The 57,671-nt window shown below is 47.3% G+C and carries 58 protein-coding genes (1 of these 58 running past the window's edge); 37 read left to right on the top strand and 21 right to left on the bottom strand.

What is annotated here, in order from left to right:
* Positions 1-298 precede the first annotated feature (298 nt).
* The 12 genes from CWB99_RS11155 (at position 299) to CWB99_RS11205 (ending at position 8,503) form a co-directional block, all read left to right on the top strand.
* Positions 299-754, top strand: a complete 456-nt coding sequence (locus CWB99_RS11155) for a hypothetical protein (RefSeq protein ID WP_138552334.1) — start codon at positions 299-301, stop codon at positions 752-754.
* 93 nt (positions 755-847) lie between these two features.
* Complete coding sequence (locus tag CWB99_RS11160) at positions 848-1,312, top strand: hypothetical protein (protein WP_138552335.1); 465 nt, start codon at positions 848-850, stop codon at positions 1,310-1,312.
* A gap of 123 nt (positions 1,313-1,435) precedes the next feature.
* Positions 1,436-1,783, top strand: a complete 348-nt coding sequence (locus tag CWB99_RS11165; protein WP_138552336.1) for a hypothetical protein — start codon at positions 1,436-1,438, stop codon at positions 1,781-1,783.
* Positions 1,784-2,648: 865 nt separating this feature from the next.
* The gene (locus CWB99_RS11170) at positions 2,649-3,053 is read left to right on the top strand and encodes an MAPEG family protein (RefSeq protein WP_138552337.1); all 405 of its coding nucleotides are present in this window, start codon (positions 2,649-2,651) and stop codon (positions 3,051-3,053) included.
* Between the two features lie 91 nt (positions 3,054-3,144).
* Positions 3,145-3,564 (top strand): helix-turn-helix domain-containing protein, encoded by a 420-nt coding sequence (locus CWB99_RS11175; RefSeq protein ID WP_138552338.1) that lies wholly within the window; start codon positions 3,145-3,147, stop codon positions 3,562-3,564.
* A 71-nt stretch (positions 3,565-3,635) separates the two neighbouring features.
* The gene (locus CWB99_RS11180) at positions 3,636-4,043 is read left to right on the top strand and encodes a VOC family protein (protein WP_138552339.1); all 408 of its coding nucleotides are present in this window, start codon (positions 3,636-3,638) and stop codon (positions 4,041-4,043) included.
* Between the two features lie 376 nt (positions 4,044-4,419).
* The gene (locus tag CWB99_RS24040; RefSeq protein WP_171045319.1) at positions 4,420-4,596 is read left to right on the top strand and encodes a hypothetical protein; all 177 of its coding nucleotides are present in this window, start codon (positions 4,420-4,422) and stop codon (positions 4,594-4,596) included.
* A gap of 177 nt (positions 4,597-4,773) precedes the next feature.
* A complete protein-coding gene (locus CWB99_RS11185) occupies positions 4,774-5,124 on the top strand; it encodes a hypothetical protein (protein WP_138552340.1) in 351 nt (116 codons plus the stop codon).
* Positions 5,125-5,240: 116 nt separating this feature from the next.
* Positions 5,241-6,509 carry an endonuclease gene (locus tag CWB99_RS11190; RefSeq protein WP_138552341.1) on the top strand — a complete coding sequence of 423 codons (1,269 nt, stop codon included), beginning with the start codon at positions 5,241-5,243 and terminating at the stop codon, positions 6,507-6,509.
* Between the two features lie 146 nt (positions 6,510-6,655).
* A complete protein-coding gene (locus CWB99_RS11195) occupies positions 6,656-7,426 on the top strand; it encodes a type 1 glutamine amidotransferase domain-containing protein (RefSeq protein WP_138552342.1) in 771 nt (256 codons plus the stop codon).
* A 15-nt stretch (positions 7,427-7,441) separates the two neighbouring features.
* Positions 7,442-7,945 (top strand): hypothetical protein, encoded by a 504-nt coding sequence (locus tag CWB99_RS11200; RefSeq protein WP_138552343.1) that lies wholly within the window; start codon positions 7,442-7,444, stop codon positions 7,943-7,945.
* A gap of 45 nt (positions 7,946-7,990) precedes the next feature.
* Positions 7,991-8,503, top strand: coding sequence for a hypothetical protein (locus CWB99_RS11205; protein WP_138552344.1), 513 nt, complete (start codon positions 7,991-7,993; stop codon positions 8,501-8,503).
* 375 nt (positions 8,504-8,878) lie between these two features.
* Here CWB99_RS11205 and CWB99_RS11210 read toward each other — a convergent pair whose 3' ends face one another.
* Both CWB99_RS11210 and CWB99_RS11215 read right to left on the bottom strand, forming a co-directional pair.
* Complete coding sequence (locus CWB99_RS11210) at positions 8,879-9,535, bottom strand: VC0807 family protein (RefSeq protein WP_138552444.1); 657 nt, start codon at positions 9,533-9,535, stop codon at positions 8,879-8,881.
* 197 nt (positions 9,536-9,732) lie between these two features.
* A complete protein-coding gene (locus CWB99_RS11215) occupies positions 9,733-11,271 on the bottom strand; it encodes a choice-of-anchor A family protein (protein WP_138552345.1) in 1,539 nt (512 codons plus the stop codon).
* A gap of 362 nt (positions 11,272-11,633) precedes the next feature.
* Between CWB99_RS11215 and CWB99_RS11220 the strand changes: the two genes are divergently transcribed.
* Together CWB99_RS11220 and CWB99_RS11225 are read left to right on the top strand one after the other, a co-directional pair.
* The gene (locus tag CWB99_RS11220; RefSeq protein ID WP_138552346.1) at positions 11,634-12,644 is read left to right on the top strand and encodes an acyltransferase family protein; all 1,011 of its coding nucleotides are present in this window, start codon (positions 11,634-11,636) and stop codon (positions 12,642-12,644) included.
* Positions 12,645-12,841: 197 nt separating this feature from the next.
* Positions 12,842-14,269: an MATE family efflux transporter gene (locus tag CWB99_RS11225; RefSeq protein ID WP_138552347.1), complete on the top strand. Its 1,428-nt coding sequence runs from the start codon at positions 12,842-12,844 to the stop codon at positions 14,267-14,269.
* 44 nt (positions 14,270-14,313) lie between these two features.
* Here the strand turns inward: CWB99_RS11225 and CWB99_RS11230 are convergent, their stop codons facing one another.
* A complete protein-coding gene (locus CWB99_RS11230) occupies positions 14,314-15,258 on the bottom strand; it encodes an endonuclease/exonuclease/phosphatase family protein (protein WP_138552348.1) in 945 nt (314 codons plus the stop codon).
* A gap of 222 nt (positions 15,259-15,480) precedes the next feature.
* Between CWB99_RS11230 and CWB99_RS11235 the strand changes: the two genes are divergently transcribed.
* From CWB99_RS11235 to CWB99_RS11250, 4 genes are all read left to right on the top strand, one after another.
* Positions 15,481-16,089 carry a TetR/AcrR family transcriptional regulator gene (locus tag CWB99_RS11235; RefSeq protein ID WP_138552349.1) on the top strand — a complete coding sequence of 203 codons (609 nt, stop codon included), beginning with the start codon at positions 15,481-15,483 and terminating at the stop codon, positions 16,087-16,089.
* Positions 16,090-16,223: 134 nt separating this feature from the next.
* Positions 16,224-16,664, top strand: a complete 441-nt coding sequence (locus CWB99_RS11240; protein ID WP_138552350.1) for a hypothetical protein — start codon at positions 16,224-16,226, stop codon at positions 16,662-16,664.
* 147 nt (positions 16,665-16,811) lie between these two features.
* Positions 16,812-17,258, top strand: coding sequence for a hypothetical protein (locus CWB99_RS11245; protein ID WP_138552351.1), 447 nt, complete (start codon positions 16,812-16,814; stop codon positions 17,256-17,258).
* Positions 17,259-17,320: 62 nt separating this feature from the next.
* On the top strand, positions 17,321-17,794 hold the full coding sequence (locus tag CWB99_RS11250; protein WP_138552352.1) for a DM13 domain-containing protein: 474 nt from the start codon (positions 17,321-17,323) through the stop codon (positions 17,792-17,794).
* A 56-nt stretch (positions 17,795-17,850) separates the two neighbouring features.
* Here the strand turns inward: CWB99_RS11250 and CWB99_RS11255 are convergent, their stop codons facing one another.
* The gene (locus tag CWB99_RS11255; protein ID WP_138552353.1) at positions 17,851-19,620 is read right to left on the bottom strand and encodes a hypothetical protein; all 1,770 of its coding nucleotides are present in this window, start codon (positions 19,618-19,620) and stop codon (positions 17,851-17,853) included.
* Positions 19,621-19,860: 240 nt separating this feature from the next.
* Here CWB99_RS11255 and CWB99_RS11260 point away from each other — a divergent pair, with 240 nt between their 5' ends.
* Positions 19,861-21,291 (top strand): glycerophosphodiester phosphodiesterase family protein, encoded by a 1,431-nt coding sequence (locus tag CWB99_RS11260; RefSeq protein ID WP_138552354.1) that lies wholly within the window; start codon positions 19,861-19,863, stop codon positions 21,289-21,291.
* 63 nt (positions 21,292-21,354) lie between these two features.
* Here the strand turns inward: CWB99_RS11260 and CWB99_RS11265 are convergent, their stop codons facing one another.
* The 5 genes from CWB99_RS11265 to CWB99_RS11285 form a co-directional block, all read right to left on the bottom strand.
* On the bottom strand, positions 21,355-22,125 hold the full coding sequence (locus tag CWB99_RS11265) for a MipA/OmpV family protein (protein WP_138552355.1): 771 nt from the start codon (positions 22,123-22,125) through the stop codon (positions 21,355-21,357).
* A gap of 120 nt (positions 22,126-22,245) precedes the next feature.
* Positions 22,246-23,598 (bottom strand): DUF1501 domain-containing protein, encoded by a 1,353-nt coding sequence (locus CWB99_RS11270; RefSeq protein WP_138552356.1) that lies wholly within the window; start codon positions 23,596-23,598, stop codon positions 22,246-22,248.
* A 10-nt stretch (positions 23,599-23,608) separates the two neighbouring features.
* Positions 23,609-25,474 (bottom strand): DUF1800 domain-containing protein, encoded by a 1,866-nt coding sequence (locus tag CWB99_RS11275; RefSeq protein ID WP_138552357.1) that lies wholly within the window; start codon positions 25,472-25,474, stop codon positions 23,609-23,611.
* Positions 25,475-25,987: 513 nt separating this feature from the next.
* Positions 25,988-27,370 (bottom strand): HAMP domain-containing sensor histidine kinase, encoded by a 1,383-nt coding sequence (locus tag CWB99_RS11280; protein ID WP_138552358.1) that lies wholly within the window; start codon positions 27,368-27,370, stop codon positions 25,988-25,990.
* On the bottom strand, positions 27,363-28,046 hold the full coding sequence (locus CWB99_RS11285; RefSeq protein ID WP_138552359.1) for a response regulator transcription factor: 684 nt from the start codon (positions 28,044-28,046) through the stop codon (positions 27,363-27,365). Before CWB99_RS11285 ends, CWB99_RS11280 begins: the two co-directional genes overlap by 8 nt.
* 136 nt (positions 28,047-28,182) lie before the next feature.
* On the opposite strand from CWB99_RS11285, the gene CWB99_RS11290 reads away from it, so the two are divergent.
* Complete coding sequence (locus CWB99_RS11290; protein ID WP_138552360.1) at positions 28,183-28,377, top strand: hypothetical protein; 195 nt, start codon at positions 28,183-28,185, stop codon at positions 28,375-28,377.
* A 43-nt stretch (positions 28,378-28,420) separates the two neighbouring features.
* On the opposite strand, the gene CWB99_RS11295 is transcribed toward CWB99_RS11290, so the two are convergent.
* Entirely contained in the window at positions 28,421-28,927 is a 507-nt protein-coding gene (locus tag CWB99_RS11295; RefSeq protein ID WP_138552361.1) for a lactoylglutathione lyase family protein, read from the bottom strand.
* 94 nt (positions 28,928-29,021) lie between these two features.
* Here CWB99_RS11295 and CWB99_RS11300 point away from each other — a divergent pair, with 94 nt between their 5' ends.
* The 4 genes from CWB99_RS11300 (at position 29,022) to CWB99_RS11315 (ending at position 31,352) form a co-directional block, all read left to right on the top strand.
* On the top strand, positions 29,022-29,900 hold the full coding sequence (locus tag CWB99_RS11300; protein WP_138552445.1) for a LysR family transcriptional regulator: 879 nt from the start codon (positions 29,022-29,024) through the stop codon (positions 29,898-29,900).
* Between the two features lie 105 nt (positions 29,901-30,005).
* A complete protein-coding gene (locus CWB99_RS11305) occupies positions 30,006-30,341 on the top strand; it encodes a zinc ribbon domain-containing protein YjdM (RefSeq protein ID WP_138552362.1) in 336 nt (111 codons plus the stop codon).
* Between the two features lie 194 nt (positions 30,342-30,535).
* Entirely contained in the window at positions 30,536-30,784 is a 249-nt protein-coding gene (locus CWB99_RS11310) for a hypothetical protein (protein ID WP_138552363.1), read from the top strand.
* Between the two features lie 55 nt (positions 30,785-30,839).
* Positions 30,840-31,352, top strand: a complete 513-nt coding sequence (locus CWB99_RS11315; RefSeq protein ID WP_138552364.1) for a lipocalin family protein — start codon at positions 30,840-30,842, stop codon at positions 31,350-31,352.
* Between the two features lie 8 nt (positions 31,353-31,360).
* Here CWB99_RS11315 and CWB99_RS11320 read toward each other — a convergent pair whose 3' ends face one another.
* From CWB99_RS11320 to CWB99_RS11340, 5 genes are all read right to left on the bottom strand, one after another.
* Entirely contained in the window at positions 31,361-32,650 is a 1,290-nt protein-coding gene (locus CWB99_RS11320) for a sensor histidine kinase (protein ID WP_138552365.1), read from the bottom strand.
* 2 nt (positions 32,651-32,652) lie between these two features.
* Complete coding sequence (locus CWB99_RS11325; protein ID WP_171045320.1) at positions 32,653-34,020, bottom strand: sigma-54-dependent transcriptional regulator; 1,368 nt, start codon at positions 34,018-34,020, stop codon at positions 32,653-32,655.
* Positions 34,021-34,081: 61 nt separating this feature from the next.
* Positions 34,082-36,469: an ABC transporter permease gene (locus tag CWB99_RS11330; protein ID WP_138552367.1), complete on the bottom strand. Its 2,388-nt coding sequence runs from the start codon at positions 36,467-36,469 to the stop codon at positions 34,082-34,084.
* Positions 36,466-37,173 (bottom strand): ABC transporter ATP-binding protein, encoded by a 708-nt coding sequence (locus CWB99_RS11335; protein ID WP_138552368.1) that lies wholly within the window; start codon positions 37,171-37,173, stop codon positions 36,466-36,468. Before CWB99_RS11335 ends, CWB99_RS11330 begins: the two co-directional genes overlap by 4 nt.
* A gap of 10 nt (positions 37,174-37,183) precedes the next feature.
* Positions 37,184-38,431 carry an HlyD family secretion protein gene (locus CWB99_RS11340; protein WP_138552369.1) on the bottom strand — a complete coding sequence of 416 codons (1,248 nt, stop codon included), beginning with the start codon at positions 38,429-38,431 and terminating at the stop codon, positions 37,184-37,186.
* A 731-nt stretch (positions 38,432-39,162) separates the two neighbouring features.
* Here CWB99_RS11340 and CWB99_RS11345 point away from each other — a divergent pair.
* The 8 genes from CWB99_RS11345 (at position 39,163) to CWB99_RS11380 (ending at position 45,467) form a co-directional block, all read left to right on the top strand.
* Positions 39,163-39,480, top strand: a complete 318-nt coding sequence (locus CWB99_RS11345; protein ID WP_138552370.1) for a hypothetical protein — start codon at positions 39,163-39,165, stop codon at positions 39,478-39,480.
* A gap of 130 nt (positions 39,481-39,610) precedes the next feature.
* Positions 39,611-41,053 (top strand): hypothetical protein, encoded by a 1,443-nt coding sequence (locus tag CWB99_RS11350; protein WP_138552371.1) that lies wholly within the window; start codon positions 39,611-39,613, stop codon positions 41,051-41,053.
* A 541-nt stretch (positions 41,054-41,594) separates the two neighbouring features.
* A complete protein-coding gene (locus tag CWB99_RS11355; RefSeq protein WP_138552372.1) occupies positions 41,595-41,951 on the top strand; it encodes a hypothetical protein in 357 nt (118 codons plus the stop codon).
* Between the two features lie 112 nt (positions 41,952-42,063).
* A complete protein-coding gene (locus CWB99_RS11360) occupies positions 42,064-42,402 on the top strand; it encodes a hypothetical protein (RefSeq protein ID WP_138552373.1) in 339 nt (112 codons plus the stop codon).
* 150 nt (positions 42,403-42,552) lie between these two features.
* Positions 42,553-43,668 carry a serine hydrolase domain-containing protein gene (locus CWB99_RS11365; protein WP_138552374.1) on the top strand — a complete coding sequence of 372 codons (1,116 nt, stop codon included), beginning with the start codon at positions 42,553-42,555 and terminating at the stop codon, positions 43,666-43,668.
* Positions 43,669-43,979: 311 nt separating this feature from the next.
* Entirely contained in the window at positions 43,980-44,324 is a 345-nt protein-coding gene (locus tag CWB99_RS11370; protein ID WP_138552375.1) for a hypothetical protein, read from the top strand.
* A 233-nt stretch (positions 44,325-44,557) separates the two neighbouring features.
* Positions 44,558-44,911, top strand: coding sequence for a DUF1428 domain-containing protein (locus tag CWB99_RS11375; RefSeq protein WP_138552376.1), 354 nt, complete (start codon positions 44,558-44,560; stop codon positions 44,909-44,911).
* 151 nt (positions 44,912-45,062) lie between these two features.
* The gene (locus CWB99_RS11380) at positions 45,063-45,467 is read left to right on the top strand and encodes a GFA family protein (RefSeq protein ID WP_171045321.1); all 405 of its coding nucleotides are present in this window, start codon (positions 45,063-45,065) and stop codon (positions 45,465-45,467) included.
* Between the two features lie 28 nt (positions 45,468-45,495).
* On the opposite strand, the gene CWB99_RS11385 is transcribed toward CWB99_RS11380, so the two are convergent.
* The 4 genes from CWB99_RS11385 to CWB99_RS11400 are packed head-to-tail and all read right to left on the bottom strand — an operon-like array spanning position 45,496 to position 48,122.
* A complete protein-coding gene (locus tag CWB99_RS11385; RefSeq protein ID WP_138552377.1) occupies positions 45,496-46,371 on the bottom strand; it encodes a phosphotransferase family protein in 876 nt (291 codons plus the stop codon).
* A 29-nt stretch (positions 46,372-46,400) separates the two neighbouring features.
* Positions 46,401-46,958 (bottom strand): carboxymuconolactone decarboxylase family protein, encoded by a 558-nt coding sequence (locus CWB99_RS11390; protein WP_138552378.1) that lies wholly within the window; start codon positions 46,956-46,958, stop codon positions 46,401-46,403.
* A gap of 24 nt (positions 46,959-46,982) precedes the next feature.
* Positions 46,983-47,531: a redoxin domain-containing protein gene (locus CWB99_RS11395; RefSeq protein WP_138552379.1), complete on the bottom strand. Its 549-nt coding sequence runs from the start codon at positions 47,529-47,531 to the stop codon at positions 46,983-46,985.
* Between the two features lie 9 nt (positions 47,532-47,540).
* On the bottom strand, positions 47,541-48,122 hold the full coding sequence (locus tag CWB99_RS11400; RefSeq protein ID WP_138552380.1) for an NAD(P)H-dependent oxidoreductase: 582 nt from the start codon (positions 48,120-48,122) through the stop codon (positions 47,541-47,543).
* A 108-nt stretch (positions 48,123-48,230) separates the two neighbouring features.
* On the opposite strand from CWB99_RS11400, the gene CWB99_RS11405 reads away from it, so the two are divergent.
* From CWB99_RS11405 to CWB99_RS11425, 5 genes are all read left to right on the top strand, one after another.
* Positions 48,231-48,590: a winged helix-turn-helix transcriptional regulator gene (locus tag CWB99_RS11405; protein ID WP_138544303.1), complete on the top strand. Its 360-nt coding sequence runs from the start codon at positions 48,231-48,233 to the stop codon at positions 48,588-48,590.
* A 331-nt stretch (positions 48,591-48,921) separates the two neighbouring features.
* Complete coding sequence (locus CWB99_RS11410; protein ID WP_054015748.1) at positions 48,922-49,242, top strand: 2Fe-2S iron-sulfur cluster-binding protein; 321 nt, start codon at positions 48,922-48,924, stop codon at positions 49,240-49,242.
* Positions 49,235-50,623 carry an NAD(P)/FAD-dependent oxidoreductase gene (locus tag CWB99_RS11415; RefSeq protein WP_138552381.1) on the top strand — a complete coding sequence of 463 codons (1,389 nt, stop codon included), beginning with the start codon at positions 49,235-49,237 and terminating at the stop codon, positions 50,621-50,623. Before CWB99_RS11410 ends, CWB99_RS11415 begins: the two co-directional genes overlap by 8 nt.
* Before the next feature lie 5 nt (positions 50,624-50,628).
* Positions 50,629-51,855 (top strand): NAD(P)/FAD-dependent oxidoreductase, encoded by a 1,227-nt coding sequence (locus CWB99_RS11420; RefSeq protein WP_283235370.1) that lies wholly within the window; start codon positions 50,629-50,631, stop codon positions 51,853-51,855.
* Between the two features lie 192 nt (positions 51,856-52,047).
* A complete protein-coding gene (locus tag CWB99_RS11425; RefSeq protein WP_138552383.1) occupies positions 52,048-54,171 on the top strand; it encodes a TonB-dependent siderophore receptor in 2,124 nt (707 codons plus the stop codon).
* Positions 54,172-54,321: 150 nt separating this feature from the next.
* On the opposite strand, the gene CWB99_RS11430 is transcribed toward CWB99_RS11425, so the two are convergent.
* Both CWB99_RS11430 and CWB99_RS11435 read right to left on the bottom strand, forming a co-directional pair.
* On the bottom strand, positions 54,322-57,426 hold the full coding sequence (locus tag CWB99_RS11430) for an efflux RND transporter permease subunit (protein WP_138552384.1): 3,105 nt from the start codon (positions 57,424-57,426) through the stop codon (positions 54,322-54,324).
* Positions 57,423-57,671, bottom strand: the 3' end of a protein-coding gene (locus tag CWB99_RS11435; RefSeq protein ID WP_138552385.1) for an efflux RND transporter periplasmic adaptor subunit. 924 nt of this gene lie beyond the right edge of the window; the window shows 249 of its 1,173 coding nt (coding positions 925-1,173); the start codon falls outside the window, past its right edge — the gene reads right to left on this strand; the stop codon is at positions 57,423-57,425. Before CWB99_RS11435 ends, CWB99_RS11430 begins: the two co-directional genes overlap by 4 nt.

Genomic DNA, 57,671 nt, shown 5'->3' on the forward strand with positions numbered 1-57,671 from the left:
ATGATTTAGGAAACAACGCCGACTAAAGTCGTCAACCGATCACCATAAATGTTTAATCTGCTCTTATTTAGTTGCTATCGAGCAAAGTTTTTCGGTTACCCGCATTGATGCACTAAGGCGCTTGCAATGAGTTGAGGGAAGTTTTTTCTGGGTGGTTGGTGTAACATAGGCACATCGCGCTCGGTGTTGTTATGTGGCTGGTTTGTCATGGTCAAACAATGCTGTGTGATTCTGTGATAGTGATTGGCAAACGTCTAGCACTTCTCAGCTTTAAGCGTTACGTTACTGTGAGGTATGAGTGAAAATTTTAAAATACATTGGCTTTGGTTTGTTAAGTATATTCTTGTTCTTTATAGCTGTTGCCGTGATTACGACTATCAATAAAGCTGAGCCTAGTGATACTTTTATACCGTTTATAGAACAAAATATGTCGGAAATAGCCAAGTGGGATAAAGCTATTTTTAAACGCTTAATGACGGACGAAGCTTATAACTCAATAACACCTGAGCAGTGGGAACTTTACTTAAGCAAAATGTCTTCACTAGGTAGCTTAGAAAGTATAGGTGAGCTAAGCCTAGAGAATATGAGCTCTGTTACCTCATTCAGTGGTAATACTAAGTCTACGGTAGTTTATATGGTTCCATTGAGCTTTACGACAGGATTAGCACATGCGAAAATCATATTGGTCCATACAGATGAGCTTGGTGTGAAGATTAACCATATTAGGTTTTTATCGGATCATCTGATGCAGTAGCGTTTATAAAAGGCTAGTTGATAATTAAAAAAGCTGGCAGTGATCTTTCTTCGCTGAATGTAACCTGCTTATTAACGGAAAAGAGTGGAGTTTATGGATAGAAAATACCAACCTCAGGTAAGTAATTCAGAGACTGGGAATGGCCGAACGGAATCGTATGACCGTAGTTTGTGGTTGTTAATACCTGTCAACTTTTATCTTTGGTGGAAAATAGTAGATTACATAGACTTGTATTACTGGTCTGTGTTCAATTCAACCACTTATGAACTGATAGTACTTAGCATAAATATTCCAGTTTACTTCTCCGCCGTATTTTATGTTTTTAAAATACGAGTATTGCCCAATATATTTTGGAAAATATGGATAGTCATTGCTGTCTTAGATGAGCTGCGTTTGGCTATTGATTACATAGAAAAGGTAGATTTCTATAGTGGTCTTATTTATGTCGTCTTTTTTGTTGGACCAGTAGTACCGTTGTATGTGATTGGTGTTATCTATGCCTACCTATCGCCAACTATATGGAAGGATGTAGATGTCAATAATACTAAAAATGAGTAAGTTACTGGGCACCGACACATACTGGCCATGCTAGCTTTTCAGTATCACAACCCTTTATTAAAAAATCTAAGCCCGTAATCGACACGGGCTAGCAAATATTTATATCAGCCCTGGATTTAGCAGATGAAAATGATTTTAATGTCAATTGGCACAACGTTGTTGTCAGTAACAATATATTTTATTTCTTTTTCAATGCTGTGGGATAAAATTATACCATATTATTACGAAGATCATTTAACTAGCTTCTTTGTGTCTGGCTTGATATTTATAGTGTTAGCGCCTTTCTTATTGTCTGCCTGTCTATATTTCAAATCGGCGCAAAATTTTAGAAGTCACTATTACAGTGCCCTTAAAAAAACAAACATTGCCTTTGCTGTCTTTTTTATTCTTTTTGTTTTGTTTCAATTTATTGAATTCTCAGGCATTGTTACCAATGAAGGGTACTACAAAATAGAGTCAAGTGGTGAGTAACTATATCAAGAAGGCATGACGCCAATAGCTAAACCTCCATGCCTGCCACTTTGTACATTGCACCGCTTCTTAGAGTTGGGTTTAAGGTAACGGCTACTCTTTATACACAACCTGTTGAGACAATTTGAGGTTGTCCCGGGTAGTAAAATTTTTCATGTTTGGCAGCCATCGAGCAAAGTTTTGGTTGTCAGTATTGATGAATTGAAGAGCAGTATTTGCTGAGCACATCGTGTAGGCTGGGTGTATCACATTCGGAGTTGTTATCTGTTGGCAAAATAAATTGGAGCAGGCAACACCATGTGTGGCTATCATATTGACTTTAATTATAAACTCTGGGAATTGCTCTGGTGAGGGGGTTATTTGGGTGGGCTGGTGACTAAGTTAATTATTTCAGTATTACTTTTTGTTTCTCTAAATACCCACTCCAGAGAGTCAGCGTTAGACGTCGATTTCTTTTATCTTCAGTACATTATGGAGAATGTTCGAAACTACTCTCCCGGCAAAAGTGAATGCAGATACACATCTGGCGATGAAACACTACTGAATGAGTTTTTGAACGCAAACAATAAAGGTGTTATCAGGGCTAAGTACTCTGGCATTGATAAAAGTGAGATAAGGGTATTTATACCTTCTCTTAAGTGGAAAAGGCCGGGGCTATATTTGACTATCAAGCTAAGCGGTAATCTTTGCGAAAGTTTTACACTGAGTGAGGTGATGAATTAAGCTAAGCCCGTAAAAATGATAAGAGGCTATGGCGGAAATTACCAAATTTCCATAGGTGACGTTTTCCCGATGCTTTTCAAATTTGCTTGTAGATATACAAAGAATGCTCATATTGAATGTGAGCTGACCGAGGGAACTAAAAATGGATGTGCTTTTAACACCAATGCTAATGCACATTTTGTTGTGTGCAGTACTTTATGTACTCTTAACGGTTGCCAGAGCGCCTGCTGTTTGGGGTCTGGGTTCCAGGCAAGATGGCTCAAACCCTTTCGAAGATATTCAGCCCAGGATCAGTGCCAATCTCAGCAACCAGTTTGAATGGCCAATATTTTTCTATGTTGTTTGTTTAGTTTTGATTTTTACAGGTGAAGCCATTAATCCAATTCAGGTATACCTGGCATGGGGCTTCATTCTTGGTCGCTGTGTCCATAGCTGCGTTCAAGTCTTTACATCCAATGTCAGGATGCGCGGCATTGTGTTTACTATTAACTTTGTTGCGGTATTGGCGATGTGGGGCGTGCTTTGCATTGACAGGGGCATTATATAAATTAGGTTTATAGATGTTTTTACACGAAAATCAGAGATGACCCGATAGGGCAGTCTGGCTTCATGTCTACATGGACTGACAGGTATATTTTATGGCAACACACAACAAAATTAAAAAATTGAATGCTGGCAGGGACTATATTGCAGATCGTTTTCAGGGGCCGCTCTGTCTATCTGATATCGCCAGGAGCTCATATATGTCTCCTTATCACTTTTTGCGTGTGTTCAAGGATATGTATGGAGAAACCCCCAATGAGTTTCTGGTCCGGTTGAGAATCGAACAAGCTAAGAAAATGCTCATTACCGAAAACTTCAGTGTTTCCGAGGTTTGCGAACAGGTAGGATACGCAAGTCTTGGTAGCTTCTCTTCGTTGTTTGCAAAGCAAGTGGGTATGGCACCGACTTCCTATCGCCGTAAGCTTTGGGCTTTGTCTTCAGAGGCTTATCGCTTCCCCGCGCAAGTTATACCGGCATGTTATGCCTATCATTTTTTGGGTAAGCTGACAAAGTGAGCAATATTGGAGAAATATCTTTTTGATTGTTTCTATACAATAAAGATAAATCAACTACAGGAAATAGGAAAATGATCACATCTATAGCGCATGCCACAGTATATGTACTAAATCAGGACGAAGCGCTTGATTTTTATAAAAATAAGCTCGGATTTGAGGTAGGTGACGATATGAAAGTGGAAGGGGACTTTCGATGGCTCACTGTTTACCCGAAATCCAAGCCACAGCTTCAGCTGGTATTGGCTGAGCCCAAAGAAGGCCCAATGTTCAGCAAAGACGCTGCCGAAAAAATACGCAGTTTAATTGCAGAGGGCGCATTTGGGGCGGGTGTGTTCGAAACCGAAAACTGCCAAACAACCTACGAAGAACTGGTGGCCAAAGGCGTGGAGTTTATCCAGCCACCAACAGCGCAGCTGTACGGTATCGAGGCGATGGCGCTGGACAACTCCGGGAACTGGTTTAGTTTGGTGCAGCGATAGCAAATAGCATGTAATCCGTTAATCCGGCAGGGTCACTGGTGACCTTGCCTTACAGACGCTAATGCAACATCCCACATTTAAAGTCTTTCATTCACTCCTCGACTCACAACTTGTCAAACGCAATTAATTTTTATGATGGTGTGATGAGTAGCCCGGTCACTCTCCCATAAATTGCCACAGCTTCTTTGAATGAAAAAATAGTATTAGCTGTTTCAGCAATTCTTGGATCTTATGTACATGTATAGGCTAACGGCTTTAATGCGTCGCTGATATCACAGAGCATTACCTACAGATAGTTTCGCCCAAGCTCTTCCAGTGCCATCATATCATGTTAGGATCGCAAGCGTTTTTTTGGTTAATTTCAAAAGGAAGAAATATGGCTAATAACGCTTACCTTGTTAATTCAGATGTGTTGAGCAATAGTATTGCAATGCTTGAAGAGAAAGGGGAGAAGTTCGAAATACTTGCAACTGGGAGCAATAGAATACCGGTGCCATGGTTCTTTGGTTTTGATCAAGATGACCTAAAACCGGCTGAGTATAATTATATTTGACGGTAAGGAAGTGGTTTTCAGATTTCAAGCGTCTTGTGCATCAAAAGAAAAGGTGCTGTCTAATTTAATTGCAAGGAAAAATCTATTTGTTGATTTTTGCGGTGGTGAAGCTTTGGGGGAAGAATACTGGGAAAAAGCAGTTTCTGATCTAAAAGTGCCAAACTACCATTTATATCTTTGCACCCTCTTGAAGTCTTATTTCTAAACGACCCAGATGAAGAAGCTAATGAATTTAATAAGAGCTTTTCTGGTACAGCTCAGTCTTTTCCGAGCATTGAATCGTTATCTTTCTACCAGCAAGGCCATTTACCTTATGGTGTGGTTGAGTTCTATGCTAACCCAAGCCTTAGCGACAGGAGCAAATGCAATAACTCTGCAGCATTGGATATGGGAATAGATGGGGTGGATACTTCCTCCTGGGTTCAGCCGGTAGCGGTTGAAGCGCCCCGTGAATCCGAAGCTACTACAACACAAACCACGGAAAAGGTGGTAAAACTAAAGAAAAAGCCATGGTGGAAAATTTGGTAACCCCAGCACTTGGTCCCGTCGGAGAAGTTTTACTGTGGTTATATTTGTGTTACACGGCATAACGTCACCAGTAAAACTTGTCTTTCAGATCGGGTATCAAATAAAAAGGAAAACTAATGAGCCGCATTTTTTTATCGTACAGACGTAAAGACTCACAAGATATCACTGACCGTTTATATGATGTAGTGATAAAGAAATTTGGAAAAAGGCATGTCTTTAAGGATGTTGACTCTATACCCCATGCCCAAGACTTTAGGAAAGTTATCGCAGATTCAATATCTGAGTCCAAAGCCGTAGTTCTTATTATTGGTCCGGATTGGTGCGGTTTTGAAGATGGTGGCGATGAACCAAGAATTAAAAGTGAAGATGACTTTATACGCATTGAGGTCGAAGCTGCATTAAGGTGTCGAAAGCCTATACTGCCCGTTTTTGTGCGAGGTGGTGATATGCCTGATCCGAATATTCTGCCAGAGTCCATTCGCGAAATCACACTTATAAGTGGCATCGTTGTTCGCCCTGACCCCGATTTTCACCGTGATGCAAGTAAACTGGTGAATACGCTGACAGATATTACACCTCCAAAGCGTATTTGGCCCTTTGTCGTTGTTACCTTGCTCTTGGTTTCTGGCATTGTCTACAGTATCTACAAACCCACACCTTCTGTTATTCAGGTAACCCCTGCACCTGCTATTGAGAAAGAAATTGATATCGACAAGTACTATGGGCAAGTATACGGCCTCGACGGGTATCAGCTCAAGGCCGGTTTATCCCGACTTACTAGACAGGATCATCGAATATTTGGACAGAAAAATTTAAACGATGTTATCCGTCATGTTTATGAGGATCTGTATGATACAGACCAGTTGAGAGTCTTTTATGACGCTAAGATGGTCAACAAGGAGTTTGGCCCGGGCTCAGGATCCGAAACACGCTGGAATAAGGAGTATATATGGCCAAAATCATTTGGCGCCATTTCTTCTAATGCTGCAAAAGCGGATCTGTTTAACATAGTGCCAGCTGATCCGCGCCAGAATGCAAGAAGAACAAATATGCCTTTTAGTGATGTCGTTAGAGCCGGTTTCTATCAACTGGAGCCAAGTACGCAAGGTGACATAAGAGGTGATGTGGCCAGAATACTTATGTATATGGCGGTACGCTATGAAGGCATAGGTGGTGAGCCCGATCTGGAACTCACAGATAGCGAAACCTTTGAAGCAGGAGACACAAAATTTGGCCCACTGTCTATTCTTCTTGGCTGGCATTTGGCTGATGGTGTTAGCATCAATGAAAAAGAAAGAAATGACAGAATCTATAACATACAGGGTAATCGAAACCCGTTTATTGACCGCCCAGATTTTGCCGAAAAAATATGGGCAAGAAAGTAATGCCATGCGCGCCCTTTAAGGGGGCATTGGAGTTTCTTTGAACTGAGTATGGAATTCAGCTTTTAACGTCAACGATTTATCTGTTTAAACCTTTTCAATATGCCCTGCGTCTTATCAAAAAGTATCTATTTAAATTAAGGAAAGAAATGAAAATTATAACCTTTATATTGGTGACTTTGTTCCTGTTTTCATCCCATACTGTTGCACAACCAAATAAGAAAGTACTGGTTGTGGTGTCGAGTGAAGTTGACATGGGAGACCCAGAAAAGCATGACGCCAGAAACAATTTATGGGAATTTGCACCGCCATATCATATTTTTGTGAGCCATGGTTTTGATGTTGATTTTGTCTCACCCAAAGGGGGCAAAGTAGAATTTATGATGGATCCGCTGGGGATCAGCAGTTATACCATTAAATATGAAGGTTTTCTGGAGCGAGCAAACCGCTCATTGACACCTGCCCAGGTCAATCCCAGTGACTACTGGGGTGTCTTTATCGGTGGCGGTTATGGGGTAATGTTCGACGTAGCAGATAATACAGGCATACAGTCTATTATCAGACGAGTTTACGAATCGGGCGGCATTGTCGGAGTGGGTGGTCATGGTGCGGCCGGCATTGCGAACGTCACGCTATCGAACGGTGAGTTCCTGGTTAAAGGCAAAAAAGTAGCCGGCTTCCCTAATTCGACTGAACAGTCAAAATCCTGGGCTAAGCAGGGCACACTGTTGCCCTTTCTTATCGAAAGTCGGCTGAACAAAAACGGTGCAATCGCGCAAAATAAACAGACGCTCAAGGATAAGCATGCTGTGATTGTCGATAAGCGGATAGTATCAACGATGTTTCTCCCCTCTGCGGCGTTGGTTGCCAAAGAAATGATCATATCGTCACTAACTAATTCGGCGCAAAAGGCGCTGTAACTATGGAAAGACACAATGGCTAAGTGCCCTTTTATACCTGATTCATTCGACCCGCCAGTTCGCTTTGAGACGCGGCATTTCTATTTTCGTGTTTTAGATAGCAGCGTCGCAGCACCTGATTACGAAGCGGTTATGTCGAGTCTGAGCAGGTTAAAGGGTATATTTGGCCCAGACTTTGACTGGCCAAAGCCAGACATGACCTTTAATGAGAGTCTGCAAAGTCTGAAAGTGCACGAGCGTGAGTTTGAATTGCGCCAGGCGTTTGCGTACTCCGTGTTTGATCCCATGCTGAGCAAGTGTCTGGGCTCTGTATACATAGACCCAAGTCGATCGCCACATTACGACTGTGAGGTGTATTTGTGGATCCGCACTGATAGCCAAACGCAGGATGAGTTGCTTTTCAACACAGTTCAAAACTGGTTAAAGACGTGCTGGCCGTTTGATAAAGCCGCGTTCCCGGGCAGAACACTCTCATGGGAAGAATGGCAGCAGGCACTTATTGGCTCCAGGGCTGGCTGACATTCAACAGAGTCACACCAACAGAATTCAACAAAGAGGACGCATATGAACAAATTGACCTTTATATTATTCTTGATACCACTTAGCTTGTTTGCAAATGACACCGAGCATTTGAGGTTAATTGATGGTCAGTGGCAGTGTTATCAGGAGTTTGTGGAAGAAGGCATGGCGACTAAAATAGATTCGCGTTATAGCTATCGTTCTGCAGATTTGACTTATACCACCGATTATGTGGCTAAGTATATTTATCAGGAGGATATACCTTTGGGCAGTATTAGTGTTACCGATCAGGGCACGTTTACATACTCAGCTTCAAAAATGAGGTATAAGTCCAAACATCTTTCATTGGAAGTACTCACTGATCCTGTTGGCGTGTTGCAAAATAGTGAGGAGGATTTATTAAAGGAAATGAAACAAGAAATAGCTCAAGACAATACTGAGTATCTTACAACGTTTATTAACCACTTGGTATGGGAAACCCAGGACCCAACTGACGGCACCACAACGCATTGCGTCAGAATAAATGAGCTGGAAAGTAAAGGCACTAGCTCTCCATAAAGTCACTGTACCTAAAACTAGATGAGCTTACAGCTCAGGAGTCGCGGGCTGAATATATAGAGTCCAAAAGCTTGAAGAATCGCTCGCCCAGCACATGGTTCAAATTGCTGATTTTATTGGCATTGGCCAAGTGATTAAAGAAGAGGGGGAGACATTGTTCGGTTATACAGACGAGCCTTCTTTGAGAGAGAAAGCGTGTTAAAAGGACAAATGCATACGCATATTGCTACGAGATAAACAGCTGATCTTGTCGCGATAGCCGATAGGGCTAAGACATTCATACGTATCTATTGAGCTCGTTTGTTGAAGATGATTTCAGTCAGGGGGAGCATTCCCCCTTTAGAGTTGTAATGTATTATCTGGGTGGTATGAAAATCACTCCTGATCGTGAAACATATCTTCGAGCTTAAGCCCGGTCAATTTTTTCAATGAATTGAGCAGGTAATAGAGCGCGATAAAAAAGACGATCATTGTCGGCACCATGATCACCGGATAGCTTAGAGCGGTCATTCGGCCCAGCTCATTATTGTATGCTTCTGTGCCCGCCGGGCTGACCACTATCATTTTGGCCAGGATATAGTTCAGCGCAGAAGACAGGAAAAACGCGCTGGCGAGAATTTTTGACGCGCCCATTTGGACCTTGCTCAACTTGTCGCTGTTGCCCTTTTCTGCCAATGCCTTTTCTATTCCTTCAATGTCCATAACCGTGTCGTTAAACATCAGAGTTTTCAGCAAAGGATACTTAGTATACTGGCTGACAATAATGCCGATACCGATAAGGCCTGGGATCAGCGCTTCTTTAATGGCGATGTACTTAGCATCCAGCTCCAGCAGGCTGATCCCGCCGGTGAGCAGTACAGAGACGATCCCCAGTCCGGAAATAAAACTAAACTTACCGGTATTCTTGCGCTCCCAAAGGCCAAACCCGAGAGGAAAAAGCAGAGCGATGATCACGCCAAGCGCCGGACCCAGATGTTGCTCGCCTGAAAATTTAGTCAGGATAACCACTGGAATAATAATGTTAAATATCATCTGGCTTAAAAAGCCACTTTGTTTCTTATTGGACGACGACACTTTGTCCCCTGTAGATCTAAACAACGAATGGCCTGAGTGTACGGCAAAGCGGGGCAAAAGGGCAACTTTAGGCGGAGGGTGAATGGCTGGCAAAAACAAAGAAGCCGCATACAGCAGCTTCTTTATAATGGATGAATGAGGGGCTAGTTACAGAGTTAGTTACAGAAATTTTTAACCCAGGTTAGATCATTCACTCGATGCGGAACATGGAATAGTTTGGTTGCGGCAGCTGTTTGAGGATCAATCTCGTAGATTGCTGCATCGGCATTGCGCTCCCGGCCAGAAACATACAGTGTCCCTTCAGGTGAAATAGCCAGTCCGGAAGCCCAGTTTACGCCATGCTTGCCTATCAATGTCAGCTCAAGGTTTGCATCTGCACTGTACAGCGCAGTACCGGTCAGGACATACAGCGTATTGCCGTCTGCTGAGTAGGCAATATCACCATTTTTAAAGTCTTCATCTGAGGCTTTCATTTTGCCCAGCACGTGCTTTTCACCTGTTGCTACGTCGTAATTGTAGGCGTAAGTGCGGCTGGTGGCTTTTAGCACGTCAGCGGATATGTCGTAAGCAAGTCGGATCACTTTATAGCCGTCGGTGACAGATTCCAGTGCTTGTGTCTGCGTGCTGAGATCATAGCTGTAAATATGAGAAGCGCGCGTTTTACTGCTCTGCTGATCAATAAAATACAGTTTGCCGTTGTGTGAAGCGATATTCGACGCCGTATTGTTTAGGTTGATCACTTTGTCAGACTGACCTGAACTCAGATCTATCTGATGGACATAACCCTGTTCGGTATCACCGTAATAGTTAATGGCATATAACCCGCCTTTACAGACAGCGTTGTCACTTGGTAGCTGACCAAGGAAGGCTCCGCCGCGCAACTCCATAGAGCCACTGAAGCTGTTGGCAACAATCGGCATAGTCGCCGTACCATGAGGTGCAGTGATATCCGCTTGAGGTGCTAAAATCACGCCTTCCGTTTGCAAACCCGCCAGGTCAAGTGTGGTTGCATCCGCAAAGTTAAAAATAGTGCGGTGTCTATGCTGGATCAGCGTCGCGTAGCTCTTGTTATTCAGCGGTGCGAAGTTGTGTCCATCACCTGAGATATTGAAAACGATTGTGGCATTGTCTGGAATACCCGATACATCAAAGGTATGGCTAGCCTGGACGTCCTGACCAGATAAATTAAACACCTGTAATTCGCTGCTACTATCACCTGTCAGGTATAGACCTCCCCATTGCTTCAGGATGTCACCAGTTTGCGGCAGGGCTGCCAGGCTGGCTGAGAGTGCCAACATATCTGACTGAGCATCAGCAAAGTCAACAGGCAGCGTCGCGGCATTGGCAGTCACCTGAGCGCCGGCTTCCAAACCTAAACGCACTGCTTCGCTGATTTTATCTGTCTGGCCACCTGCAATGATATGACCGACATATTGTCTGCCATTAATGTACTGGATGTCGCCACCTGCAACCAGGTAATGGGCGTTAAGGGCACTGCTATGACCATAACCGATAGAATAGCCATTGAGGCTGACGTCATCGCCTGCAAACACGGCACCCAGTGCATTTCCCGATGTTGAATAAAAATCATCAAATACCAGCGCAGCATAGCCTTTATTGAGGTCATGCTCAGATGATGCGCTTACCGAAAATGCACAGGCAGCCAGTGCGCCTGCGAACAGCTTTTTCTTCATTAAGTTCTCCACGAGTTAGGCCTGCACTGAAGCTTGAGCGCAGTTGCCCTTGTCAAAAATTCGCCTATTCTAGTTCTTTTATACTAATTTGTCTCTACTTTTCTTTGAGTTTGTACCTTAATTGTGTAATTTTCTGGTTCAATGCGAACCGGGTTTGAATAAAAAATGAGCGCAGTCAAAGAGCTGCAATCGAGAGCTTGACAACTTTGGTACTGATAAAATTTCCAGGCTAGTTTGAGCATCAGACTGATGTACTTTTATGTATAAAGCGTCTGAGTTGTTTAATCCTGTAGATCCAATACAATGCGTCACTCAGGCGCTACCTGTGCCTTCAAGGACAATAATAATAACAGGACCTCATCATGGAGATCAGAAAGCTCAATTCCCTGAGAGGAATGGCAGCGTTAATCGTTTTTGTAACCCACTTCAGTGATATTACACAGTGGCTTGGTGGTGCCTTCGGAGGCGGGGCTGGCGCATACGGTGTCATGCTGTTCTTTATGCTTAGCGGCTTTTTGATGTCTTACCTTTATCTGGATAAGGACTTTGGTACAAACAGTGTAAAGCGCTACCTGGTGGCGCGCTTTGCCCGTGTTGTGCCGCTTTATGTGCTGGTGGTCTTGGCGTCGTTTGCACTGACAAAGTTTGGCAGCGATCTGCTCTATCATATTCCCGATCATCAGGCTTTGCTGGGGCACCTTTTGTTCCTTTATGGCGACAGCGTGCTCTGGTCTATTCCACCCGAAGTTCAGTTTTATTTTGTGTTTGTACTACTGTGGGCGCTCGCCGCGAACCGACGTGGTTATATTTACATTCTGATTGTCGGGTGTCTGTTGCTGTTATTTTTTACAAACTTTCCTCGTATCTATGGTGACATTTACGGTGTGCCATATAACCAGTTCACTGTGCTGCGCAGTTTGCCTTATTTCTTTATTGGTGTGGTATTTGGATTACATTATAAAACCCTGGCTATTCCTGCGTATCTGAAGAAACATCGGTTTGCGTTTGTACTGTGTTTAATTCCCCTGATGTACCCAGAGTTGTCGCCCATTACATCGGACGCTAAAAACCGCATGTGGCTCAGTTATGAGGTACTGCTGGTCATGAGCTGTGTGTTTTTCTGTGTGGTTTTTCTGGTACCCGATAACAATGTCCTGCTGGCTAACAAGGTTGGGGACTTTTTTGGCAAAATCTCTTATTCCCTGTATCTGCTGCATATGCCTGTGATCATGCAAGTTAACCGTTTTGAACTGGCTGTAGAAGTTAAGCTTGTACTGTCTTTAATTTTGAGTGCTGCGTGTGCTTACCTCTCATTTATTTGCCTTGAAAGGCCGCTTGCCAGGGCTATTCGTAAAAGGGCCAATGCACATTAGAGCCCGACGGTAGGTGTTTCTGCTCGATGAAGGATGAACGTTTATCTCACTTTACAGGTGATTAATCGAATTCCTTGCCACTTTTTGTGAACTCTTGCCCCAAATTCGGGTCAGGTTTAACGGTGGCCGCTTATTGCTGGTTTTTGGCGGCTTGTACACCCAAGACACTGGTTATTCAGGGAGCAAGTTACTACATTATGGGATCAGATAAGTCACCTGCATTGAGCCTGGGCGAACCGCTTCAGGTGTGTGATAAGCAAAGAAAACGGGCTGTGCGCAAGCGCTGGATCTTAACCGGCTCTACCAGCGCGGTATTAAAGCAATTGACCTTACCTATGCTGTGGGCGATTCTGGCTTTGTTCAGCGCCGACCTGATAGAACTCTATTTTGCTTCGCGCCTGGGAGTTGATGAACTAACGGCAATGAGTTTTACCTTGCCTATTCAGGCGACCTTGTTTGCATTTGCCATTGGTCTTGGCATTGTGGTGGCCACCCGACTGACACAGGCAAAAGAAGTGGAGCAGCTGGCCGCTGTGAGCCTGATATTCACGGTACTCGTTGGTGCTGCTCTGGCGATTGTCATATGGCTGGGGTTGCAGCCGCTGTTGACGATGCTGGGGTTTACTGAATTTACCGCACGAGAGCAAGTTTGGCCTACGCTTGAGCGCTACATGCAGTATCGCCTTGGTGCTGTGGTGTTTTTCTTCATCGTGATGGTTGTGTTTGGGGTACTTCGTGCCTTTGGTAATATGCGTGGCGCCGCGCAGCTACTGGTGTTATTTGCCGGGTTACAGATACTGATGAGCGCTGTGCTATTTACGCCCTGGGCACAATCGGCCTTATCCTTTAGTGGGCTGGAACGGCTTGGGGTTGCCCATTTTGCGGCGGCAATGAGTGCTAGTTTTTACGCTCTTTACTTGCTTCGCGTTAAAGAAAATATAGCCCTGAAAGTTCGCCTGTTGTCCCAGCGCAGTCGTCAGGCGTTTCGCCGCTTGTTCAGGCTCTTTATTCCGGTTGTCGCTATGCAACTGCTAACGCCGCTGGCCCAGTCGTTATTAATGATGATTGTGGCCTCTCAGGGCAGTGATGCCGTTGCAGCCTTTGGTGTGGTGATGCGCATAGAGCCGCTTGCGCTACTGTTGCCTATGGTGCTGACCACTTCACTGCCTATCTTTGTTGGTCAGAATTGGGCGGCAAACAAATCATTACGGGTACGCAGAGGGATCAAACAGGCGCTGGCTGTTTGTATTGCCTGGCAGGGCGCAATAGCAATCGCTTTATTTTGGGGAGCTGACCTGTTGGGTGTTGGTTTCTGTAAACAGTCTTTTGTCAGCCAGTCAATTGAGCTGGCGATGTGTATTCTGCCGATATCTTATGCGGCGCTGGCAGGTGTGATGCTGTATGTGAGTTGCTGTAATGCCATAGGTCGCAGCGGGTTAGCGCTGAATGTCACCTTGGTGCGTTTGTTTGTGTTATCGCTGCCGGGGGCGTTTATTGGCGCTCAGCTCAACGGCTTTCAGGGCATAGTCTGGGCGCTGGCATTGGCAAACTTTTTGGTTGGGGCATGGTTGTTGTACGGGGCCATACATACGCGCAGTATGCAGCCGAGAGTGGCGACAGGCTGATAACGTATAGGGCCTGATAAGTCAGGCCCAGTGACCGAGCCGTGTTACTTCAGGTCGATACTTAATGCACAGTGATCTGCAAGCATATTGTCTGGGGTCATATCAGCAAAGTAGTGGAACTGAGCACTCCCTGTCTGATAATCCTCTTTCATGGACTTAGCGACAAGAATATGATCAATCGGTGCCGGGTAGTAGGGGTGGCAACCGGTCAGCATTTGATTTGCGTTGAACACCGGGGCTTTATCCATATTATTTGGATGGGCATTGGCCGCACCCTGAGGGTAATACAGATCTCTGCTCAAACGATTGTAAGGTGCAGTCAGCCTGTGGTTAAAGTCACCCAGTACGATAAAGTTAGCTTGCGCTTTGGCTTTATTTTCGACCCAGTTATCTAAAATGGGCGCCTGCTGCGAAAGTATCTTACAAGCTTCCTTGTCGGAGCGTTTGTAGTCATCCACAAAGCAGCCACTTTTCAGGTGCACGTTCAATAAGTGAAGTGTTTCTCCCTGATAACTAAGCTGGATCTCAAGGCCATTTCTGAGGCCCGGTTTAACAGCTGAGAAAGTACTATGCTGGACGACTGTATCAATGGTCAGGGGCTTTTTCACTACGAAAGCCACTTTTTGTTGCGTTGAGTCGTTACCACTTTTCCGACAGGTATAGGTTTTACTGTCGGCCCTGTCCGACATGACGATATGCCAGTGCTTATCCGAAAACACCTGACGTACGGCTGCCGCAGAAGCGACTTCCTGTAGCGCAATCACATCTGCGTTAAGGGTTTTTGCGTACTGTTTTAACGCATTGACTTCGCTTGCCTTTCTTGGTTTACATCCGGTTTTATCAGAGTCTGACAAGTGCTCAATGTTCCAGGTTGCAATACGCAGTGCTTGATTCGGCGTTGCATGACCCTGATGAGAATGAGACAGAGCGGGTGTGGCAAATAACAGTGCACAAAGTGCCATAATCGGGGTGTGAGCTGAAGGGATCATCGTGCTTTTAAATTCATAAAATTGCAATAGTGTTATAGTGTATCAAGATTATTGCCATTTGATGATATAAGTTAGAATATTTGCGTTAAATTCATCAAAAAATCAGATGCTCTGTTACGGGGTTTCCGGACAGGCTATTCAGCGTGACAAGGACAAATTGAAAAGTAAACTAGTTAGTGTAAAAATACCCTTAGTATAAGCCATAGAAAATCACTCAATACCATGACCGTTAAAGTTACCCGCAGTATGCTAAAGCGTCAGGCCATTATAGATGGTGCCCTGAGCGCGTTTCAGCAATATGGTGTCAGTGACACCAGCATGGATAAGATTGCACAGACAGCTCAGGTCTCAAAGCGCACCGTTTACAATCACTTCGAGAGCAAAGAGCAGTTAGTTACCCATATTATCAAAGAGATTTGGCGTCAGAATATTCTTACTTGTGATATCGAGTATCAGGCAGACATGGCGTTGGATGTGCAGCTAGCCGCCTTATTAAAAAATGAGCTGGACTTTCTGAGTAACCAAAATTTGCAGGAGCTGATCCGGGTTGCAATTGGGTATTGTCTGTTTAACCCTGATATCTTTACCGCTGAAATGAGCGAGTTCTTCGAGCAGGAAACCGCCTTAGTCCGCTGGATAAAGCAGGCGGTTTCAGCAGGTCGACTGCGTCAGGTTGAACCTCAAAAGGCACATGCTCAGTTGATCAGCCTGCTGAAAGGGCAGGCATTCTGGCCACAGATCTTACACCAGCAGCCAGTATTAACGAATGCGCAAATTGAGGAATTGACAGAGGATACAGTGGCTTTCTTCCTGGCGTATTATCAGGCGTGATTTTCGGGTCACAGTGATACACCATATAGTATTGCAAAAAAAGCAAAACAAAGAGTTCCCAAAAAGGGGGATTTCTCTGGGATGAAATTTTTAGTTGTTGTACTATAAGGTTTTACCTTAAGTGTTCTACAACTATGAAAATAACAAAACACCACTTCTTTGCTCCTTTATTGCTGTGCGGTGCATTAAACGCACAGGCTTTTGAATTTCAAGTCGCAACTGGGATTGGGACTCAATATGGCTTTCTGGGTGCACAGTTAAATGCCATAGAGGGTGATACTAAATACTATGTGTCCGCGGGGATACTGGGCACTGGGCTAGGCTTTAGCACTGCGTTTTCAGACGACAAAAAGGTCGCCGTGGGTGCCGCCGTTAGCCGCTTCTTTGGCATTTTTGGCTCACATACAGATATCGCGGGGCTGACGCTTAATTATCGAGCTAATGGTTTTGCGAGCCGGGGGTGGGACTTTGGCATAGGTGTAGGCTACTATGAGCGTACAGAGAACTCCTGGTCTTCAGGAGACAGATTCGAGAGTGGGGCTGCGCTTACATTCAATGCGGGTTACGCATTTTAATTAAGGTGTAACCGCTTTTGGTAAATAAATCTTACAATTAAGACTTGTAATTACAAAAGGTGTGCTCAAAAATTAGTCGGCATTTTGATGGTGTAACAGAGCTAACGGTTCTGTGTCGTCAATTATCATAACATAAGGAAGCATACCATGTGGAAAACGCTATTTGCCAAAAGCCCACATTATGATGGGATCAGACCTTTCAATATCTATTTTATGCGTCTAATTTATATCCTGATGGTCTTTGTACTTGGGCAGGATGTATGGGGGCACATATTTACTTATGAAGGAGCCTGGGAGGAGAACGAAGCAATGGCCTGGAGTGTGTGGGCCGCGTTTTCTGTGCTCGCTGTGGTGGGAGTTTTTCGTCCGGTACAAATGATCCCTGTCCTGCTGCTGGAGATAATATACAAATTGATATGGCTGGTGCTGGTTGCATATCCGTTGTGGCAGGCAGATAGGTTAGTCGGCTCTGGCCTTGAAGAAACCACGTTTGCTTTTGTGCTGGTGATACTTCCTATCCTGGCAATGCCATGGCATTACGTATTTAATCGCTATATTTATACGACAAAAGAGACACAGCCATCTCCTGGGTGATGAATAAATGGTCCATTCTTCATAAAGTCGTAGCCCAGTCAAAGGACCTTGAGGAGCAATGAATGACTTTACGCACACTGGTTTTGTTGATCACGCATGGCCTGGTTGGGTTTGCTGGCTTCGCAGCCGGTATTTATATGTTACCTATTCTAACCGCCCCTCCTGCGCCGAATGAAGGGGTGGTTACTGCTGCATCCCTTGGGGCTGACTATTCAGCACAGTTTCGCAAGTCCTTACAAGGCAGCGATGCATTGCACTGGGGCGAAGGAATGGTTTCTATCAGCAAAGATCACATTACCCTGCTTGGAGAGCTTGCGCCCGGGCCGGACTATCGCTTATACCTGTCTCCTCAGTTTGTGGAAACTGAAGCGGACTTTAACCGCCTCAAGAGTACCATGGTTGAGGTCGGTGATATCAAAACCTTTAGTAACTTTGTGGTCGATGTACCTAAGCAAATCAATCCGGCAGACTACAATACTGTGATTGTCTGGTGTGAAGCCTTTGGCGAGTTTATAACGGCTGCTCAGTATCAGTAATGTGTCGCATTGTATTCAAAGAAAGTGGTGCCATCTTGGCACCTCTCGTTTCAGGCTTAGTCTATTACCGTTCTTGGGGTATTGTGGGCAAACAGGCTCCAGTTCACGTCTGTTAATAAGGCATCATCAGGCAACTCTGGACTAAATTGCGTGGTAAAGCTGCCCTGACCATCATAGTTGCGATTACCATAGTCGCCGTTGTACAAGTGGAATACAACCTGGGCGACCTGTGCGACCAACTCAATGTTGCCATTTTGCCATCTGGCCTGAATATCAGCAGGATATGCGGCAATATTATCCTGCTTATAGCCGTTGCCATCAAAATCGTGGAAAATAAGGGTGCCATCGTGCGCCGTCATATAGTCATGGTCGGTCGACGCTATACTATCAATCGTGCCATGCTGGTAGGTCTTAATAAAGGTGCTGTGACATACATTGGTATCTTCTGTGTTAAAGCTGACTTGTTTCAGATCTGCGGTGCTAAACCCGACAAAACACAGTATTCTGCCATCTTCTTGTGCTATCAAATTACTGAGTGCCGTGGGTTTTACGGCCGTAACCTTTTCATTATACATAGCGGGTGAATGCCACTTTGTTTGAGGTGCCTCTACGGTGGTAATGCGACTAGAGTTGTAGTTCTTTTCCACATAGATACCATTGTGTGCGGTGACAAACACCATAAACACATCGTCATTTATCTTGTCGACAGAGATAAACTGAACTGGGGAATCAAATTCTCCGAGAATATTATCCGAGTTTCTGGTGTAGACCTTGGCATCATTGGCAGCGATGAGCAGATCACCTGAATAGGGGTCGAAGTGAATACTGGTAATGGCCCCTTTTTGAAACTGGCAACAGTCGGTCCAGCCTTTGTTAACATCGCCTATGTTATTTAAATTCAGACTTTTTATCGTGCCATTTTCGAACGCCGCGTACAGTATTTGCTCTGCCGAGCCACCAACGACGATACTAAAGGGCAGCTCGGACCAAAACGTGGGAAATAGATTAACATGAGACCAGTATTCAAATTCATCGCAATACATGGCCAGCTGCACGCCCTCATTTACATAATGAAGCCGGGATACTTGCACTTTAGAGGCCGTGGGCAGGGCATAGAAAACAGGCGCATCGCCAATGTTTTTGTGTTTTATTGCAAACCCTTTAGAGACGGTTTGCGGTAACTCCCCCAGGCTTGCATAGGAGATTGCAAAGGTTTTCCCGCCAAGCGTAAAGGCGTGAAGTGATTTAACTGCGCCCTTTGCTTCTGAGGCATCTATACCGTGCTGCCATTTTTTTTGCTTATCATTGTAGATGGCAACAGCGCCACCAAGATGATCTTCTTTATGGGTCCAGTCGAAGCTTGGGCTGAGCTCCCATAAGGAGTTTAAGAACGCTGTCCACTCGAACTGGCTTTTGGTCACAATTTTGCGATCGCCCATACCGACAAACAAAAAACCATTGACATAGGCCAGTGATAAAATGCCACCAGAAAATCCGGGGGCGGTCGGATTGTCTTGCAACAATTCAGCCTGCTCGACTCTACCAAAGCCACTGTCGGCGTAGACAATTTTGACCACCAAGTTAGACGATAAACCTAGGAAAAGCACGTGCTGGTCATTAATATCGGTCTGAACATTGAGTACTGAAGTAACAAATCCGCCTGCCTGTGCAATTGTTTTAGCGACTTCTGGAAAAGACTCGAACAAAAACTCTGCGTACTGACTTGGACCATCACTGTAGCTGTCATTCGTTGGTTTATTGTAATTTGACACGTACTGGTAGAAAGAGAAATTATCGACAGCGCTGTTATTTTGAGCAGTATCCATTTGGTTTTACCTTAATTTATATGTTGTTAAGAGCTCCTGGCTCATTCGCAGTATCTCGTTCCGGGAGCGTAAATTAAAGGTAGTGTAATGACATCGTAATGTAGTGATATTTCCTCATGTATTGAGGCGGGGCGTCACAAAACAGTCATTGAGTGTTCCTACTTCGGTAATAGAGCACCTCTATTGTTATTTCCCTTAAGAATAATAGCGCTTTCTTTTGACGTAAACTTAGGAATAACAATGAAAAAAATAACTTCACTCTCTGCTGTGATCGCGGCTTTGTTTTTAGCTGGCTGTGATGACGACAAAACCGAAGTGGTTGAGGTAGAAAAAGCGGTTGTTACCACAGACACTAAAACCCAGGTGATAGAAGTCGAAAAAACGGTAGTTGTCACCGACACGGTCACCGAAATAAAAACAATTGAAGTGCCAGTCGTGGTTGAAGTACCGGCAGGTGGTGCCAATAATATGCAGGTTGGCACGCGCCCGGACTTTCTTATCCAGGACATGGATGAAGGCGAGTTAAAAGACAAGCTGGCGCAATGTTCGAACGGCCCATTCTATAAAACTGACTTCTCTATTGGTCACCGCGGTGCACCAATGCAATTTCCTGAGCACACTAAAGAGTCTTATCTTGCGGCAGCTAAAATGGGCGCAGGCATTCTTGAGTGTGACGTTACCTTTACCAAAGACAAAGAGTTGGTATGTCGTCACTCTCAGTGCGACTTGCATACCACCACGAACATTCTGGAAACTGATTTGGCGCAAAACTGCTCTACGCCGTTTGAACCTGCGGATCCTGAAAATGGAGTTGTGGCAAAGGCTAAGTGCTGTACCAGTGACATTACCCTGGCAGAATTTAAAACGTTAGAAGGTAAGATGGATGCGTCGAACCCAAATGGGACCACCGTTGCTGAGTACATGAATGGCACGTCTAAGTGGCGCACCGACCTGTATGCCAGCCGTGGCACACTTATGACTCATGCTGAAAGTATTAACCTATTCAAAGAGTTGGGTGTAAAAATGACACCTGAACTTAAGTCACCATCAGTGACCATGCCTTTCGATGGCTTTTCTCAGCAAGACTACGCGCAGAAGATGATCGACGAATATAGGGCCGCGGGTGTTGAGCCTAAGCATGTCTGGGCACAGTCGTTTAATCGTGATGACATTAATTACTGGATTGCGCAAAACCCTGAGTTTGGGACACAGGCAGTGTACCTGGATGACCGTTATGACGCACAAACCGTTGCCAATGAGCAAGGTGTCACACCACAGCAGCTGGTTAATAACCCTGAGCTGCTTGTTCCAACCATGGCTGAACTGGCGGCTGATGGCGTGAAGATCATCGCACCTCCTATGTGGGTGCTGGTCACCGAAGAAAATGGTGAGATGGTGCCTTCAGCCTATGCAAAGGCGGCTCGTGAAGCTGGGCTTGGGATCATTACCTGGACGCTGGAGCGTTCCGGTCACCTTGCCACCGGCGGTGGTTGGTACTACCAAAGTGTCAATGGTGCACACCGTGGTGAAAGCATGATCAACAATGACGGCGATACCTTTAAGCTACTCGACGTACTGGCTAAAGACGTGGGAGTAATGGGCGTATTCTCTGACTGGCCTGCAACAACGACCTACTACGCAAGCTGTATGGGCATGCCTGCGAGCATCTGATCCGACACACTTGATCTACAATAAAGGCCGCAGCTTCGAACCTGAGCTGCGGCTTTTTTGTGTTTAAAAGAACTTACTGAACAACAAGCGCGCTGCAAAGCTGGCGTCGTTGTCGACCAGGGGGCTGTTGGTGATGCTGTCGTCAAACCAGGTATAATCAAACGCAAGCTGGGTAAATCCGCCAAAGAAAATAGGCGTTGATATAGAAAAGCCCAGCGCCACATTGGTGGCATTGTCACCCACATATTGAGGTCGGGCGCTGGTGGCTTCGGACAGTCGAACGCCGTAGTAATAATCAACGTGGTGACTATCCAGGTAACTGATGCTCAGGCTAGGTTCATAGAAAAACGGCCCTGACTTAAAGGCTTTGGCAAGACTAGCAGAAACCTCGTAGCCATCTGACTTATCCAGTACATCGTGAACGGCAGAGACGCCGAACTTCCAGTTTTTACGCTCGTATTTTATGCCAACGCCCGCATCCATGGAAAAGTCGCGCTCTGCCATACCCTTAAAAACATCGCTGTCGGATTCATCGAACCCCTGAAAGCGGGGCGAAGCCTGTAACACAACCTCGATGTTATTCACTTCCAGAATTTCATAACTGACGAAGGGGCCGAGTATGGACAGTTTGTCACCCCGATAGCCGAGGATGGGTAACGGGATCACCCGTCTGTCGTAGCCCTGGTAGATTTCTTCACTGACACCCAGTCCAATACCGTACAAAAACCCTTTAGGTTCCATTTGGGCTCTTAAGGCTCCCCGTTCATCTGTTTGCGCCTGGAGCTGGGCTGAAGCTGCAAGCAAGGTACAAATACAAAGCGCGCGTTTTAACATAGTGTATCCTTATCTCGAATTTATATTCTGTTGCCATGAAAGACAGAAGAGAGTATGCCTGAGTGTTAACTCAGGCTTACTCTGGTACGAACTATAGACAAGGATCGTTTAGTCTTGATGTCATTTAAACAAAGAAAGTGGGCCACTGAAGTTATTTAGGTTGGGGAACATGGTGTTCAGTGTACTGGTATCCAAATCCATCCACTGCCCGAGGCTGGCGGCATACTGATCGACAGACGTGGTTGGGATCAGACGGCCGCCCCCTGCGTCCAGCTCGTGATTGAGTGTTGCTTGCGGAATATCACCATAAATTGTCCCACCGTTGACAGCCCCGCCCATGACAAAGTGATGGCCGGCCCAGCCATGATCGGTTCCGTCTCCATTGATGGCCAGTGTGCGACCAAAGTCAGAGGCCGTGAACACAGTGACCTGCTCACTCAGATTGAGGCTTTCCATTGCAGTATTAAAGGCCACCAAAGCGCCATCCAGGACACTGTGCAATTTGGGCAGGTTTTGCGCTTGCCCTGAGTGGGTGTCAAATCCGCCCATAGCGACGACATAAACCTGTCTTGATGCTCCAAGCTGCTGGCGGGCGGCGATACTTTTACTGACGGTTTGCAATTGTCTGCCCAGCGATGTAGTCGGAAAGTCGGGAAGTGTCACTGTGGTATTGGCCTGCGCAGCATTAAACTGACTGTTTGCCTGATAGGCATTGTTAATGGCATTAGTGACGTCTTGCTGCAGAAAGTTTTGTGCATTCTGAGGCTGACTACTAAAATGAGCAACCAGATCAGGGTGGTTGTCAAACTCCTCCAGGGCTTCTATGGTGGCTGCCTGGCCGTCACTGACATGATAGGGTGCGGTTTGTTTACCGGTCAGCCATAATGCGCCATCTGCCGTGGTAATGGCATTAAACGGGGTGTTGCTGGTCAGACCCTGAGCCATGAGTGCATCATTCATTAAGCCACCCCAACCAAATTGCGCGCCTTCTGCAGCGCCAGACATCCAGGTTGATTGCTGGTCGTTATGCGAAAACAGCCGTGGTGGCAGTCTTGCGGTGTCTTGAGCAATCATAGATGCCGTGACGGGGCTGAGTAAGGGCCCCACATTGCCAATGACAGCCAGCTTATTTTGCTGATATAAATTGGCCAGCCCGGCTAATTCCGCAGGCAGGGCAAAGCGGCGCGAACCGAAGCGCCCGGGTGTGGCAATAGGCAACAAATTAGCCAAAGTGCGTGGCGTTGTATACTTACCCAGCAGGCTTTGACGATGAGTAGCCCACTGCGTATAGCTTGATTCATCAAAGGGAATGATGGTGTCGTGATTGTCCATACCACCGTACAAAAATACGCAGACCAGAGCTTTATAATCACTATTCTGAGCAGGGCTATTCGCCAGTGCCTGGCCTAACTGAAACATCGATGATGCCATTAAAGAGGCACCGCTGAGTTTGATAAAGTCGCGTCTGTTCATAGCTGTGCTCCTATTTTTGGACTAAATAATCGGGCGAAGTCATCACCAGTAAAATGGCGAGGTGTACGAGTCTTACGGGCTCTGCTTCGTCGTTTTGGGCCACTGTTTGCAATATGTGCTTAATCTGCTGTTTGCTGGTGGCACTGAGTTGCCCGGCACACAGCAATAGGTCCAGGTGGTTGATTAAGGCATCCGAGTCGCCTGCTAGTGCCTGTTCTGCGTCGTAGCTTGCCAGAAAGCTTTCCACGGCGTTTTCAGCATTCAGCGGAATATTTTCTTCGTCGTAAACGGCTTGTAGATCTTCCACATCTACTTCCTGCTGCAGGCCGGTGATGTAGTAAGTCATAAAGTTTGCATAGCCAGTGATGGTGCTGGCATTGGTGATTTGCAACTCAGGAGCCACCATGCCATTTGACGCACTCACGCTGCCAGGCGCGGTATAGCCCGGGCGGAAGAAGTTAAAAACACTGGGTGAGCGGTAGGGGTGCTGGCCCAGCATGCTTGCATCTCGGGTATCCCAGAGCATTTCCTGATATTCAGGGGTGATATTTTTTACTGCAAATGCCCGTGCCCATTGAGTAAAGCGTAAAATAGGCTCGCGGATTTTACCGCCGCGATCACTGGCATCTGCCCTGGCTTCTGTATCAAACAAGATGGCTGCCAGTGTTGCCGTTAAATCGCCACGACGGCCATCACCGACCCCTGTGCCATCGGGCAAAGTGGCGCGACCACTGCTAAAGGCGCTGGCAACACGGGCAACATAGTCAGGTGAAGGGTTTGACATGACCAGTCTCTGGATGAGCTGTTTAGAGACAAATGGGGGGACATTCGGGTGGGCAAAAATATGGTCCAGCGCCTGAGTTACAGAGGCTTTAGGCCCGGTACCCGCTGCAATGGTGGTGCCTAAAAAGTGTTTACTTTTCTCGCTGTGGTTTTGTGGGTACACGGCCATCGGCAGGGCAAATTCATTTATTTCAGTTTCTTCCGATGTCTCGTAGTCCATGTCTAAGCCGGTAAACACCCGAGCCAGCCCGGTGATGTCCTGGTTGGTGTAGAGTTCTTTGATTGTGCCGCTCTGATCTTGTTGCGGCGTACCATCTTGATTCAATGCAACAATGCCAATGGTAAACAATTGCAGTAACTCCCGGGCATAGTTTTCATCTGGCATCCGGCCTGTGACCTCATCTCCTTTGAGATTACCCATGTAGGTCAGGTAAAACCCCATGGCAGGAGAATAGGTTACGGCTTCCAGTAGTTCCCGATAGTTGCCAAAGGCATGTTGGATCAGAATATCCTGATATGAGGCAACCGCTTCGGGAATATCCGTGAGTTCTTCGCCGCCAGCATTCGATACTACCAGTATTTCCGACAGGGCAAATGCCATTCTCTGACGCAACTGATCTTCGCCGGCGATGGCATTGCGCCAGAAAGCCACACTGGTTGATTCAATATACAGAGCATTAAAATCATCTTCTGCGGTGGGCGGCGGAGTAAACTCGGACACAACGGGCATGATCAGGCTGGGTGGCAACTTTAGCTGTGCTGTGAACCAGTCTGATGCACTTTTCCCTGTGAGCGACGCCAGGTCTTCTGGTCGAGTGCCAAAAGTGGCCTGCTGTAAAAATCGGGATGTACTGATGGGCGTTTCAAAGGTTTGGTCTGCCAACGGGGTATCGTCGTCCGGTGTGTCGCCGATGCTGCCATCGTTGTTGTTTTGATCATCGTTACCCGTACCACCATTGTTTGAATTACCTGAGTCCGGTGAGGAAGGGACGGGGTTATTGGAGGTGTTCTGGCTGCCGTCACTGCCACCACACCCAGTCAGGCTCATACACAGGCTGAGCAGCAGTATGTTAAGCGGGGTTAATCTAAACATGGTTTCACTCTCTTACTTAGGGATAGATTAAGTCTAGAGTGAAATGCACCGAAACGGTCATACAGTTATCATACGGGTTGTTTACAAAATTGTATGCTACTGGCAACGCCTTCGTTCAATTTGGCTTTTTCGCTACGCTTGGTGGTTCCCGGCTCGGGGGCCGGGATGACGGATCTCAATACAATCTCGGTCATTCTGTGCACCGGCACGGGAGTCGCTTATCGACAGCGTTTTAGTTCTACTTAGCTTTTTCGCTACGCTTGGTGGTTCCCGGCTCGGGGGCCGGGATGACGGATCTCAATACAGTCTCGGTCATTCCGTGCACTGACACGGGAGTCGCTTATCGACAGCGTTTTAGTTCTACTTAGCTTTTTCGCTACGCTTGGTGGTGTCCGGCTCGGGGGCCGGGATGACGGATCTCAATACAGTCTCGGTCATTCTGTGCACCGGCACGGGGGGACGAAGTAGCGAAGTGTGCTTTGGCGGTAAATAAGTGACTTACATCAGCTATAACTAATCACTCCGTGCAGAGCGTGTGGGGATCTCAATATTAAATACGGCACCGGGCTGTTGTTCAAGCAGGCAAAGCTGTGCTTTATGTACGTCGCAAATGGCCCGCACTATGCTTAGCCCAAGGCCGTTACCAGGGCGGCCACGGCTGATATCAGCACGATAGAACTTATCAAATACTTTGTGCTGGTCACCCAGCGGGATCCCGGGGCCATCGTCACCAATCTGCAGCAAGGCGCTGTCGGTATGACTTTGTAGCCTCAGCCAGACATGCGACTGTTCATGACTATGCTCCAGCGCGTTTTCCAACAAATTACAGATCAGTTGGCCCAACAGGTCTTTGTCGCCGTGGCAGTGTACTGATGGCACAATGGATACATCAAAACGGCGGCCACTGTCTTCAAAGACGGGCAGGTAGCTTTGTGCCAGTTCATCGAGTAATGCCGACAAATCAAACGTTTTGAAGCCCTGTATATGTTTGCCCGACTCAATGGCATTGAGTCGCACCAGATTGTTAAATGTATTGATGACCTGAGCCAGCTCACTGCTTGCTTTATCAATATGGCCTTGCAGTGCAGCCGTGTCGTCGAGGTCCTGATACATACTCTGAAGGCGGTTGGAAATCCGCGATAAAGGGGTTTTCAGGTCATGAGCAATGCCCACTGACATGGTTTTCATATTGCCGTGCAGGCGGGTTATTTCGTCCAGCATCTGGTTGATAGCAAGGCTGAGCGCCACAATATCGGGGTGAGAGGTAGAGACTTCAGTGCGTTTTGAATCGGGTGAGTGTGCCACTTTTGCCAACTGAGCCGATAAATCCTCTAGCGGGCGGGTTCGTTTGAGCTGCAGCCATACAATCACAGCCAAAGTGAACGGCAGGCTCAACAGAGCAAACCACCCTAAGAGCTGCTCATAAAACTCGGCTTTTTGAGCATGCATGTCGTCGCGTTTTTGCCAGTAATCAATATGTAAGCCATCGGGTAAATCGAGCCTGGCAGACAGCAGTTCTATGTCGCCTTCTTCATCAAAAGAAACATTTTGCCATTGTGCAGAGGTTGCAACGCTTAGCTCTGTGCTGGCGCCAAAAAGTAGCTTGTCCTGCTCATATATGGCAACCAGCCAGCCGTCATCAAGCAGATGTGCCCGTGCCTCGGTGTCGGACCAGATCACGTCCTCATCCAGTTCGAACTCTTGCAACACGTGCTCAAGGCCGTGCTCATCGAGCATTATCTTAACCTCAGCCAGAAACTCGCTAAATTCGCTCTGCTGCTCCTGTTTGTCCTGCCAAACAAGTAACTGACTGATGATCCATAGCAGCAACAGCATGCCTGCCCAAAGTGTGCCACCCACCAGGGTCGTTTGTGTCAGGTGATAACGGCTAATCATCAGACTGGCCTGTCAGCAGGTATCCGCTGCCGCGAATGGTTTTGATCATGTCAAAGGCAAAAGGTTTATCCAGTTTGTTGCGCAGCCGGCTGACATGGGTTTGCACTAAGCTGGTTTTGGGGTCGAAGCTAAACCCCCAGACTTGTTCCAGCAGCATAGTTTTGGTGATCAGCTGTTCCGGGTTTTGCATCATATATTCAAGTATCTGGTACTCTTTGGGCATCAGTTCTATTTCTTGTCCTGCTCTTATCACCTGACGGGAAGTGCGGTTGAGTGTGAGCTCGCCCAAAAATAATTCTTGTGTGTCAGCGCGTAAGGGCTGGCGTCTGGCCAGGGCTTTTAAACGAGCATACAGTTCAGCAAATGCAAAGGGTTTAACCAAATAATCATCGGCTCCGGCTTCGAGCCCGGCGACCCGATCGGCTGTATCGCTCAGTGCTGTGAGCATAATAATGGGGGTTGTAACTTTGCTGGCGCGTAAAACCCTGACCGCGTCCAGACCATCCATATTAGGTAACAGGCGGTCGAAAATGATGACATCAAAAGAAGTAGCAGACGCGCTCAACATGGCTTGTTCTGCGTTGTCGCAATGCTGTACACGGGCATTGTGCTGTGTCAGTCCTGCACAGATAAAATCGGCGGTATCCGGGTCGTCTTCAACTAATAAAATATGCATACAAACCTGAGGTTATCGTCACTCAGTTAAAGCATATCGCATTTTTGCCTTGGGTTGGCATACAATTTTGTATTGTACTGTGCCTGCGTGTGTGTATAAAATTAAACCAACTAAGACATAGAATAAGGAAATAAATATGGCAGACAAGCAAGTCGAATCAGGACCTAACCCGGGCCTGTACATTGCGGTTGGTGCTGGGGTCGGTACGGCAATGGGGGTGACTTTTGGGGTCGCATTTGACATTCTGGCTTTTACCATTGCTCCGTGCGCTGGAGCTGGCATGGCGCTGAGCGTTGCGTTTTGGGGCGCCAACAAGCAAGCCGATAAATAAGCCGGTAAGTAAGCAGGGTCGGCAGGTTCAGCCCTGCAAATTGTTATTCCTGATAGGCGCCTGCGCTGTAAATCAACTCATAGCTGTGGCTGTATATCTCGACTATGTTACCAAACGGGTCTTCCATATAAATCATGCGATAAGGTTTTTCGCCCGGGTAGTAATAGCGGGGTTTTTCCATACGTCTTTTACCACCTGCGGCCACTATTTTATCCGCCAGACCTTCTACATCGGGGTCTTGCACACAGAAATGAAAAACGCCGGTTTTCCAGTATTCAAAATTGTTGTCGGGGTTGGTTTGATTGTCGAACTGAAATAATTCGACGCCAATGCGATCGCCGGTAGACAGGTGCGCTATGCGAAAGCGTTTCCAGCCCGGACCAAATACGTCGGTGCACATTTCACCTATGGCGCTGTCATCTTCACTAATTTCAGTCGGTGCCATAATGACATACCAGCCCATTACCTGAGTATAAAACTCAACGGCTTTCTCCAGATCGGGGACCGAAATACCGATATGCGAAAAATTACGTGGGTAAACCTGGCTCATAGAATACTCTCCTCTGTTTGAATGATGAACAGGTTACAAATACTCAATCATCATGTAAAATTATTAAAAATTATCTAAATAAATACATTTTGTGATGATAAATAACAGCTGGCTGCGAACATTTTGTACCCTTGCCGAAGTCGAACACTTCACACGAACGGCTGAACAGCTGCATATGACGCAATCGGGTGTGAGCCAGCATGTGCAAAAGCTGGAAGCGCATTTGGGTGTTGCTTTGCTGCTGCGTGACAGCAAACAAGTAGTGCTGACGGAAGCTGGCAAACGGCTGCGTATACAGGCACAACATATACTGCAAAGCATATCGGATCTTGAGGTTAGTATAGGAGAAGATCCGGCTTTTGAGGGGGAAGTCAAAGTGATGTCACCGGGCAGTGTGGGGCTTCGCTTATATCCGCATTTGCTGGCACTACAGACGCGTTATCCTAAGCTCATAATCGACCACAGATTTGCACCTAATCAGGCCATTGAAAAAGCCGTGGCTGATGGCGATGCAGATATGGGTTTCACAACAGTGCAGGTAAAATCGGCCGATATCATCAGCGAGATGGTCGCCACGGAACCTTTATTATTGGTGACACCCGCTGAGGTAAATCAGCCAGACTGGGAAACCTTGTTATCACTGGGCTTTATTGATCATCCCGATGGTGCACATCATGCCGAGCTATTGCTCAGCGCTAACTACACGCTGTTTCAGCACTGTAGTGAATTTGAGCGCAAAGGGTTTTCTAACCAGATCAGCCTGATTTTGGAGCCTGTGAGCCGGGGCTTAGGGTTTACCGTATTGCCTGCCTACGCAGTTGAGGCTTTTGCAAAGCGTGAACAGATAAAGGTGCATATGCTCGATCATCCGGTGAGTGAAACTATATATTTGTGTACGACCAAACGTAGCATCTTGCCTGCCAGAGTCGAGACTGTCATTGAGCACGCTAAAACCAGCTTTGAAGGCCAGTAATATTATTTATGGCTGCACTAAATCAATAAATATTGGCTTAGTACTGGCGCATCTGGGACTGAGCCATTACTATGCAGCCAAATGAATCAAAAGTAGTAAGTAAGCATGTCTTTACCTCCTTGCCCAAAATGTAATTCTGAATACGTTTATCAGGATCAAAGTAACCTGGTGTGCCCAGAGTGCGCCTTTGAGTGGAATCCCAACGAAGTCAACGATGATGACGTGGTAAAAGTGAAAGATGCGAACGGTGCGTTGCTGGCCGACGGCGATAAAGTGACCGTGATTAAAGATTTGAAAATCAAAGGGAGTTCTCAGGTCATTAAAATTGGTACTAAAGCGTTGGTCCGCCGTGTACTGGACAAAAAAGACCACGAACTGGATTGTAAGGTCGACGGCGTAGGCGAAATGATGGTGACTGCTAAGTTCGTTAAAAAAGCCTGATTGTTCTTTCCCTATTCGGGGCGGGATGACGGAGCCCATTAACTCCTCGGTCATCCCAATACCTCCTAAGTTACCCAGACACTCCCTCGGTCATCTGTGCAATAACACGGAATTGACGGCACCCGACACCTTCTTGACCTTCAATGCTGTTAGTTATGTTATACTGGACTAACCAGTTAGTAAGGAGGTCTGTTATGGGATTTAAAGTAAATCATTACGCAGCGAAAACAGTCAGCCGCTCACATACGATGGACTGGGAAACGGTTGCCATTGAACTTATCATAGGTGCAATTTGCTGCGTCATAGCAATCGCCGGGTTTAAAGCCAATATGTTGCTGATATTCGTGCCGGCATTACTGATCTCTCTGCTCTGCATTGCCGGTGCCTGCTACAATGTGTATTACTGGATTGCGGAACGTCGGGAAAAGCCTACAAAGCAGTGAACCTGCGCTGTTTCCTGAGCGTACTACCTGCATTGGGTTATACAAGGAACACACATTGAAAACACTGCTAATCATCATGATGGCGCTTATCCTCAGCAGTTGTCTGGGTATGCCACAGGGCGTGCAGCCCGTTAATAATTTTGAGCTTAACCGTTACCTTGGTAAGTGGTATGAGATTGCCAGACTGGATCATTCCTTCGAACGCGGACTTTCTCGCGTAACGGCGCAATACAGTATGCGCGAAGATGGCGGCGTAAAAGTGATTAATCGTGGCTTTAACGCCGAAGAAAATCAGTGGCGCGAAGCCGAGGGCAAAGCGTTTTTTGTCAACCAGGACGATGAAGCCTATCTGAAGGTTTCGTTTTTTGGCCCGTTTTACGGTGCCTATGTGGTGTTTGAGCTGGACCATCAAAACTATCAATATGCATTTGTGTCTGGCCCCGATACCGACTTTCTGTGGCTGCTCTCAAGAACCCCGGAAGTAGACCAGGCCATTATCGACAAGTTCGTTCGCATGGCCTCAGAACGTGGCTTTGATACCAACTCACTGATTTTTGTTGAGCAGTAATATCTTGCTCAGCTCTGAGCCAGTGGCAGCTGAATACGGGCTCTGGCACCGGGTTTGTCAGTGCGATTAACCAGTGTCAGGCGACCGTTGTGTTGCTCAATGATGTTTTTACACAGCACCAGCCCAATGCCTTTGCCATTTGCTTTGATGGTATAAAAAGGCACAAACAGGTTGTCGGGATTACTGATGCCCTGACCCTCATCCAGAATATCAATGAAGGCGTATTGTGCTGTTTTACTGGCAGTAATCTTGACCGCAGCGGTCTGTGCACTGGCCTCCAGCGCATTGGTGATCAAATTAATCAGCACTTGCTCCATCAGGCTGACATCTACTGGTAGCGTGAATTCTTGTTCAACTTTACAGCAAACCCGTGGCTCATATAAAGCCTGCATTGGGGTCAGCAGGGCGCTTATGGTGATCACTTTGGGGTGCAGCTGATGCTGTCTTGCAACACTGGCATAGCGATTAACGAACGACATCAGCCCATCGCTGCGCTGTACAATCACCATTAAGGCCTGCTCGAAATCGGCCTGAGTGTCTTTACTTGGCTGCAGGGTTTGTAATGTCTGTGCCAATGACTTGATGGGGGAGAGTGAGTTGTGGATCTCATGGCTCAGAATGCGGATCATCTTTTGCCAGGCGTCACGCTGCGCCTGACTCACCACCGACTGTACATCGGTCAGGATCAATAAATGGGCATGACTGTCATTGATGGGGAGCTGGCTTTGGCGGATCTGCCATTGCTGAGCAAGAGAGGGGTGACTGAATTGCCACTGACCATTAGACTGCACCAGGCTAAAATGGTGTGCTTTGGTCAGTCGTTGCGTTTGCCAGGGTTTGCCTGTCCAGTTTGAGAAAGCCTCATTGGCATGAACCAGAGCATTACTTTCATCAAACACTACAATGGGGCTAGGCAGCTGCTCAATCAGCTGAAACAGTAAGATGGCCTGATGATCGCGTGCCGATTTATATGCCTGCAAATGCTCACACAGTTGACTGGTTTCTGTTTGCAGCTGAGCCAGGATACCGCTTTGATCGCGCGTATAAAACCGTTGCCCATAATCCTCTAAACGCATGGCCTCGACTGTGTTAGTCAGATGATAAAAGGGCTGAACAACGCGGGTTTTAATGCTGTGTAGCAGTAGTGCAGCGGGGCAAAGTACCACAACACAGTTGGTAAGGATGCCCAGCCAGCCACTGCCAAGGCTGAGCAGCAGTGCGGTGCTGAGCAAGGCAAACAGTAACCAGACTATCAGGCAAAACCCAGAAACAAGGCGTTCGTAATTTAATTTAATCACGGTTAAGGCTGCCGGGTTTTGATGCTGAATTTATCCATGCGGCGGTACAGCGCACTTTTGCTGATCCCCAGCAATGCTGACGCCTCCTCGACGTTGTCCTGACACTGAGTGAGTGCCATTTTGATCAGTTTCTGTTCGGCCTGCTCCAGCGTGACCAATTCCTTTACCGGGCTGTTCAGCTCGCTGCTGGCTGGTTTGATGTTCAGCTGACTGGCAGTGATCTCGGCCTCGTCACTCATCAGTACCGCCCGCTCCATAATGTGGCTTAATTCTCGTACATTGCCCGGCCAGTGATAGGCCTGCAGCACTTTACGGGCACACTCTGATAAAGGTGCTTCGGGCAGTTCATAGCGCTTCGCGTGAGCTGATATAAAGTGCTCGGCGAGCGGAATCACTTCGTCACTGCGCTGTCTCAGAGGTGGTAGTGTCAGCTCTATGGTATTGAGCCTGAAATACAGATCCTGACGAAATGTCCCTTGCGTTTGCAGAGTATCGAGATCTGCATTCGTAGCGCTAATAAGTCGGCAATCTGCGTGACAGGTTGTGTCGGAGCCGACCAGTTCGTATTCGCCATTTTCCAGTACCCGTAACAACTTAGCCTGCTGAGATTCGCTTAGCGTCGCGATTTCATCTAAAAATAAGGTGCCGCTGCTTGCCTGACTGAAGCGGCCTTCGCGGTCCTGCCTGGCATCGGTGAATGCGCCTTTGACATGACCAAACAGCTCGCTTTCAAACAAAGTATCCGGGATTGCCGCCATGTTAACGCTGACGAGTTTACCTGTTTGCAGGCTTTGCTGGTGGAGGTATTGTGCAACCTGGGATTTGCCCGTGCCGTTTTCGCCTCGTAACAGGATATTGGCGCCGGTCGGGGCGACCCGGTCCAGCTGTTTTTTAAGTGCCTGCATTTGCGGGCTGATCCATAGCAGAGGGTTGTCGGCGGGCGCTTTTTGCATGACCGTAGTGACAGCTTGTCTGGCATGGGCTATGTGTCGTAACCCCAGATGCTTTTTGATCATCATCAGCACTGCGTGGTTGTCCCACGGCTTGGCAAAAAAATCTACTGCACCTCGTTGCATGGCTTCGACGGCCAGATTAACACTGGACCAGGCGGTCATGGCAATAAACACCGGGCTGGAAGGTATCTGCGCAGCATGTTCTGAGAGGAAGTTGAGACCTTCCTGACCCGAGGTGGTATCCAGCTCATAATTCATATCGAGCAGCACCAGATCGATAGAGTGCTGTGCCAGAGCCTGTGCCGCAGCACTCAGGGTGTCACATTGAATGGTGGTAAAACCGCTGTTTTTCAGCAGTATATGAAGACTCAGGCGAATATCAGCCTTGTCATCAACGATAAGTACGGTGCCTTGCATGGTTAAACTGGCAGGCGCCGTTCGGCGCCTGCATTTCCTCATTTACTTTTTATTAGAATGGTTATTCATTTCTCAGTGCCTTGATAGGGTCCTGGCGGATCACCTTTTGCACCGGCAGATAGCTTGCAATTAGCGCAACCAATAGCATAACCGGAATACTACTCACCACAGCCAGTAAATTGACTTCGACAGGCCCATCGCCAATACGCGACCACAGCAGGTATCCAAGGCCTGCAAACAACAGGCTCATAGCCAGGCCGGTGAATATGGGCACAAAACTCTGTTTTACAATCATAGCAATCAGCTTATGTGTATGCGCACCCAAAGACAGGTGAATGCCCAGTTCGTAGCGACGCATCTGGACACTGTATGTGAGTACACCATAAATGCCTGCGCCAGCCAGACTCAGTGTCAGTACAAGCAATGCGACTGTCAGCATGGCCTGCAGCCAGGTTTGTCTGAGTCGCTGACTGAGCATATCATCCACTTTCCTGAAATCCGAGAAGTTTAAGGTTGGATGTATGTCCTTTAAGGCGTTGCCCAGTTGCGAGTGCGACAGCGGTCCACTGGCTTTAATAATAAACGCATTGCTGCCTTCGGTAAGAGGCACATAATAGCGTTCCAGCTCGTATCCTAAAGGGCCTGTAGGCACATACACGTCACCAACAATGCCAACCACCTGTCTGGGCGTTTCCTGATCGATATACAGCGTCTGACCCAGAGGATTGGTTTCGCCATACAGGCGCCTGGCCAGAGAGTCGGAGAGCACAATCTCATTATTGTCTTCACCAGATGCTGCGATAGGTGTGAAGCTGCGGCCTTGCGTGATTGGCAATGACAGGGCGGTGAAGGCATCCTGATCAAAAAATGCCAGGCTCATGATCCCGATCAGCTCAACCTTTTCGTCGTATAGATAGTTTTTCCAGCCCATGGCCAGTGGTGAGGTGGCGCTGGCCGCAACCGTTTCAATATTGGCCTGTGTGCCCAGGGTGTTTTTAACCTGTCTGGATAACTCAAACGGATCAATTTCGGTAGCGCTGCCATCGACACGGGCGTAATAAAGATGCTCGGTGTTAAACCCGGTTGGGTGTGTCATTTCCTGATAAGCAGGCAATAGTTTATTGGCAGCCAAAAATAACAACAGACTGGCGAACATCACCTGTAGTGCAACCAGAATATGGCGAGTGCGGGCTGAGATCTGTGCACCGGTGCCTTTACCGCTGGCGTGCAGGGCGTTGGTCAGGGCCTGGTAGTTGACCTGGCGACTGGTGATGGCCGCTATTACCAGGGCTATGATCAGTGCCAGCAAGACTGCAACAATCACGGTTGGTGCATCAAGCGATAAAGATTGCATGCGAGTAAACAGGTAACTCAGGTCGTCGGCCAGTAGCACGTTAAGCCACTCCGCGGCCAGCAATCCTAAAACCGTTGCTGCGCCAATCAACAAGAGACTTTCACAAAACATACTGATAAAAATATGTTGTGGTTTGGCACCCAGCGCTGCCTGAATGGCCATCGTTCTTTGTTTCTGGGCACCACGAGACAAAAACAGGTTAGTTACATTGGTCAGGGCGATCAACACTAGCACCGCGGCTGAAAATAACAAGCTTAGAGCCAGAGTGTCGCTTTCTGCGATGATCCTGCTGCGTAGCGGTGTAAAGCGGGCACCAATGGCAGTGTCGGGTGCCACATTGTCACGAGACTGATATAAGGCATCGATTTGTTCGCCAAGCGAGTGATTCGCCTGTTCAGGGTTTACGCCCGGCTTAAAACGAGCAATCCCGTTAAACTGACTGCTGATGCTGTTCCAGTGACTGGTGGTGCTAAGCGCCTCAGGAAAGCTGCTAAACCCGCTGATGGCAAAGCTTCTGAAAATTTCAGGCACTTCAAAGTCAGCGGCAGTCACCCCGACGATTTCGTAGGCAACCCGGTTGAGCTGGGTGAAGGACCCGATAACCTCAGGATCGGCGTTAAAGTTGTCCTGCCAGGCCTGATAGCTCAGCACCAGTACCTTTTGTTCATCGCTTACGCTTTCATTGCTGTTCAGCGCGCGACCCAGATGCATAGGGACGCCCAGCAAAGAGAAGAACTCCGGAGAGACACGGAGAATATCAACCGTGGGGCGTTGGTCCACATCCATCAGACGCGGTGATGTCAGATGTAGCATCGCCATTTCGTCAATAAACTGCTGATCCTGATGGATCAGAAACTGGGTGGGTAACATCTGAAAGCCATACTGGGTTTCGCCATTAATGGTTTCACTTTGGTCGGTGACCCATAAGGTGTCGGCGTTGGGGTAGGGCAGAGGTTTGGTTAGTAGCCTGTGATTGATATTGATCACCACACACAGCGCTGCAAGCGTGAGCGCAAGTGTGAGGATCACTGTAAGACTAAAGCCGGGCAACTTTTTCAGGTTGGAGGCGGCCAGTTTAAGTTCTTCTTTGATCATCCCGCCATCTCCAGGTTGACCTCGTCGACCATCACCCCGTCAAGCAGAAACAGCTTACGACCAGCCATATCAGCATATCTGGGGTCGTGCGTTACCATACACATGGTGGTGCCTTGTGCATTTAAATCGTGCAGCATCTGCATAACGGCATCGCCATTTTTGGAGTCCAGGTTTCCGGTGGGCTCATCAATGAGCAGAATATCGGGCTTGTTAACCAGTGCTCGGGCAATGGCAATGCGCTGCTGCTGACCACCGGAGAGTTGATTGGGCTGATGATCTACCCTGTGGGTCATTTGCACCAGTTCCAGGCACTGCATAACGCGTTCTTTGAGTTGTGAGCCGCTTAAAGGCTGTTCACTGTACTTAACAGGCAGTGCCAGATTGTCGAACACATTCAGCTCATCAATCAGGTTAAATGACTGAAAGACAAAGCCAATGTGCTTGTTTCTTAAAGTAGCACGCTGGTTGACACTGAGCTGGCTGACATCGTTACCGGCAATCTGATAGCGACCGCCAGTTGGCGTGTCCAGCAGACCCAAAATATTGAGCAGTGTGGACTTGCCACATCCCGACGGGCCTGAGATAGAGACATACTCCCCCTCGTTAATGCGCAGGTTTACGCCCTGTAAGGCTTGTGTTTCTAAGCCACTGAGCAGGAAGTGTTTGGTGATATCGGTGAGTTCAATAACGCATTGGTTGTTCATTGTTGTTTCCTTATTTACTCAGGTACACGACCGGCTCATCCCGATAGGATGCCATATCCGACAGAATAAAGCGCTGCTGTGGCTGTGCGCCGGATAGCAACTGAATATACTGTGCGGTCTGGGCGCCATAGTGTACCTCAATGGCGTGTGCTTGTTGGGTATTGGGTTCGATACGATACAAAGTGGCAGTGCTGAAAGCCTTGGCACCAACGGGTTTGTCGATATACAGCGCATCCTCAAGGGTGCTGATATGTATCGTTCCTTCAATGTTTAGCTCGGGCCGGGCGCTGTCGGGCAGCACGGCAGGCAGGGCCACTTCGACTTCAATATTGCCGTTTTGCACTATTGGGTTGATCCGCGAAACAGTGCCAGCAATAAAGTCGGCGCGGGTATTCACTTGTACCGACTGCTTAAGTTTAATTTGTTCAGCATAGGCCTGCGGGATTTGCAGCTGAGCATATAAATCTTTAGTGCTGCCAACCAGTGCAAGTTGCGCGCCCAGCGGCACACTTTGCCCCAGTTCCACATGGAGTTGTTGCACAACGCCAGTGATCCCCGCACGCACAGTCAGTTGGTCTACCCGGTGCTGAATTAACTGATATGCCTCTTCGGCGGCTTCTATATCGGAGTTGGCCAGTTGTAAATTGGCCTGATGTAAGGTTTTAAGCTGAGCAATACGGCGCTGTTCGATATCAATGCGCCGCTTAAGCTGGCGGTGCTCCAGTACGGTACGCTGATAATCCAGCTTGGACACGGCACCATCTTCAACCAGCCCAGCCTGCGCAGAGACCTCGAGTTCAGCACTTTCCAGTTCAGACTTTAAGATCTCCAGACTTGCCTGATGCGACAGCATTTCCCGCTGCTGATTAATATCGGATTGCAAATACTGATCTTTGGCTTGTTGCAGTGCTCGTTTTGCATCTTTAAGCGATTGAGTAAGGTTGGCATCTTTGAGCTTCATAATCACGCTGCTTGGCGTGACCTCAGCACCCGGACGCAGCATAATCTCCTCAACCGTGGCCTCACTGGCAGCGCTGATCAGACGCGGCGTGCGCGACTTAAGTTGACCAAACCCCGCCACTGAAATGGTCAAATCGCCCTGTCTGACTTTACCAACCCAGGCATTCTCTGCGGGCAAAGACGCTTGTGCTGTAGGTTGCGTTATCAACCAGCCAATAATCGCTATGGCCAAAGCAATACCACCCAGCCACAACCAGTTTACTTTTATGTTGTTTTTCTGTTCGACCTGTATGTCCATGCCATTTCCTCTAAAGGTATTTGGGTAGAGTCACTACAAGTCATATGCCAACTTTTAAGTGTTTGTATTTCATGGATTTGTGTGTTTTTTGAGTGTGGGTTCTGTGCGCTGATTTGTGGAAATGAAATTGCGATTTGTGGAAATGGGAGAAGAAGTCCGGTAGAAATTCACTTGGTTTAAGTAGCCAGAGTTCACGCGTATTAAATGGGTAAGGCACGCTAAGCAGCACTGTTTACTCCGTCAAAACTCGGTAGCACACCCCCCGACGCCACCCTGGACGTTTGTGGGGCTATTACGCCACGCAGAAGTCTTGGACTGAGATGACACCGACAAACACTTACGAGTCGGTAGCTACTGATACGCGATATGGAGGTATCGAGTTGATACAATGCTTACACTCATTTTCGTCATCCCGGACGCTTGCGAGCCGGGATCTACTTAAACACCACGCAGAAGTGGCGGCTCAAATCAAACTGTGGCGTACCACAACACCTTGCCAAATAAGAGAGAAGTTGGTCTAATAATAGGAACGGTGCGTTGTTCAGGCAGGGATTGAGTCACATTACAACGGTTTGAGCCATCATTGGTTCAAAACAAATTCACTCAGCAAAAACAAATCCCCTAAGTGCAAACTACACCAGCCGGATACTGTGAGCAGATAGCGGCTTAGTTTAACGAGCGATTATGCGCGCTGTATCCGCATAAATATCAACACTAATAAGGAGAAGTCTATGAGAAAGGAAATAACGACACCATTCAATATCATTGCCACAATTGTTGTGTGGCTGTTAGAGCTGATACGCGAACTTATCACAGCAGACATACAATCATATGCTGAGAGTGAAACTCTGCTTAACCTGTTATTTGAGTCAGCTGTAGCCCGTGTTTCTGTGTACTTTTTAGTGTGGGTTTTCGCTGCTTTAGCAATCGCTGTGTTATTCAGGGAAATCTGGAATCGTTTGTTTTCAGACCTCTTTACTCTTAGAAAAATAAACTTCAATGAGTCTTATGCCACTTGTATTTTGTTAACCTGGGTCGTTTTAGGGTAATGCGTTGTAATATCCTTGCCGAGTGAGATTGGCGTAAACTCCTCCTTCTCGAACTGAAGATTTGCTAACTCTGTATTAGTTCAGAGTTAGCAAACCAATTAATCGACGAACCACTTTTTCGGAGAGAAGTATGCAAGACAATCTGGCAATGACAACGAATGGCGCAACGACAACAGCTAAGGATATCGCTGAGGGTTCCGTTAAAGTTGTTAAGGCAATCGATAAGTTCAACAATACAATTTCTATAGGCAAGGATGGAGCTGATCTCAACAAGGTCATTAAGGTTCTTACTGATTCCAGCATCTCCAAGTTATCGGCGTCATTCGGCGTACTTGGCGCTACATTGAGCTTTATATCCTTGTTCTCATCAAGTAAATCCAGCGAAGAAATCATTATCGATATGTTAGGTGATCTCGAATTAAAAATCGATTCGCTGCAAAGTCTGATGCTGGGTCAGTTCGAGCATCTTGGGGCCGTTGTTAAGCGAGTTGGCGCGAATGTTACGCTAAGTAATGCGTTCAAAGACATTGATAGCGTTGCCAACTCAGTCGATGTATTTCTTAAAGCAACAAGCCATTCGGTACGTAAAGCGAGCCTGGAGAAACTAAAACAGTACCAAGGTAAAGATTTGAGAGGAGCTGTTGAGCTTATCAGCCAAACTTTGAGCGAAGGTACGCTTGCCAACAATGTATATCACGCGAACCTTAGTGAATCTTTTGGGAACGCTGCCACTATTCAGGAGATTGGCAGAACGCTGAACTATTACCTCATCAGCGCTAACCTGATGGAGAATTTTATTGACTGCGTGGCCTTAATTGACGATGAAGTGTTATTGTCTATTGAAGTCCCTGATGGGGGCAACCCACTAGACTTCGTGCCTCTGGAACATTTGGAAGAAATACGAGGTGAAATAGAATCCAATGCTTTATTTTACAGTAAACACATTCAGCGGCACGAACAAGCGTGGCTGAGAGCTTTGAAACTATGTAAACAGGACTGTAGTAAGTACATAGACCTTTATATGACAAATAAGGTTTTCCCAGCACTGGATGCGAGAACCCATAAAGCCTCTGTACAAAAAGTGATAGATGAATTGTCTGCCAATTGGGGTTGGCTCGATCATTTTGCTGTGGTCTATGACGATGTTAGCGGATCTTCAAAACATGCTATGAGCGGTTTATCCACACAACATCATGCTTATTCCAGGCAACCCGTACCCAAAGGGAAAATCAATGCTGTCATCGCTTGGATGGACAAAGAAAAACCGGCATTGGGTGCACAATTGAACTCTAAGGTTTCACACAAATACAAGGTAAAGGTCGGCGGTGGTCCCAGTCCATTTGGAGGCAGACCAGGTAAAATGGTGAAAAAAACCTACGGCGGTGATGCAGAAAAGTTCAGTCAGTGGAGCGACCTCAAGGATGTCTTCAACGACCTGACTGACAATCCACCCAACTCCCAACGTTTTATTTGGGTTAGTAAGAAAAAACAGGGTGTTTCCCGAGCACAAACCAACAGTCAGCGCCTTCTGTGGCTCAATGGAAAATACCTCGACTTTGCAGCCTTTGAGTAAGGTCTTCATTTGGAGCCTTCTGGCATGTACTCTCCTCAATATGAGTGTGCAGATGTTGTTGATTGCAAATTGAGGTTTTTGAAAATGAGAGTGCAGGTGCGGGCTGAATTGACCTGTCGCCTGCGCTCACACAGATTAAATGAAAGAACACGCCAAACAACACTGTCGAGAGCATAAAAGTGCGGGGCCAACAGCCCCGGCGCCAATCCGGACGGCTTATGAGCCTTGATCTACTTACTCACAACGCTGAATTGGCAGCCCACCCCTATTTTTACGAGTAGCTGAGCACCTTGCCAAATAAGAGAAAAGAGGGTCTAATTGCAGGAACAGTACGTTGTTCGGTCAGGGTATGAGTCACGCTGCAACGGTTTGAGTCACAATTGGTTCAAAACAAAGTCACTCATCAAAAAGCCAACTCCCTGAGCACAAACTGCACTAGTCGAATACTCTGTGCAGGCGACCGAGTTCAATAATCGAATATGCATGCTACTTCTGCATGAATAAAAAAGCGTGATCTCTCAGTTCAATAGTGGAGTTATAGATGAAAAAATATTTAAACAGCATTATCTCATTTTGCTTTTTGACAATCGCCATTTCTTCACATGCAGGTAATTCAGGGTGGACAGCTGCGTCAGAAGTTATAAAGGTTGTCAGTGTTGTTAATGGTGGTATAAATGTCCGCCTTTCTCCTGAATTAAGTGGATGTACTTCTCAAAGCGGATATGGACCTAAATACGCATCAATTTATCCCGATCACCCAGCTTTAAACGCCATGCATGCTAATCTGCTGGCAGCTTACATGTCAGGTAAAAAGGTATCTCTGTATTTAACAGACGACACATGTAAAGTGGGTGAAATGGTTATTGGCGGTACTCACAGTGGCCCGCCGGGCTCATAAGTATCAAATATAGAAATTCAGTTCAAAACGAACACAGGCTGGTCAGCCAATGTTTCGCGACTAGGCTAACGAGGCTATTCCGTTTAGATGAGCTGTTATACTGAGGTAAAATATGAAAACTCTAGCAAGTATTTTAATTAGCGCCGTTTCTCTCGGCTCAAACTTAGCCTATGCCTGGGACAGCCAGGTTACAGGGAAAGTGGGGAGCATAGAAGTGCACAGCCCTAAAAGCTCAGCAAAAAATATAACGATTAGTATCGTTGGTGAAACAAAAATGTGCACTCTTCCTACAAACAATGACACTGCATATATACAAAAGTCTTCTGCGCCTGATACCTATGAAGCAATGATAAGTGTTTTGTTAAGTGCAAAGGCAACTGGTGATAATGTGCGACTGTACATTAATCATGGCACAGAAGGTTGCCAGGTTCATCGTGTTGATTTGTTATAAATCTAACACGGTGGTTTTGAGCTGGGCACTGTTATCGGATTGGCTTGCGGTGAAACATATTAGCTGAAACAGTGCCGGGTGTTCCCTTTGTTTTAGTGATTAATATTAGGGTATCCTTCAGGCCGCAGCGTTATATTGTGTGGAGAGACTGTGCGCTATTTAATAGTTCCGTTGTTATTGTTATTAGTCAGCTGCTCTGAAAAAATTGAGCCATCTAACAACGATGAATTTGAGCAGATAGTTCGCTCTCACATGTTGCAACATGACTACGTTGGTCTGGCTATTGCGGTATTAAAAGAGGATGATCTAGTATTTAGCCGTGCATATGGTTTTGCTGATCAGGATCGCAAAGAAAAATACTCTGCCAAAAAAGTCATCTCACTCGGTTCAAATACCAAAACGCTGACTGCGTCAGCTATTCTCTTGCTTCAAGAAAGAGGCTTACTAAGTTTATCGGATCCACTTGAAAAGCACTTACCTTTTAAACTACAGCATAGTGAAAAAGTCACTCTTCAGGAAATGTTATGCCATAGCTCAGATTTATCCGATGTTTTTGGTGTAGGAAAATTTGAAAATTATGTCTGGCAAAAAGCGAAATCTCAAAAAGAGTTTATCGATAAGCTAAATTTAGCTTCGCATGAACCAATAGCGGGAGAGCGGTATAGATATAATAATACGGCATACTTTCTTTTGGGTCTGGTTGTTGAACATGTTAGCCATCAAAGTCTGGGCGATTTCTTCAGAGAGTTCATCTTTGAGAATGCGCCAGAAACAAATCTGTACTACCTGGGCGATTCTTTTTACTCTCCAGTCTTATCTCCCTCGTTCGAGAAAAATGGGTCTAAAGCCAGTTTATATGAGTCACCTGTCGAATATCGTATTGTTGGGGGCGCGGGAGCACTTGCAGGAGACTTGGTTTCGTATTTGCGCATGTTCAAAAGCTTAGTCTCAGGTGAAATATTAAGCAGCGATTCACGTGCTATGATGCGAAGCTTGTGTAGGTTTAAGGATGGTTCTAAAGTCATTAATGAGAAGAAGCAAAATCTTGGTTTAGGTATTGAAGTTTTTAAAATCAATGGTGAAACCGTGTACTCCCGAGGAGGGGCTTTGAATGGTTATGTTTCTGCTGTGTATTATTTTCCATCCAAAAAGTTAACCATTGGGGTAACTGGCAACACTTGGGCACCATTGGCTCCAATGCTGGAGAGGTTATTTGAAAGCAATTGGCAAAATGAGCTAAAAGAAAGCTTCAACCAGACAAGATAAAAAATTCTAAGATATCCAAAGTTAGCTGTGACTAGTTGGGGTAATCTAGAGAATACATATGAGTGGCTTTAGAGTTAAGAAATAAAGAACTGGTGGAGCTCTCGAAGTGAATTAGGGGGCTTAGCATGAATGCGCAGCAGGCTGTTCTAATCATATCATGTAAGGTCCTAGAATCACATATATGTTGCTGGTTATCTGTTTGGTTAGTAATGAGACAGTATTAGTGTAATCGTCGTTTTATGGATTTCATTATATTGATTTTTAATAAAAATATCCTTCATAGTAAGGTGTTAGAGTTTCTAGGAGATAAAATGAAGTCGTTTAAATCTTTATTGCTATCACTTTTGTGCTTTAGCTCATTTGCCGCTTTTGCTGGTGTTTGTGTTCCAGACCATTGCTCCAATGTTTATATTGAAAGGCTCTATGTCGAGGCATCAGGAAAAATATTTATTGGAACAAGCGGAGATGAAAAAATTCTAAACTGTAATGCTGCATCTGGTGTTTACGAGATCATTCCAGCAGGAACCCCCGGGGCTGATCTTTTGTATTCTACTTTACTTACAGCCCAAACTACAAACTCACCAATAGGGGTCTTACAGGTTGATGACAATCTGCCCGGTTGTGTGGTTCAGTATATTACTCTAGACAAGAAGTAAACTTGGGGATACATGCCAGTAAAACGCAGTCAGCAATGAGCATTTGATTTCCTTTTTATCGGGGGCGTGAGTTAACCATTTCAGTCAACAGGATGATGTATTGTTTTCCTCTGCCATTTATTTTGGTCTGCTATGATTAGCAGGCTGGGTGTGGTAATGCGCGCGATTTAACGCGTTACCAGATCTGGATTTAGGTTCAGGGTATGTGAAAAACTAGGGTAAAGGAGAGAAACATGTCATATGTAGATTGTTTTGTCGCAGCAGTACCGAATGACAATAGAGAAAAGTACATTGAGCATGCAACCGTGTCAGCGGTCGTATTTAAAGAGCATGGTGCGTTAGAAGTTGTAGAAAATTGGGGTGACGATGTACCGCAAGGAGAAGTGACTTCTCTGCCTCTGGCGGTCAAGGCGCAGGACAATGAAGTTGTGGTCTTTTCTTGGGTAGTCTGGCCGTCTAAAGAGGTACGTGACTCAGGTTGGAATGCCATTATGGAAGACCCGAGAATGTCTGAGGAAAATAATCCGATGCCATTTGATGGCAAACGTCTAATTTACGGTGGGTTTAATACGATACTTACTGCATAGTTGCCAGGCCAGGCAAACAGATCATGCAAAGTACTTACATTGTGAAACCTCTCTATTAACTAAGCTAACTGGTGGTTTCGCAGTGTAATCTTGAGTTTTGTAGTATTGCCTGACTTGAATCTGGTGGTTTGTAGCTGGGAAACTGAAACGTATGAAAAATGAATATCATGGCTCGTGTTTGTGCGGGCAGGTTACCTTCACTGTCTCCGGTTTCAGCACCAGAGTGGCGAATTGCCACTGTACTATGTGTCGTAAATTTCACGGCGCTGCTTTTGGTACTTTGGTGTCTGTGACTGATTTAAACTGGTTATCCGGAAAAGACTGCTTAAAAGAGTTCACAGCTCCTAATGGCACCACGCGTACTTTTTGTCATATCTGCGGATCCAGCCTTGGCTTTCGAAGTAAAGGCATGCCACCAGAAGACATAGAAGTCGCCATATCCACATTCGACTCAGATATTCCAGTGAAAGTGGATGCACAGATTTTTACCAGCAGCAAAGCGAATTGGTGTTCGCTACAGGCTGATATTCCAACCTTCAAAAACGCGCGAACGTAATCCAGTATGTAAATCCGGCAATGTGGCTTCAGCTGGCCGCATTCAGAAGCATTGATGTGGTTTCTTCAAAGCGCGACACCTTCTGCACTTTTAATTTATTGTGCGTCAGATACAAATAATCATTAAACAGGCGCAGTAAGCTCCAGCAGATTACGCGTTTTTCCAGTAGTGTTCGTTCTGCGGGGCACTGAGTGTAAAGCGCAATGGCGCGGGTTTGTAACGCTGAGTCAACGATGGGGCCGTTGCCGTGCCAGTTGAGCAGGGCCAGGTCGAATGCGGGGTCGCCAAAATGTGCGCGCTCCCAGTCAATGGGGATGAGCTGCTGAGCTGGCGTAACGATGAGATTGCCGGGGTGGAAGTCACCGTGATTGAGCGTAAAGGTACTGAGCTGGTCAAAACAGGGCTGGCGCGCCTGCAATACCGGATGCAGTGAGGAGTAGAGTTTGGTCAGTTTGGCATGCTCTGCGGTCCGACTACGAAAGTATCGCCAGATAGCGGTGAGGTGTTTTGCCGGGTTCAGTGTGAGGCCGGCAGGGGCACTGACTTTGCCGTGACGCGCATGAGTTATCTGGTGGACTTGTTTAAGCAGGGTGATCACCTGTTCGATATCTAATGCCGCCCAGTCACTTATGCTTTTTCCTTCAATATAGGGTCGTAATAACGTCTGCGGGCCAGTTTCACTGTGATGAAATTCAACCGGTAGCATAAAGCGAGAGAGTGTCAGCAATGAGTATACATAGGCCTCAGTTTCCAGCCCTGAATGATTGCGTCCAAGTGAGCGTTTACATACCCAAAGGCTTCCGTCACCTCTTTTCAGCAGAGTGGTGTTATGGGTCAGGCCGCCACTAAGCGGCCTGTGCTGTGTACTCTCGTCGCGCAGCTCTGGCAAAGCAATTACACTCATGCGTATATTTTGCAAATTGGCGCAGACGGTTACCGTGAATTCGGATGCGTCCACTGGTAGGGCTGCATGGGCGGATCCAGCTCGGTTTTGGCCAGGGCATTGGTAAAATTGGAGATAAGCTTGGCAGCCAGACCGGTCAATACTTCCAGCGCCTGCTGCTTGTGGTATCCGGCAGCGAGGAAAGCATTCAGTGCGTCGTCGCCAATGTGGCCCTGTTTGGCCAGCAAAGCTTTTACAAAGTCCTGTAGTGCCTGAAGCTTGCTGTCGGGCAGCGATGTGCCTTCGCGCAGTGCGGTGATCAGCGCCTCGGGCATACCGGCCGATTTCATCATCCAGGTGTGGCCCGGCACACAATAGTGGCAGTTATTTTCGTAGTTGGCGGTCATAAAGACCACTTGTTGTTCAACCGCTGACAGGCTGGTCTCTTGCATAAAAGTGCTAAAGGTGTCGTTATACGCTTTGTAGGTTACAGCCGACTCTGCCAGTACTTTGTGCAGGTTGGGCAACATACCAAAACTGGCCAGCGACTGTTCCATCAGCGGCTTTGATTTTTCTGGTGCCGTATCGGGCTCATAATAGGTAAACATGGTTTTTCTCCTGTGCAATTCGGCTTAGCGGTGCATACCGCGAATGGGATAGTTGTTATCCGGGTCGCGGATCCAGGCCAGCCCATTCACCAGAGAAGTCAGGTCCGGACGAACAAACGGGTTGTTCGAGATATCTGTCACCTGAATGTTTCCCTGTTGATTAACTACAAAGAGTCCGGGTTCCGCAAACGGATGATCGGTTTCCTGTGCGGAGCGCGGATCAGAGATAAAAAGGCCCAGCGTTTGCATTTCTTCAAGGCTCAGACCATAGCCCAGTGCAAACGATACGTTGAGCTGCTCACTGTGGCTTTGGAGTTGCGCTAGGCTATCTCCCGAGACAGCAACAATGTCTACTTTGATGTCGGCGAGCTTGTTTTTGAATTGCTCAAGCTCATTGAGATAGCGAGTACACAAAGGGCAATGGCGGCCACGGTAAATCAGCACCAACTGCCAGCGGTCGTCATCATTGGCTTGTGCCAGAGGGCGTGTACTGCCGTCGGCCAGAGTGACCTGAATATCCGGAAACGGGCTACCGGGGTGAAGTTTTTGAGTGTACTGGTACGCTTGGCTCATGGCAGTTCCTTAAAAGTAGGTATTTAAATGGGTCTCAAAGCGAGCAAGGTCGCGTTCAATGTCTGCGTTTTTCATCACATCAAAACAGCTAAACGTAGGTATAGACTGCATGCCAAAGAACTTAAAGTTCATATGGGCCGGAAATAGCAAGTCATCTACACTTTTACCTTCAAAAAACTCGTGTTCGTCGTTAAATGACTCTGCCGGGGCATTAAAGGTCACAGACAGCATATAACGCGTATCGCTGAGTGTGCCACCGCGGCCATAATTGGCTTTGGGGTTGTCTGCCGAACGGCCGTCGCCATCACACAAAGCACCACCCATACCTGCGGTGTACACTTCATCCATGTATTTTTTAAACGACCAGGGCAGGCCCATCCAGTTAATGGGGGACTGAAGCAGTACCACATCCGCCCAGCGATGCAGCTCAAGTTGTTGTTCAATATCCAGCGGCTCAGCCATAGTCACAACCCGGGTCTCAAATCCTTTGGTATTGAGATGAGACACCATTTTATCCACCAGGGTCGCGTTGAGTTTTCCCTCAGAAAACGGGTAATACTGATGAGCGTTAATGATCAGGGCTTTGTTCATGTTAATTCTCCGGTAGGCTTAATTACTAACCTGGTTTATAATAGTAACCTGTAACCTTTATTCAATTAGTTTACTTTTGGTAACCACCCTATAATTGGAGTGCAGACTGTGGAAAGTGTTGTTAAAACAGATAGTAAGGGAAGGAAAAAAGTTTTAAATGCATGCGAGGAACCTTGTGCTATCGAGAAGGGTATGCGTTTGATCGGCGGAAAGTGGACGGGATCCATTATCTATCATCTTAAAGATGAGCCGGTGCGGTTTAACGATCTGGCCAGAATGCTTGGAGGAGCCAGCAAAAAAATGATCGATCAACGTCTGAAGGAGCTGGAAGCTCAGGGCATGGTGCTGCGTACCGTTGTGAACGAACGACCCGTTGCAGTAACCTATGAGCTGACCGAGTTTGGTCGATCGGCATTGCATATTCTGGAGCAACTGCGCGTCTGGTCTGAGTCTCACCAAGTGAGCTAGTGCTAAAGTACGGGTACACACAACGGCATGTGCCTTAAAAACCGGCATGCCCAGATCCAGATCAAGTTTTGTTTATTCAATGTAAATAAATATGGAATAATTGTTTATTCCGAGTTAATCTTCTCTCGTTCACAGGAGATGAGCTAAATGTGCCTAAAATAGGGCATAGACGAGCGAAAGGAACCGGAAAAACGGTTACACACTTTTAAGCAGTTAACTTTTAATTATCATTTTAAGTTACCCTCAGCGTCAGTGGCTCTCCGCCTGTCCTGTTTATCAATCGTACTGATATTGCGGTTGATGATGTATCACTACACGAGAGAGACAAGCTATGAAATCACTTAAGCGTACCAGAGACATTACGCCTCTGCCTTCGCGCAATTTCAAAATTACCGTCGATGATCAACCTGTTGAAGCCTGTGAAGGCGAGACCGTGTTGTCTGTGTTACTCGCGGCAAACTATGCCAGAGTGATGGAAAATGATCGCAAAGTGGCCTCAGGTGCCTATTGTGGCATGGGTGTATGTCATTGTTGTCAGGTAAAAATCAATGCAAAGCATAAACAGCGGGCCTGCCAGACATTGGTAGAGCCACGCATGTCGGTCGAAACCCTGACCAATCGTTTCAAGGAAGAGGGGATCAAACATGACTAGTCAGATACATGATCAGGTTGTGATCGTGGGAGGCGGCCCTGCTGGTACTGCGGCGGCGGCGGAATTGGCACGTCATGGTTTAAAATCGGTGATCATCGATGAGGCCCCAAAACTGGGTGGGGTGATCTATCGTGGTCCGTTGCGCCAGACTGATTCTTTGCCGCACCTGGATGATAATTTAAAGCGTGCCATGACGGCACTGCAAACCCGGTATCAGGCGCACAGTGACTCAATTGAAGTTAAAACACAAACACGGGTACTGGGCCCGGAAGGGAGCAATCAGTTGTTGCTCAGCGATAATTCAGGCCTGAGTCGTCAGCCATACGCGCACCTGATCCTTGCAACGGGTTGTCATGAACGCAGTGTGCCGTTTCCCGGCTGGCAGTTACCCGGTGTTATGCTACTTGGCGGTGTGCAGTTACAGCTTAAAAGTGGCCTGGTCAGGCCGGGTCAGCGTATGGCACTGGTTGGCACAGGGCCTTTGTTGCCATTGGTTGCCTGCCAGTTACACAAAGCGGGTGTAGATGTGGTGGGTGTCTTTGAAGCCAGCCCATTTGCCAAACTGGCAAAAGAAGCCGTTGCGCTGCTTAACAAGCCCAAGTTAACGCTCTCAGGCATGAGCATGATGAGCTATCTCAAAAAGCACAAGATTCCTTTCAAATATGGCTGGGGTATCGTCAGCGCCCAGGGGGATGAGCAACTTAAGAGCATTCAGGTTGCGCCTTATGACAGCCAGTGGCGTCCTCAACGTGACCTGGCAGTTAAGGTAGAAGTGGATGCAATCGGGGTTGGCTATGGCTTTGTAGCACGCACGCAACTAGCCATGTTGCTGGGTCTGGAGCATAACTACACTAAGGTCAGTGGCTATGTACCTGCGCTTGATGAATGGCATCAGAGCCAAAACCATGCCGCGTTTGTGGTGGGCGACAGCAATGGTCTGTTGGGCGCTGATGCGGCGATTTGTGAGGGGCAGTTGGCAGCGCTGCGTCTAGCCTGGCAATGCGGAAAAATTACAGAATCTCAGTTGCTTAGTCGTGCAACCAAAGTAAAAAATAAGCTCGCCCGGATCAAAAAGTTCCGCTTTGGCTTTGATCGCTTTTCAGACAGGCAGCCCGGTTTATTGACGCTGGCAGCGCCTGAAACTGTGGTGTGTCGTTGTGAACAGGTTCGCCGTGAGCAGCTGGACGAAGCCATTGCGCAAGGCGTGAAAGACATCACCAGCCTGAAGATGCGTACCCGGATCGGCATGGGGGATTGTCAGGGGAAAACCTGCAGCTCATATGCTCTGGATTACCTGCACGAAGCGGGCCTGACGGAAAACATCGGTGTGATCAAACCGCGTTTTCCCCTTGATCCTATCCCCTTTACTTTAATGGAATGAACACAATGAAAAAATATGATGTTGTCATCGCCGGTGGCGGTGCAGTGGGTGCAGCGTGCGCATACTTTTTGAGTCGCGATACAGATTTAAAAATCGCGCTAATTGATTTGAAGAAACCTGGCAATGCGTCACGCGCGTCTGCCGGCGGGTTATGGGCTATCGGTGAATCGGTCGGTCTGGGCTGTGGTGTGATCTTTTTTAAGACCTTATCTAAGTTACACAGCGAAGCCCAGGGTAAGGAAGTGCCCGTGATGCGCCCGCACCAGTTACCAGACTGCTTTTTTGAATTTGCCTTGACCTCTAACAATATGTATCCGGCATTACATCAGGAAATGCTTGAAAAACATGGTGTGGACTTTAAATTTGAGCGCACGGGTCTGAAATTTATTATGTATAACGAAGAAGACAGGTTATACGCTGAGCAGATCACTGAGGGGATCCCACATCTGGCCGATCAGGTGCGCTGGCTGGATGCCGAAGAGCTCAAAAAGGAAGAACCCTATGTAACGGACGATGCCATTGGGGCCATTGACTTTATTTGTGACCACCAGGTGAACCCGTATCGACTGGTCGACGCCTACCTGGAAGGGGCCCGTCAGAATGGGGTGTCTTTACATCTGAACACTGAAGTAACCTCAGTGATCCGCAACGGCAATGTGGTGGAAGGGGTGAAGACCCATGACCAAGTGTTCTTCTGCGATACACTGATCAACGCGTCCGGCGCCTGGGCGAATGAACTGTATCAGCAAGCAACGGGACGCACTATGCCGGTTTATCCGGTGAAAGGACAAATAGTGCTCTCAGAGCGGATGCCGAAGATCATGAATGGCTGCATCAGCACCAGCGATTGTTACATTGCACAAAAGGACAATGGTGAGATCCTGATTGGTTCATCCACCGAAGAAAAGGGCTTTGATACCACCAACAGTCTGGACAAGATCCAGGAGCTGTCACAGGGTGCGATGAAGTGCCTGCCAATTCTCAAAGAGTCGAGCATAAAGCGTTGCTGGGCAGGTTTACGACCAGGCACGCCGGACGAGTTGCCAATTCTGGGCCCGGTTGAGGGGATCGAAGGATATCTGAATGCCTGTGGTCATTTCCGTACCGGTATTCTGACATCTGCGATTACTGGGCAGTTGATGACTGAGCTGATAACCGGCAAAACCCCTTCGCTGGATCTGACTCCGTTCAGCGTCGCGCGTTTTGACGAGGCCGAGCAAAAAGCCGGTTAATTCTGATTACGGGAAGAAACTCGAGGGGCAGGGAGGCTCCCGATTTTAACCTTAACTGTGTCAACATTCTTAATAAAAAACAAAGTGCTGAACGGCAGAAAAACTTCATAGCTTATGTCTTAACAGCTGGCTACATTCGTGGTACAGTCCACGCGCTTAGTTGTTATAATATATCATAATGAAGGACTGATAATGAAACCTTTACACTCTGCGTGTCGTTTAAGTGTACTCTCTTTGTCTCTTGCTGCGGCGTTTACTGCACATGCCGACAGTGCCATTGAAAAAATTGAAGTAAAGGGAGAGCGTCAGGCTTATCGCGGTAACTTCACTCACCTGCAATCACCAGAAGCACTGTTCGAATTTGATTCTGAACTGATTGAACAAACTGGCGTAACAGGATTAACTCAGGTGTTGGATATGTCTGCGTCGGTGAGCCGTCAGAATAGCCTGGGTGGTCTGTGGGACAGTTTTGCTATCCGTGGATTTTTTGGGGACGAAAACGTACCCAGCGGCTATCTGGTCAATGGTTTTAACGCAGGCCGCGGATTCTCTGGTCCCCGGGATGTGTCGGGCATTGAACGGGTTGAGGTGCTAAAGGGGCCAAAAGCCGCTTTGTTTGGCCGAGGAGAGCCGGGTGGTTCAATTAATCTGGTGACTAAAAAGCCGACTTTCCAGTCATCCAGTGAGTTTGAACTGACGGCGGGCAGCCGTGCGCATCGTCGTTTGGTGGGAGATATCAACACTGTAATGTCAGACTCGGTTGCGGGTCGCTTTATTGGTTTTTATCAGGAAGAAGACAGTTTTCGCGACACCATAGAAACGCAAAAGCACGGCCTGATGGCGTCATTTGTGTTTGATCAGAGTGCAGATTCAACCTGGCACTATGACTTTGAATATGCCGAGCAGGAGATCCCATTTGACCGCGGTATTCTCGCACTGAATGGTAACTTTGACTTTATGCCTATTGAGCGTTTCCTGGGGGAGCCGGGTGATGGGCCGACCACCACTATGGTCCATGGTCACCAGGTTCAATGGTTATATGACTTAAACAGCGACTGGCAACTGAGTTCGGCACTGGCTTTCAGGCAAACAGAGCTGGATAGTTTGTCTAGTGATGCCGATATTGCACCTTCGAGGCAAAAACTTTACCGTGATTTTCAGACCCTGACGCGACAGCGCAGGTTGCGTGCCTATGATACTGATCAGTACGTGGCGCGCTTTGAACTGGCGGGTGATATCACAACAGGTTCAATCAAGCATCATATTATCGTGGGCGTTGACTACGACCGGTTTGAGTATGATCGTGACTACCGAGTTGCTCGCGCCGAAGTGCTGGGTCCGGACACGACTGATGCGCAGCTGTATGCCATTAATATTCATCAGCCTGTCTATGGCCTGCATACGCCACCGACCCCAAACCCGTTTATTGAGCGCCAACAAAATCAGTGGGCAACGGGTTTGTATATCCAGGACCAGATAGCCCTGACTGACGCACTTCAGGTGCGGATTGGGGGTCGTTTTGACTGGTTAAAGCAAACCACAGACGACAAACGCAACAATATATACTTCGAACAGTCTGAACAACACTTCAGTCCGCAGTTGGGTCTCGTATATCAGTTTACTGATAGCTGGTCGCTGTACTCAACCTATGGCGAAGGCTATCGCCTGAACTTTGGTCTTGACTATAAAAATGAGAGCTTTGACCCGAACCAGAGCGAGTCAATTGAGTTCGGCAGTAAATGGTCACTGTTAGATAATAATCTGGATGTTACGCTGGCGTACTTTGACAGTGAGCAGACTAACATCATAGTTGCGGATCTCAATCACCCAGGCCATAGCGCCGCCATTGGTGAAGCTACGAGTCAAGGCATTGAACTGGATGTCGTTGGCCAGTTGCCTGCCGATATTCAGATCCAGTTCTCTTACGCGTATCTGGATGCGCAGGTAAGTAAAGACTCTGTTGATACTGGCCTGGGCGCGCCCATCAAAAAAGGCGATGACCTTCTGAATATCCCTGAGAACGCGGCCAGCATTCAGCTCAGCCAGCAATATACTTTGAATGGCAATGCGTTGTCTGCGGGGATAGGTGCGCAGTACGTCGATGAGCGATTGGGACAGCGCGGCACCGAGTTTTATCTGCCTTCATACGTCACTGTGAATTTGTTTGCCGAATACGCCATCAGCGATCGCTGGTCAGTGAAGGCACAGGTACATAACGCCTTTGACCGTAAACACTTTACCAACTCATATTCTCAGATTTGGGTGCAGCCAGGCGAGCCGCGCAAGGTCTTATTGTCGACTTCTTATCAGTTCTAACTTTTGCCCTTCGACTTGTTAGAAGTGTTTAATGTGCCCTTGCGCTCCCTGCCTGGGCACATTTTTTTATCTGCATTTTCGCAAGCGTAAGCAGTAAGCGCATATTACGCTGATGAACAAAACCCGGCATATCCGCCGGGTTTTCTATATTTAAAGCTGATGGGCTTTGGCTGCTGGTTTGTATGACGTGAAGATCTGTTTAAGATCCTCCAGCATCACGTACAGGCAAGGTACCATAAGCAGCGTTACCGCGGTTGCAAACACCACCGAGAAGCTCAGTGAAATGGCCGTTGGTATCACAAACTGCGCCTGCAGACTCGATTCAAACATAATGGGTACCAGCCCCAAAAACGTGGTCAGCGAGGTAAGCAAGATGGCTCTGAAGCGTGCAATACCTGCCTCTACTACCGCAGCTTTCATATCTTGCCCGGCAGTCCTTTGACGATTGATCACATCAGTCATGACGAGCGAGTCGTTGATCACAACCCCCGCTGCGGCAACAATCCCAAAGACTGACATCATGCTCAGACTGTATCCCAGCAGGTAATGTCCCCACAGGGCCCCGACCACAGAAAACGGGATCACGGACATCACAATCAGCGGCTGCAGATAGCTCTTCATCGGCAGTGCCAGTAAGCAATAAACCACCAGCAAGCCAATGATGCCAAACTTCATCACCTGGCTTTGCTCTTGTTTTTGTGCTTCCAGCGCTACGCCCGGTTGAGTGGTGAGTCCCTGATAAGTGCTTGTCAGCTCGGGCAGGAGCTGAGAGTCGATGTGATCGGCCACGTGTGAAACGGCGGTGTATTGGGCGTCAACATTGGCACTGATGGTTGCGACCTGGTGGCCCTGCTCCCGATGGATACTCGAAAAGCCCGGTACTGCAACGGTTTGCGCAACATCACCAAAAAACACCTGTTCACCATTTGGCAGAGTGATCAATGTGTGCGGCAGCGCGCTCAGCTGCTGGCGGTCTGAGAGGGTGCCACGGACCTTGAACACCACTTCCTGACCTTCGCGCATAATACGCTGTATTTCCAGACCATAGAAGCGGGCACCAACCTGGCGAGTCACTTCCTTTGCACTAAGCTTGAGCTGATGGGCCAGTGGTTTAAGTTGGATCTGGTACTCAGTCTGGGCGTTATCCAGTGTAGAGTAGACACTGTGTACGCCACGAATTGTGTTGAGCTGATTAATGAAGTCCCGGCTTGCCCGTGACAGTGTTTCTGCGTCTTTGGCGAACAGGCGGTACTCAAGATCGCTCTTTTCGGCGATGTCGATGACATCTGATTCAATGGTGAGCTTTTTAACGCCAGGTATATCGGGCAGCTGTTCACGCCAGCGCCTTGCCAGCTCGAAGGTGTCGAAGGGGCGTTGTGCTTCTGGTACCAAAGGGACAACCACTTCCGCCTCAGTGAGGTGGTCGATGCGGGTATACATCACATCCATCATGGGTTTACCGGTTTCGGTCTGGATTGCATGCTCAACCCGATTGATCAGATTCTCTATTTGTTCGACGGCGTTGAGTGTCTGTGCTTCAGAGACCGTATGGTGCATTTGAATATTGATTGACGGGTAGTCATGCGGCACTTTGGGCACAGGGGTAAAGCGTAATAAGCCACTTATAACCAGGCAGAGGGCCAGTACCAGCAGGCAAATAAATCCGGCGATGACTGCATAACGATAGTGAATACAGCGATTTAGCAACGGTGCATAATAGCTGTGTAGCAGATATTGAAGGCGGGCATTGAAACGATTACGCCAGTGATCCTTCGGCTTAGGTGGTAACCGGGTTGCGGCTAAGTGTACCGGTAAAATCAGCTTTGATTCAATCAGGCTGAAAAACAAACATAATATACACACCCCGGCGATGGCGATAAATTGCCCTGAGTTGGGTCCGCTGCTGAACATAAAGGGCATAAACACGGCAATGGTGGTCAGAACACCAAAGGTGGCTGGCATCGCGACTTTTTGTGCTCCCCGGATCACCTGAGCGGGTGTGTGCCCATTGGACTCAACCTGCTCACAGACGCTTTCGCCAATCACGATGGCATCATCTACCACAATCCCGAGCACCATAATAAAGGCAAATAATGACACCAGGTTCATGGTAATGCCAAACAGTGGCATTAACCAAAAAGCGCCGAGCATAGAAACCGGCAAACCGACCATCACCCAGACCGCCAGGCGGGTGCGCAGAAACACGGCCAGCACAATAAACACCAAAATGGCACCCTGGGCGAGGTTTTCCAGCATCATATTGAGGCGCCCCTGCAAATAATGGGTAACGTCAACAAACTCGTGGATATGAATATGCTCGGGCAACGCCCGGCGCTTGTATTCGATATAGGCTTTTACCTGTGCAACCACTGCGGTCAGTGATTGCTCTTTGGCTGCCAGCACCATGATATAAACCGCCTGTTCACCGTTGAAGCGGCCTGCATCCAGGGTCTCGCGAAAACCATCCTTGATGGTGGCAATATCTCGGAGCAGCACAGTTTCACCCAAAGGTCCGGTAATGACTGGTGTATTGGCAAGGGCGCTGCCCTGATAGCCTCGCTGCTCAAGTCTGAGATAGATGTTACCACGGGCGGTTTTAATCCGGCCTGCGGAGAGGTTATCTGCGTGGGTCTGGATTGCATTTACGACGTCTGACAGGCTCAGTTTGTACTCCTGCAAGCGAATGGGAGAAAGCTCGATGGCAACTTCGTAGTCGGGAATGGCAGACAGGTCAACATGAGAGATCCCATCGAGTTGCAGCAACTCATCTTTTAATTCGTTGCCCAGTTTTTTCAGCGCCAGCGGGTTGTCCGGGCCTGACAATACAACACTGAGGGCACGCTGGCGCTGTGCTCGCTCGGTAATACGCAGTGGCTCCATGGTTGCTGGGAAAGTCGCGATGGCATCCAGCTTCATTTTAATTTCATCCAGCCGGTAAGGCAGATCCTGATCGTGCTCCAGCTCAATATCGACTAATCCGCGTGATGGCGTAGCCTGGCTGGTCAGGCGTTTGATACCCACTTGTGGTTTTAATGCCTGTTCAATCTTAAGCAGGATGTTTTCTTCGATTTCTCTGGCAGATGCGCCAAGCTGGGTGGCCGTCACTATTATTCTGTTATTGTCAGAAATAGGGAAGGTTTGTCGCTGGATCCCCTGATAGCTGAGCAACCCCATACAGACGATAAATAGCATCAGCAGGTTAGCAGCAACCGGATGATGGACAAAATAACCGATGAGTCCATGTCGCTGCGTCATTGCTTTTCTCCTTTGGCTGCCAGCTGAGTGTGAGCCAACTTGTTGCGTACCTGCATGCCCGTTTGAGGGTAATCAGGCAAGTGCGTGACAACCTGATGGTCTGACAGCGGCGGGGCGCTGAGCACAACATAATTGTGTTCCCGGCGGAGTATGTTGGCAGAGTACTGCACCAGTCTTTGCTGTGGACTCGTCAACCAGAGTGTGTCGTTCTTAATCCACTCTTGTGGCACTCTCAGCACATTCTT

The sequence above is a fragment of the Pseudoalteromonas rubra genome (assembly GCF_005887095.1).
Taxonomy (GTDB): domain Bacteria; phylum Pseudomonadota; class Gammaproteobacteria; order Enterobacterales; family Alteromonadaceae; genus Pseudoalteromonas; species Pseudoalteromonas rubra_E.

Bases quoted from the DNA above. Each gene is read 5' to 3' on its own strand.
- CWB99_RS11175 (WP_138552338.1), top strand. From the start codon at position 3,145: ATGGCAACACACAACAAAATTAAAAAATTGAATGCTGGCAGGGACTAT.
- CWB99_RS11310 (WP_138552363.1), top strand. From the start codon at position 30,536: ATGGGATTTAAAGTAAATCATTACGCAGCGAAAACAGTCAGCCGCTCA.
- CWB99_RS11355 (WP_138552372.1), top strand. From the start codon at position 41,595: ATGAAAAAATATTTAAACAGCATTATCTCATTTTGCTTTTTGACAATC.
- CWB99_RS11225 (WP_138552347.1), top strand. From the start codon at position 12,842: ATGGGATCAGATAAGTCACCTGCATTGAGCCTGGGCGAACCGCTTCAG.
- CWB99_RS11295 (WP_138552361.1), bottom strand. From the start codon at position 28,927: ATGAGCCAGGTTTACCCACGTAATTTTTCGCATATCGGTATTTCGGTC.
- CWB99_RS11160 (WP_138552335.1), top strand. From the start codon at position 848: ATGGATAGAAAATACCAACCTCAGGTAAGTAATTCAGAGACTGGGAAT.
- CWB99_RS11210 (WP_138552444.1), bottom strand. From the start codon at position 9,535: ATGATATTTAACATTATTATTCCAGTGGTTATCCTGACTAAATTTTCA.
- CWB99_RS11190 (WP_138552341.1), top strand. From the start codon at position 5,241: ATGAGCCGCATTTTTTTATCGTACAGACGTAAAGACTCACAAGATATC.
- CWB99_RS11410 (WP_054015748.1), top strand. From the start codon at position 48,922: ATGAAATCACTTAAGCGTACCAGAGACATTACGCCTCTGCCTTCGCGC.
- CWB99_RS11395 (WP_138552379.1), bottom strand. From the start codon at position 47,531: ATGAGCCAAGCGTACCAGTACACTCAAAAACTTCACCCCGGTAGCCCG.
- CWB99_RS11305 (WP_138552362.1), top strand. From the start codon at position 30,006: ATGTCTTTACCTCCTTGCCCAAAATGTAATTCTGAATACGTTTATCAG.
- CWB99_RS11290 (WP_138552360.1), top strand. From the start codon at position 28,183: ATGGCAGACAAGCAAGTCGAATCAGGACCTAACCCGGGCCTGTACATT.
- CWB99_RS11370 (WP_138552375.1), top strand. From the start codon at position 43,980: ATGAAGTCGTTTAAATCTTTATTGCTATCACTTTTGTGCTTTAGCTCA.
- CWB99_RS11385 (WP_138552377.1), bottom strand. From the start codon at position 46,371: ATGAGTGTAATTGCTTTGCCAGAGCTGCGCGACGAGAGTACACAGCAC.
- CWB99_RS11345 (WP_138552370.1), top strand. From the start codon at position 39,163: ATGAGAAAGGAAATAACGACACCATTCAATATCATTGCCACAATTGTT.
- CWB99_RS11415 (WP_138552381.1), top strand. From the start codon at position 49,235: ATGACTAGTCAGATACATGATCAGGTTGTGATCGTGGGAGGCGGCCCT.
- CWB99_RS11285 (WP_138552359.1), bottom strand. From the start codon at position 28,046: ATGCATATTTTATTAGTTGAAGACGACCCGGATACCGCCGATTTTATC.
- CWB99_RS11280 (WP_138552358.1), bottom strand. From the start codon at position 27,370: ATGATTAGCCGTTATCACCTGACACAAACGACCCTGGTGGGTGGCACA.
- CWB99_RS11325 (WP_171045320.1), bottom strand. From the start codon at position 34,020: ATGCAAGGCACCGTACTTATCGTTGATGACAAGGCTGATATTCGCCTG.
- CWB99_RS11205 (WP_138552344.1), top strand. From the start codon at position 7,991: ATGAACAAATTGACCTTTATATTATTCTTGATACCACTTAGCTTGTTT.
- CWB99_RS11380 (WP_171045321.1), top strand. From the start codon at position 45,063: ATGAAAAATGAATATCATGGCTCGTGTTTGTGCGGGCAGGTTACCTTC.
- CWB99_RS11235 (WP_138552349.1), top strand. From the start codon at position 15,481: ATGACCGTTAAAGTTACCCGCAGTATGCTAAAGCGTCAGGCCATTATA.
- CWB99_RS11245 (WP_138552351.1), top strand. From the start codon at position 16,812: ATGTGGAAAACGCTATTTGCCAAAAGCCCACATTATGATGGGATCAGA.
- CWB99_RS11255 (WP_138552353.1), bottom strand. From the start codon at position 19,620: ATGGATACTGCTCAAAATAACAGCGCTGTCGATAATTTCTCTTTCTAC.
- CWB99_RS11340 (WP_138552369.1), bottom strand. From the start codon at position 38,431: ATGGACATACAGGTCGAACAGAAAAACAACATAAAAGTAAACTGGTTG.
- CWB99_RS24040 (WP_171045319.1), top strand. From the start codon at position 4,420: ATGGCTAATAACGCTTACCTTGTTAATTCAGATGTGTTGAGCAATAGT.
- CWB99_RS11350 (WP_138552371.1), top strand. From the start codon at position 39,611: ATGCAAGACAATCTGGCAATGACAACGAATGGCGCAACGACAACAGCT.
- CWB99_RS11180 (WP_138552339.1), top strand. From the start codon at position 3,636: ATGATCACATCTATAGCGCATGCCACAGTATATGTACTAAATCAGGAC.
- CWB99_RS11425 (WP_138552383.1), top strand. From the start codon at position 52,048: ATGAAACCTTTACACTCTGCGTGTCGTTTAAGTGTACTCTCTTTGTCT.
- CWB99_RS11170 (WP_138552337.1), top strand. From the start codon at position 2,649: ATGGATGTGCTTTTAACACCAATGCTAATGCACATTTTGTTGTGTGCA.
- CWB99_RS11230 (WP_138552348.1), bottom strand. From the start codon at position 15,258: ATGATCCCTTCAGCTCACACCCCGATTATGGCACTTTGTGCACTGTTA.
- CWB99_RS11400 (WP_138552380.1), bottom strand. From the start codon at position 48,122: ATGAACAAAGCCCTGATCATTAACGCTCATCAGTATTACCCGTTTTCT.
- CWB99_RS11360 (WP_138552373.1), top strand. From the start codon at position 42,064: ATGAAAACTCTAGCAAGTATTTTAATTAGCGCCGTTTCTCTCGGCTCA.
- CWB99_RS11335 (WP_138552368.1), bottom strand. From the start codon at position 37,173: ATGAACAACCAATGCGTTATTGAACTCACCGATATCACCAAACACTTC.
- CWB99_RS11240 (WP_138552350.1), top strand. From the start codon at position 16,224: ATGAAAATAACAAAACACCACTTCTTTGCTCCTTTATTGCTGTGCGGT.
- CWB99_RS11270 (WP_138552356.1), bottom strand. From the start codon at position 23,598: ATGAACAGACGCGACTTTATCAAACTCAGCGGTGCCTCTTTAATGGCA.
- CWB99_RS11260 (WP_138552354.1), top strand. From the start codon at position 19,861: ATGAAAAAAATAACTTCACTCTCTGCTGTGATCGCGGCTTTGTTTTTA.
- CWB99_RS11215 (WP_138552345.1), bottom strand. From the start codon at position 11,271: ATGAAGAAAAAGCTGTTCGCAGGCGCACTGGCTGCCTGTGCATTTTCG.
- CWB99_RS11420 (WP_283235370.1), top strand. From the start codon at position 50,629: ATGAAAAAATATGATGTTGTCATCGCCGGTGGCGGTGCAGTGGGTGCA.
- CWB99_RS11375 (WP_138552376.1), top strand. From the start codon at position 44,558: ATGTCATATGTAGATTGTTTTGTCGCAGCAGTACCGAATGACAATAGA.
- CWB99_RS11300 (WP_138552445.1), top strand. From the start codon at position 29,022: ATGATAAATAACAGCTGGCTGCGAACATTTTGTACCCTTGCCGAAGTC.
- CWB99_RS11330 (WP_138552367.1), bottom strand. From the start codon at position 36,469: ATGATCAAAGAAGAACTTAAACTGGCCGCCTCCAACCTGAAAAAGTTG.
- CWB99_RS11195 (WP_138552342.1), top strand. From the start codon at position 6,656: ATGAAAATTATAACCTTTATATTGGTGACTTTGTTCCTGTTTTCATCC.
- CWB99_RS11430 (WP_138552384.1), bottom strand. From the start codon at position 57,426: ATGACGCAGCGACATGGACTCATCGGTTATTTTGTCCATCATCCGGTT.
- CWB99_RS11250 (WP_138552352.1), top strand. From the start codon at position 17,321: ATGACTTTACGCACACTGGTTTTGTTGATCACGCATGGCCTGGTTGGG.
- CWB99_RS11265 (WP_138552355.1), bottom strand. From the start codon at position 22,125: ATGTTAAAACGCGCGCTTTGTATTTGTACCTTGCTTGCAGCTTCAGCC.
- CWB99_RS11390 (WP_138552378.1), bottom strand. From the start codon at position 46,958: ATGTTTACCTATTATGAGCCCGATACGGCACCAGAAAAATCAAAGCCG.
- CWB99_RS11275 (WP_138552357.1), bottom strand. From the start codon at position 25,474: ATGTTTAGATTAACCCCGCTTAACATACTGCTGCTCAGCCTGTGTATG.
- CWB99_RS11220 (WP_138552346.1), top strand. From the start codon at position 11,634: ATGGAGATCAGAAAGCTCAATTCCCTGAGAGGAATGGCAGCGTTAATC.
- CWB99_RS11200 (WP_138552343.1), top strand. From the start codon at position 7,442: ATGGCTAAGTGCCCTTTTATACCTGATTCATTCGACCCGCCAGTTCGC.
- CWB99_RS11165 (WP_138552336.1), top strand. From the start codon at position 1,436: ATGAAAATGATTTTAATGTCAATTGGCACAACGTTGTTGTCAGTAACA.